The sequence below is a fragment of the Streptomyces sp. NPDC052701 genome (genome assembly GCF_040678355.1).
Taxonomy (GTDB): domain Bacteria; phylum Actinomycetota; class Actinomycetes; order Streptomycetales; family Streptomycetaceae; genus Streptomyces.
On sequence record NZ_JBFATO010000002.1, the window covers coordinates 1 to 54,892 of the forward strand.

Annotated in this window: 58 protein-coding genes and 2 rRNA genes (1 of these 60 cut by a window edge); 32 read left to right on the forward strand and 28 right to left on the reverse strand. The window is 72.1% G+C overall.

Features of this window, described 5'->3' with window-relative positions; all coding sequences use genetic code 11:
* The 3 genes from AB0L29_RS03000 to AB0L29_RS03010 form a co-directional block, all read left to right on the forward strand.
* Positions 1-73, forward strand: a 23S ribosomal RNA gene (locus AB0L29_RS03000); the annotation flags it as partial.
* Positions 74-159: 86 nt separating this feature from the next.
* Positions 160-276: ribosomal RNA gene (rrf, locus tag AB0L29_RS03005) — 5S ribosomal RNA — on the forward strand.
* 101 nt (positions 277-377) lie between these two features.
* Positions 378-920 carry a GNAT family N-acetyltransferase gene (locus AB0L29_RS03010; protein WP_365822706.1) on the forward strand — a complete coding sequence of 181 codons (543 nt, stop codon included), beginning with the start codon at positions 378-380 and terminating at the stop codon, positions 918-920.
* A 6-nt stretch (positions 921-926) separates the two neighbouring features.
* On the opposite strand, the gene AB0L29_RS03015 is transcribed toward AB0L29_RS03010, so the two are convergent.
* The 7 genes from AB0L29_RS03015 to AB0L29_RS03045 form a co-directional block, all read right to left on the reverse strand.
* On the reverse strand, positions 927-2,468 hold the full coding sequence (locus tag AB0L29_RS03015) for a type IV secretory system conjugative DNA transfer family protein (RefSeq protein WP_365822708.1): 1,542 nt from the start codon (positions 2,466-2,468) through the stop codon (positions 927-929).
* Positions 2,469-2,476: 8 nt separating this feature from the next.
* Positions 2,477-3,886, reverse strand: a complete 1,410-nt coding sequence (locus AB0L29_RS03020) for an ATP-binding protein (protein WP_365822710.1) — start codon at positions 3,884-3,886, stop codon at positions 2,477-2,479.
* A 6-nt stretch (positions 3,887-3,892) separates the two neighbouring features.
* Entirely contained in the window at positions 3,893-5,449 is a 1,557-nt protein-coding gene (locus AB0L29_RS03025; protein WP_365822712.1) for an SCO6880 family protein, read from the reverse strand.
* Positions 5,446-6,825, reverse strand: coding sequence for a hypothetical protein (locus AB0L29_RS03030; RefSeq protein WP_365822713.1), 1,380 nt, complete (start codon positions 6,823-6,825; stop codon positions 5,446-5,448). Before AB0L29_RS03030 ends, AB0L29_RS03025 begins: the two co-directional genes overlap by 4 nt.
* Positions 6,815-7,645, reverse strand: coding sequence for a hypothetical protein (locus AB0L29_RS03035; RefSeq protein ID WP_365822715.1), 831 nt, complete (start codon positions 7,643-7,645; stop codon positions 6,815-6,817). The genes AB0L29_RS03030 and AB0L29_RS03035 overlap by 11 nt, the downstream gene beginning before the upstream one ends.
* The gene (locus AB0L29_RS03040) at positions 7,642-7,764 is read right to left on the reverse strand and encodes a hypothetical protein (RefSeq protein WP_365822716.1); all 123 of its coding nucleotides are present in this window, start codon (positions 7,762-7,764) and stop codon (positions 7,642-7,644) included. The genes AB0L29_RS03035 and AB0L29_RS03040 overlap by 4 nt, the downstream gene beginning before the upstream one ends.
* 88 nt (positions 7,765-7,852) lie before the next feature.
* Entirely contained in the window at positions 7,853-8,161 is a 309-nt protein-coding gene (locus AB0L29_RS03045) for a hypothetical protein (RefSeq protein ID WP_003991275.1), read from the reverse strand.
* 527 nt (positions 8,162-8,688) lie between these two features.
* Between AB0L29_RS03045 and AB0L29_RS03050 the strand changes: the two genes are divergently transcribed.
* Positions 8,689-9,633 carry a bifunctional lytic transglycosylase/C40 family peptidase gene (locus AB0L29_RS03050; RefSeq protein WP_365823410.1) on the forward strand — a complete coding sequence of 315 codons (945 nt, stop codon included), beginning with the start codon at positions 8,689-8,691 and terminating at the stop codon, positions 9,631-9,633.
* A gap of 254 nt (positions 9,634-9,887) precedes the next feature.
* Positions 9,888-10,595 carry a phosphatase PAP2 family protein gene (locus AB0L29_RS03055; RefSeq protein ID WP_365822718.1) on the forward strand — a complete coding sequence of 236 codons (708 nt, stop codon included), beginning with the start codon at positions 9,888-9,890 and terminating at the stop codon, positions 10,593-10,595.
* Positions 10,596-10,674: 79 nt separating this feature from the next.
* Here AB0L29_RS03055 and AB0L29_RS03060 read toward each other — a convergent pair whose 3' ends face one another.
* A complete protein-coding gene (locus AB0L29_RS03060) occupies positions 10,675-12,252 on the reverse strand; it encodes an FAD-binding oxidoreductase (protein WP_365822720.1) in 1,578 nt (525 codons plus the stop codon).
* A gap of 383 nt (positions 12,253-12,635) precedes the next feature.
* Here AB0L29_RS03060 and pstS point away from each other — a divergent pair, with 383 nt between their 5' ends.
* From pstS to pstB, 4 genes are all read left to right on the forward strand, one after another.
* Positions 12,636-13,763 carry a phosphate ABC transporter substrate-binding protein PstS gene (gene pstS, locus AB0L29_RS03065; RefSeq protein WP_365822722.1) on the forward strand — a complete coding sequence of 376 codons (1,128 nt, stop codon included), beginning with the start codon at positions 12,636-12,638 and terminating at the stop codon, positions 13,761-13,763.
* A gap of 134 nt (positions 13,764-13,897) precedes the next feature.
* The gene (gene pstC / locus AB0L29_RS03070; RefSeq protein ID WP_365822724.1) at positions 13,898-14,905 is read left to right on the forward strand and encodes a phosphate ABC transporter permease subunit PstC; all 1,008 of its coding nucleotides are present in this window, start codon (positions 13,898-13,900) and stop codon (positions 14,903-14,905) included.
* A complete protein-coding gene (pstA, locus tag AB0L29_RS03075; RefSeq protein ID WP_365822726.1) occupies positions 14,902-15,951 on the forward strand; it encodes a phosphate ABC transporter permease PstA in 1,050 nt (349 codons plus the stop codon). Before pstC ends, pstA begins: the two co-directional genes overlap by 4 nt.
* A 51-nt stretch (positions 15,952-16,002) precedes the next feature.
* On the forward strand, positions 16,003-16,779 hold the full coding sequence (gene pstB, locus AB0L29_RS03080) for a phosphate ABC transporter ATP-binding protein PstB (protein WP_365822728.1): 777 nt from the start codon (positions 16,003-16,005) through the stop codon (positions 16,777-16,779).
* A 149-nt stretch (positions 16,780-16,928) separates the two neighbouring features.
* Here the strand turns inward: pstB and AB0L29_RS03085 are convergent, their stop codons facing one another.
* Both AB0L29_RS03085 and AB0L29_RS03090 read right to left on the reverse strand, forming a co-directional pair.
* Positions 16,929-17,927 carry an inorganic phosphate transporter gene (locus AB0L29_RS03085; RefSeq protein ID WP_365822729.1) on the reverse strand — a complete coding sequence of 333 codons (999 nt, stop codon included), beginning with the start codon at positions 17,925-17,927 and terminating at the stop codon, positions 16,929-16,931.
* A 9-nt stretch (positions 17,928-17,936) separates the two neighbouring features.
* Positions 17,937-18,557 carry a DUF47 family protein gene (locus AB0L29_RS03090; protein ID WP_026252685.1) on the reverse strand — a complete coding sequence of 207 codons (621 nt, stop codon included), beginning with the start codon at positions 18,555-18,557 and terminating at the stop codon, positions 17,937-17,939.
* A gap of 239 nt (positions 18,558-18,796) precedes the next feature.
* On the opposite strand from AB0L29_RS03090, the gene AB0L29_RS03095 reads away from it, so the two are divergent.
* Positions 18,797-19,147 (forward strand): metal-sensitive transcriptional regulator, encoded by a 351-nt coding sequence (locus tag AB0L29_RS03095; protein ID WP_365822731.1) that lies wholly within the window; start codon positions 18,797-18,799, stop codon positions 19,145-19,147.
* A gap of 15 nt (positions 19,148-19,162) precedes the next feature.
* Here AB0L29_RS03095 and AB0L29_RS03100 read toward each other — a convergent pair whose 3' ends face one another.
* Positions 19,163-19,333, reverse strand: coding sequence for a hypothetical protein (locus tag AB0L29_RS03100; protein WP_365822733.1), 171 nt, complete (start codon positions 19,331-19,333; stop codon positions 19,163-19,165).
* Positions 19,334-19,423: 90 nt separating this feature from the next.
* Entirely contained in the window at positions 19,424-20,269 is an 846-nt protein-coding gene (locus AB0L29_RS03105) for a hypothetical protein (RefSeq protein ID WP_365822734.1), read from the reverse strand.
* Between the two features lie 159 nt (positions 20,270-20,428).
* Between AB0L29_RS03105 and AB0L29_RS03110 the strand changes: the two genes are divergently transcribed.
* Complete coding sequence (locus AB0L29_RS03110) at positions 20,429-20,602, forward strand: hypothetical protein (RefSeq protein ID WP_365823451.1); 174 nt, start codon at positions 20,429-20,431, stop codon at positions 20,600-20,602.
* Positions 20,603-20,817: 215 nt separating this feature from the next.
* Here AB0L29_RS03110 and AB0L29_RS03115 read toward each other — a convergent pair whose 3' ends face one another.
* From AB0L29_RS03115 to AB0L29_RS03130, 4 genes are all read right to left on the reverse strand, one after another.
* Positions 20,818-21,240, reverse strand: coding sequence for an NUDIX hydrolase (locus tag AB0L29_RS03115; protein WP_365822736.1), 423 nt, complete (start codon positions 21,238-21,240; stop codon positions 20,818-20,820).
* A 39-nt stretch (positions 21,241-21,279) separates the two neighbouring features.
* A complete protein-coding gene (locus AB0L29_RS03120) occupies positions 21,280-22,425 on the reverse strand; it encodes a CHAD domain-containing protein (protein ID WP_365822738.1) in 1,146 nt (381 codons plus the stop codon).
* Entirely contained in the window at positions 22,406-24,640 is a 2,235-nt protein-coding gene (locus tag AB0L29_RS03125) for an RNA degradosome polyphosphate kinase (RefSeq protein ID WP_365822739.1), read from the reverse strand. The genes AB0L29_RS03120 and AB0L29_RS03125 overlap by 20 nt, the downstream gene beginning before the upstream one ends.
* Before the next feature lie 925 nt (positions 24,641-25,565).
* Positions 25,566-26,867: a hypothetical protein gene (locus tag AB0L29_RS03130; RefSeq protein WP_365822741.1), complete on the reverse strand. Its 1,302-nt coding sequence runs from the start codon at positions 26,865-26,867 to the stop codon at positions 25,566-25,568.
* A gap of 714 nt (positions 26,868-27,581) precedes the next feature.
* On the opposite strand from AB0L29_RS03130, the gene AB0L29_RS03135 reads away from it, so the two are divergent.
* Complete coding sequence (locus AB0L29_RS03135; protein ID WP_365822743.1) at positions 27,582-28,262, forward strand: WYL domain-containing protein; 681 nt, start codon at positions 27,582-27,584, stop codon at positions 28,260-28,262.
* A gap of 231 nt (positions 28,263-28,493) precedes the next feature.
* On the opposite strand, the gene AB0L29_RS03140 is transcribed toward AB0L29_RS03135, so the two are convergent.
* Together AB0L29_RS03140 and mshD are read right to left on the reverse strand one after the other, a co-directional pair.
* Positions 28,494-28,712, reverse strand: coding sequence for a hypothetical protein (locus AB0L29_RS03140; RefSeq protein WP_365822745.1), 219 nt, complete (start codon positions 28,710-28,712; stop codon positions 28,494-28,496).
* A gap of 200 nt (positions 28,713-28,912) precedes the next feature.
* Positions 28,913-29,839 (reverse strand): mycothiol synthase, encoded by a 927-nt coding sequence (gene mshD, locus AB0L29_RS03145; RefSeq protein WP_365822746.1) that lies wholly within the window; start codon positions 29,837-29,839, stop codon positions 28,913-28,915.
* Positions 29,840-30,006: 167 nt separating this feature from the next.
* Between mshD and AB0L29_RS03150 the strand changes: the two genes are divergently transcribed.
* On the forward strand, positions 30,007-31,833 hold the full coding sequence (locus tag AB0L29_RS03150; protein ID WP_365822748.1) for a bifunctional metallophosphatase/5'-nucleotidase: 1,827 nt from the start codon (positions 30,007-30,009) through the stop codon (positions 31,831-31,833).
* Positions 31,834-31,981: 148 nt separating this feature from the next.
* Here the strand turns inward: AB0L29_RS03150 and AB0L29_RS03155 are convergent, their stop codons facing one another.
* The 3 genes from AB0L29_RS03155 to AB0L29_RS03165 all read right to left on the reverse strand — a co-directional run bounded on the left by AB0L29_RS03155 (position 31,982) and on the right by AB0L29_RS03165 (position 33,521).
* Positions 31,982-32,626: a carbonic anhydrase gene (locus tag AB0L29_RS03155; RefSeq protein ID WP_365823412.1), complete on the reverse strand. Its 645-nt coding sequence runs from the start codon at positions 32,624-32,626 to the stop codon at positions 31,982-31,984.
* A 314-nt stretch (positions 32,627-32,940) separates the two neighbouring features.
* Positions 32,941-33,294, reverse strand: coding sequence for a hypothetical protein (locus AB0L29_RS03160; protein WP_365822750.1), 354 nt, complete (start codon positions 33,292-33,294; stop codon positions 32,941-32,943).
* The gene (locus AB0L29_RS03165) at positions 33,291-33,521 is read right to left on the reverse strand and encodes a hypothetical protein (protein WP_365822752.1); all 231 of its coding nucleotides are present in this window, start codon (positions 33,519-33,521) and stop codon (positions 33,291-33,293) included. The genes AB0L29_RS03160 and AB0L29_RS03165 overlap by 4 nt, the downstream gene beginning before the upstream one ends.
* Positions 33,522-33,655: 134 nt before the next feature.
* Between AB0L29_RS03165 and AB0L29_RS03170 the strand changes: the two genes are divergently transcribed.
* Positions 33,656-34,480: a helix-turn-helix transcriptional regulator gene (locus tag AB0L29_RS03170; RefSeq protein WP_365822754.1), complete on the forward strand. Its 825-nt coding sequence runs from the start codon at positions 33,656-33,658 to the stop codon at positions 34,478-34,480.
* The gene (locus AB0L29_RS03175; protein WP_365822756.1) at positions 34,477-34,683 is read left to right on the forward strand and encodes a DUF397 domain-containing protein; all 207 of its coding nucleotides are present in this window, start codon (positions 34,477-34,479) and stop codon (positions 34,681-34,683) included. The genes AB0L29_RS03170 and AB0L29_RS03175 overlap by 4 nt, the downstream gene beginning before the upstream one ends.
* Before the next feature lie 401 nt (positions 34,684-35,084).
* Here AB0L29_RS03175 and AB0L29_RS03180 read toward each other — a convergent pair whose 3' ends face one another.
* The 5 genes from AB0L29_RS03180 to AB0L29_RS03200 form a co-directional block, all read right to left on the reverse strand.
* Positions 35,085-36,545, reverse strand: a complete 1,461-nt coding sequence (locus AB0L29_RS03180) for a HAMP domain-containing sensor histidine kinase (RefSeq protein ID WP_365822757.1) — start codon at positions 36,543-36,545, stop codon at positions 35,085-35,087.
* Complete coding sequence (locus tag AB0L29_RS03185; RefSeq protein ID WP_365822759.1) at positions 36,542-37,279, reverse strand: response regulator transcription factor; 738 nt, start codon at positions 37,277-37,279, stop codon at positions 36,542-36,544. Before AB0L29_RS03185 ends, AB0L29_RS03180 begins: the two co-directional genes overlap by 4 nt.
* A 95-nt stretch (positions 37,280-37,374) precedes the next feature.
* A complete protein-coding gene (locus tag AB0L29_RS03190; RefSeq protein WP_365822761.1) occupies positions 37,375-38,379 on the reverse strand; it encodes a trypsin-like peptidase domain-containing protein in 1,005 nt (334 codons plus the stop codon).
* Between the two features lie 164 nt (positions 38,380-38,543).
* A complete protein-coding gene (locus AB0L29_RS03195; protein ID WP_365822763.1) occupies positions 38,544-39,566 on the reverse strand; it encodes a LacI family DNA-binding transcriptional regulator in 1,023 nt (340 codons plus the stop codon).
* Between the two features lie 70 nt (positions 39,567-39,636).
* Positions 39,637-40,416 carry a response regulator transcription factor gene (locus AB0L29_RS03200; RefSeq protein WP_365822765.1) on the reverse strand — a complete coding sequence of 260 codons (780 nt, stop codon included), beginning with the start codon at positions 40,414-40,416 and terminating at the stop codon, positions 39,637-39,639.
* Between the two features lie 218 nt (positions 40,417-40,634).
* On the opposite strand from AB0L29_RS03200, the gene AB0L29_RS03205 reads away from it, so the two are divergent.
* From AB0L29_RS03205 to AB0L29_RS03245, 9 genes are all read left to right on the forward strand, one after another.
* On the forward strand, positions 40,635-41,570 hold the full coding sequence (locus tag AB0L29_RS03205; RefSeq protein WP_365822767.1) for an alpha/beta fold hydrolase: 936 nt from the start codon (positions 40,635-40,637) through the stop codon (positions 41,568-41,570).
* A gap of 77 nt (positions 41,571-41,647) precedes the next feature.
* Entirely contained in the window at positions 41,648-41,902 is a 255-nt protein-coding gene (locus tag AB0L29_RS03210; RefSeq protein WP_365822769.1) for a MoaD/ThiS family protein, read from the forward strand.
* Positions 41,903-41,905: 3 nt separating this feature from the next.
* Positions 41,906-43,090, forward strand: a complete 1,185-nt coding sequence (locus AB0L29_RS03215; RefSeq protein WP_365822771.1) for a hypothetical protein — start codon at positions 41,906-41,908, stop codon at positions 43,088-43,090.
* Positions 43,091-43,305: 215 nt separating this feature from the next.
* A complete protein-coding gene (locus AB0L29_RS03220) occupies positions 43,306-44,043 on the forward strand; it encodes a DUF2993 domain-containing protein (RefSeq protein ID WP_365822772.1) in 738 nt (245 codons plus the stop codon).
* A 197-nt stretch (positions 44,044-44,240) separates the two neighbouring features.
* Positions 44,241-44,321, forward strand: coding sequence for a putative leader peptide (locus AB0L29_RS03225; RefSeq protein ID WP_350310325.1), 81 nt, complete (start codon positions 44,241-44,243; stop codon positions 44,319-44,321).
* A 137-nt stretch (positions 44,322-44,458) separates the two neighbouring features.
* The gene (locus AB0L29_RS03230; protein ID WP_365822774.1) at positions 44,459-45,304 is read left to right on the forward strand and encodes a sulfurtransferase; all 846 of its coding nucleotides are present in this window, start codon (positions 44,459-44,461) and stop codon (positions 45,302-45,304) included.
* 42 nt (positions 45,305-45,346) lie between these two features.
* Positions 45,347-45,634 carry a DUF1416 domain-containing protein gene (locus AB0L29_RS03235; protein ID WP_187825660.1) on the forward strand — a complete coding sequence of 96 codons (288 nt, stop codon included), beginning with the start codon at positions 45,347-45,349 and terminating at the stop codon, positions 45,632-45,634.
* 94 nt (positions 45,635-45,728) lie between these two features.
* Positions 45,729-45,989 (forward strand): DUF3099 domain-containing protein, encoded by a 261-nt coding sequence (locus AB0L29_RS03240; RefSeq protein ID WP_365822776.1) that lies wholly within the window; start codon positions 45,729-45,731, stop codon positions 45,987-45,989.
* A gap of 80 nt (positions 45,990-46,069) precedes the next feature.
* Positions 46,070-46,450, forward strand: coding sequence for a VOC family protein (locus tag AB0L29_RS03245; protein WP_365822778.1), 381 nt, complete (start codon positions 46,070-46,072; stop codon positions 46,448-46,450).
* Here the strand turns inward: AB0L29_RS03245 and AB0L29_RS03250 are convergent.
* Entirely contained in the window at positions 46,444-46,806 is a 363-nt protein-coding gene (locus AB0L29_RS03250; RefSeq protein ID WP_365822780.1) for a DsrE family protein, read from the reverse strand. The two genes, AB0L29_RS03245 and AB0L29_RS03250, sit on opposite strands and share 7 nt — an antisense overlap.
* A gap of 240 nt (positions 46,807-47,046) precedes the next feature.
* On the opposite strand from AB0L29_RS03250, the gene AB0L29_RS03255 reads away from it, so the two are divergent.
* The 6 genes from AB0L29_RS03255 (at position 47,047) to AB0L29_RS03280 (ending at position 52,664) form a co-directional block, all read left to right on the forward strand.
* A complete protein-coding gene (locus AB0L29_RS03255) occupies positions 47,047-47,622 on the forward strand; it encodes an FABP family protein (protein ID WP_365822782.1) in 576 nt (191 codons plus the stop codon).
* 554 nt (positions 47,623-48,176) lie between these two features.
* Positions 48,177-48,845 (forward strand): hypothetical protein, encoded by a 669-nt coding sequence (locus AB0L29_RS03260; RefSeq protein ID WP_365822784.1) that lies wholly within the window; start codon positions 48,177-48,179, stop codon positions 48,843-48,845.
* Between the two features lie 46 nt (positions 48,846-48,891).
* The gene (locus AB0L29_RS03265) at positions 48,892-50,553 is read left to right on the forward strand and encodes an N-6 DNA methylase (protein ID WP_365822786.1); all 1,662 of its coding nucleotides are present in this window, start codon (positions 48,892-48,894) and stop codon (positions 50,551-50,553) included.
* Entirely contained in the window at positions 50,550-51,206 is a 657-nt protein-coding gene (locus tag AB0L29_RS03270; protein ID WP_365822788.1) for a restriction endonuclease subunit S, read from the forward strand. Before AB0L29_RS03265 ends, AB0L29_RS03270 begins: the two co-directional genes overlap by 4 nt.
* A 29-nt stretch (positions 51,207-51,235) precedes the next feature.
* Positions 51,236-51,688: a transcriptional repressor gene (locus AB0L29_RS03275; RefSeq protein WP_365822790.1), complete on the forward strand. Its 453-nt coding sequence runs from the start codon at positions 51,236-51,238 to the stop codon at positions 51,686-51,688.
* A 10-nt stretch (positions 51,689-51,698) separates the two neighbouring features.
* Positions 51,699-52,664 (forward strand): folate-binding protein, encoded by a 966-nt coding sequence (locus AB0L29_RS03280; RefSeq protein ID WP_365822791.1) that lies wholly within the window; start codon positions 51,699-51,701, stop codon positions 52,662-52,664.
* Between the two features lie 74 nt (positions 52,665-52,738).
* Here the strand turns inward: AB0L29_RS03280 and dtd are convergent, their stop codons facing one another.
* Positions 52,739-53,164 carry a D-aminoacyl-tRNA deacylase gene (gene dtd / locus AB0L29_RS03285; RefSeq protein ID WP_365822793.1) on the reverse strand — a complete coding sequence of 142 codons (426 nt, stop codon included), beginning with the start codon at positions 53,162-53,164 and terminating at the stop codon, positions 52,739-52,741.
* Between the two features lie 180 nt (positions 53,165-53,344).
* On the opposite strand from dtd, the gene AB0L29_RS03290 reads away from it, so the two are divergent.
* Together AB0L29_RS03290 and AB0L29_RS03295 are read left to right on the forward strand one after the other, a co-directional pair.
* Positions 53,345-53,977, forward strand: coding sequence for an aerial mycelium formation protein (locus AB0L29_RS03290; RefSeq protein ID WP_365822795.1), 633 nt, complete (start codon positions 53,345-53,347; stop codon positions 53,975-53,977).
* Between the two features lie 190 nt (positions 53,978-54,167).
* Positions 54,168-54,892: the 5' portion of a GNAT family N-acetyltransferase gene (locus AB0L29_RS03295; protein ID WP_365822797.1), read on the forward strand. The gene runs 532 nt beyond the window's last position; only the first 725 of its 1,257 coding nucleotides appear in the window; the start codon lies at positions 54,168-54,170; its stop codon lies beyond the right edge, outside the window.

Genomic DNA, 54,892 nt, shown 5'->3' on the forward strand with positions numbered 1-54,892 from the left:
GTTGATAGGCCGGATCTGGAAGCACGGCAACGTGTGGAGGTGACCGGTACTAATAGGCCGAGGGCTTGTCCTCAGTTGCTCGCGTCCACTGTGTTGGTTCTGAAACCACGAACGACCCCGCACGCGGTGCGTGCGGTGCGGTTGACAGTTTCACCGTGTTTCGGTGGTCATAGCGTAGGGGAAACGCCCGGTCACATTCCGAACCCGGAAGCTAAGCCTTACAGCGCCGATGGTACTGCAGGGGGGACCCTGTGGGAGAGTAGGACACCGCCGAACAATCATTGGGAAAGGCCCACACCATATGGTGTGGGCCTTTCTGCTTTTGTCGGCGGTATTCGAGGTGAAGGATGCCGTACCCGGGTACTACGGTGGCCCGTATGAGCTACCTGATCCGGTCCGTCCGTGCTGATGAGTGGCCCGCGGTGAAGGAGTTGCGGCTCGCGGCGCTGCGGGACCCGGTGGCGCACCTCGCCTTCCTGGAGACGTACGAGCAGGCCGCGGCCCGGCCGGACTCCTACTGGCGGGAGCGGACGGCACGGGCCGCCGAGGGCGCGGACGGGGCGCAGCAGATCATCGCCGAAGGGCCGGACGGGCGGTGGGTGGCGATGGTGACCGCGCTCGTGGAGGAACCGGGGACGAAGGACTGGGCCGGCTTCCCGGTGGAGCGGAAGCAGGGACACCTGGTCGGGGTGTTCGTGCGGCCCGAGGAGCGGGGGAGCGGGCTGACCGAGGTGCTGTTCGACGCCGCCCTGGAGTGGTGCTGGGGGCAAGGGCTGGAGCGGGTGCGGCTCGTCGTGCACGAGGAGAACGGGCGGGCGCAGCGGTTCTACCGCAGGGTGGGCTTCGTCCCCAGCGGGGTGACCGTGCCGCTGGGGGACTCGGGGGCGCGTGAGCTGGAGTTCGTCCTCGAGCGCGAGTGAGGGCGGTCAGACCGGGAGTTCGGTGTCCGGCCAGCGTGCGCGGCCCTGTTCCCGGGAGCGGAGCAGGGCCAGGGTGGGCAGGCCCCGGTCCGCTCCGGTGGCCAGCAGCTCCGGCAGCTGGGGGAGGGGGGCCACGGCCGCGACGTCGTCCAGGACGAGGGTCAGTGGTGGGTCGAGGCGACCGGAGGATGACCGTTCGGCCATGCGCCGGCCGCGCTCGACCACGCTGGAGACGAGGGCCGTCAGGAAGGGCATCGCGCCCGGATCGGTCCTGGGGTCCTCGATGGATCGGCCCACGACATAAAGCGTGCCCCCCTCGTGGACGAAGGAATCCAAGGCGAGGGCATCACTTCGGTGAGGAGTGCACGCTTCGCGGATGTTGACCGTGAACAGTGCGGACAGGGCACGGGTGGTGAGGTGCTGGGCCATGTCCCGGCGCTCGGGATGGGCGGTGAGGGCCGCCTCGAGCTCGCCCGCGGCGCCGGAGGCGGCTTTCGGGTGGGTGCGCAGAACGCGTACGGCGTCCTGGATCTGGGCGCCCTGGGACCAGCGGTGGACGTGGCGGACGGTGCGGCCGTCGACGGCGGCGGCGTGGAGGTAGCTGCGCAGGAGGGTGGCGGCGGTGTCGCCGACCGCTTGGTCGAGCCGTGACGCCGGGCGGACCGGGGCCAGGAGGGCGGTCGCTCTGGCGGCCGCCGTCTGCCGGTCCTCGCAGCCCGTGGTGGGGGACCAGTGGAGGCGGGACGGGGTGTCGCACAGGTGGGCGGGGTCGTAGAGGAGGGTGGGGCCCAGTTTGGCCCTGCCGTCCTTCGTCTCCTGCCAGAGGGCCGGGTCGGAGGTGACGACGAGGACGGGGCCCTCGGCGTCGCGTACGGCCTGTGCCGCGGCGCTCCGGCGGCTCTCCCGCGGGCCCACGAGGATCTTCTCCTGCCGCGGGCCCGCGAGGAGTTTCTCCCGCTCGCCCGCGCCGTCCCGGCCGAACGGGGAGGCCGGGCTTCCGGCACCGGGCGACGCCGGCTCGGGCACGGGCCGGGGCGGGGCGGAGGGCTGGACCGCCGGCGGTGCGGGCTCCGTCGGCTCCGGGGCCGCGCGGGGCGTCGGCACCTCGTGCTGCTGGACCTGGAACCGGGCCGTGTCCGGCGGGGCCGCCGGTTCGGACTGTGCGGCCCTCTGCGCGCGCCGCAGCCGGCGCCCCGCCCGCCAGCGCGCCACCGTGCCCAGCACGAACACCGCGAGGACGAGCAGCACCATCAGCTGGCCGATGAACAGGCCCCAGAACAGGCCGTATCCGGAGAGCTGCTCCGGCGGGGTGTCCGGCCAGGCGCCCGTCACGTCGTGCGGCCGGCCGACGAGGTGACGCATGGCCAGCGGGGTGCGGGCGAAGGTGACAGCGGCGGGCCAGGAGCCGTGGGCGAACCAGCCGGCCAGGCCCGTCGCCGTCCACACCAGCACGGCCGTGCCGAGGATGAACACGAGTACGCCGACCAGCAGGCCGTCGGGGATGCCGCCCTGGCCGTCCCGGGGTGCGCGGCGGTCGTCCGGTCTCACACGTCCCCCTACGCCACCGTCGACTCGGAGTCGTCCAGGTGCTGCTCCACGAAGGCCGCCGCCCGCTCCTCCGCCTCCCGTTCGGCGGCGCGCAGGGCGTCGTCCTCGAAGTCGCTGGAGGACTCGGTCATCGCGCGGTCGGTGAAGACCAGGGGGCGTTCGGTCTCGGTGACCAGGTGTTTGACGACCTGGACGTTGCCGTTGACGTCCCAGACGGCGATGCCGGGGGTGAGGGTCGGGATGATCTCCACCGCCCAGCGCGGAAGGCCCAGCACGCGGCCGGTGGCCCGGGCCTCGTCCGCCTTCTGGGCGTAGATGGTCCTCGTCGACGCCATCTTCAGGATCGCCGCGGCCTCCTTGGCCGCCGCGCCGTCCACCACGTCCGACAGGTGGTGCACGACCGCGACGAAGGACAGGCCCAGCCGTCGCCCGAACTTCAGCAGCCGCTGGAACAGCTGCGCCACGAACGGGCTGTTGATGATGTGCCAGGCCTCCTCGACCAGGAAGATGCGCTTCTTGCGGTCGGGGCGGATCCAGGTGTGCTCCAGCCACACGCCGACGATCGCCATCAGGATCGGCATGGCGATGGAGTTGCGGTCGATGTGGGACAGGTCGAAGACGATCAGCGGCGCGTCCAGGTCGATGCCGACCGTCGTCGGGCCGTCGAACATGCCGCGCAGGTCGCCGTCGACCAGCCGGTCCAGGACCAGCGCCACGTCCAGGCCCCAGGCCCGTACGTCGTCTATGTCGACGTTCATCGCCTGGGCCGAATCCGGCTCGGGGTGCCTCAGCTGCTCGACGATGTCGGACAGTACGGGCTGGCGGTCGACGACGGTCTGGTTGACGTAGGCGTGCGCGACCTTCAGGGCGAAGCCGGCGCGCTCGTCCAGGCCGTGCCCCAGGGCGACCTCGATGATCGTCCGGAGCAGGGCGAGCTGGCCGGTCGTCGTGATCGCCGGGTCGAGCGGGTTGAGGCGGATGCCGTGGTCCAGGGCGGCCATCGGGTCCAGCCGGATGGGCGTGATCCCCAGTTCCTGCGCGATGAGGTTCCACTCGCCGACCCCGTCCTCGCCCTGCGCGTCCAGGACGACGACCTGGCGGTCCTTGAAGCGGAGCTGGCGCAGGACGTACGTCTTCTCCAGCGCCGACTTGCCGTTGCCGGACTCGCCGAGGACCAGCCAGTGGGGGGCGGGGAGCTGCTGGCCGTACAGCTGGAAGGGGTCGTAGATGTAGCCCTTCCCGGAGTACACCTCGCGGCCGATGATGACGCCGGAGTCGCCGAGGCCGGGCGCGGCGGTCGGCAGGTAGACCGCCTGGGCCTGGCCCGTCGAGGTGCGCACCGGCAGGCGGGTCGTCTCGACCTTCCCGAAGAGGAAGGAGGTGAAGGCGTCGGTGAGGACGGACAGCGGATCCCGCATCGGGTCCTACCTCCGGATGCCGGTGGCGAAGGGGAGTGTGTTGACGAAGGCGCGGTGGTGCTCGCGGTCGCACCACTCCAGCTTCAGGTACGACTTTCCGGCCGACGCCCTGATGGTCCGCTTGTCGCGGGCCAGCGCCTCGGGGGAGCGCGAGGACACGGTGATGTAGCCGACCAGGTTGACCCCGGCCGCGCCGCTGGCGAGGTCCTCGCCGCGCTGGTCGAGGCGGCTGTGGGCGGCCACGTCACGGGGGTCGACGGTGCGGTTCATCTTGGCGGCGCGGGAGGCCTCGGCCGCGTCGTTCGTCTTCTCCGTCAGCATGCGTTCGATGGCCACCTCGGTGGGTTCGAGATCCATCGTCACGGCGACCGTCCGGATGACGTCCGGGGTGTGGACCAGCAGCGGGGCGAGGAAGTTCACGCCGACCGGGGTCATCGGCCACTCCTTGACCCAGGCGGTGGCGTGGCACCAGGGCGCGCGGGTGGACGACTCGCGGGTCTTGGCCTGGAGGTAGGTGGGCTCCGTGGCGTCCAGCTCGGCCGGCCAGGCGTTGCGTTTGGTCATCGCCTGGATGTGGTCGATCGGGTGGTCCGGGTCGTACATGGAGTGGATCAGCGAGGCCAGCCGCCCCTGGCCGAGCGGCTGCCGTACGCGGATGTCGGCCTCCTGGAGCCGGGAGCAGATGTCGGTCAGTTCGCGGGCCATGACGACCGCGAGGCCGGCGTCCCGGTCGACCTTGGCGCCGTGCGCGCGGGCCGCCCGCGCCATGGCGTTGGCCTCGGCGGCCAGCTCGCGCGTGTAGTGCATGCAGGCGACCAGGTACGCGCGGTGCTGCTCGCTGCTGGTGGACACCATCGACAGCAGCTGGTCGTAGGACTGCTGCAGCCAGCCCGGTGACCTGTCGTCCCCGCGCACGGCGACGTCCTTGGCGTGCGCGTCGGGGTCGGCGGGCAGGGTGCGGGCGAGCATCTGGATGCGGGTGACGAAGCCGTCGCCGTTCGCCACGTGCTTGAGCAGTGTGCCGAACCGGTCGACCAGGGCCTCCTGGTCCTCGGAGTCGCGCAGGCCCACGCCGGGGCCCTCGATCTCGATGGCCGCGGTGACGGTCTTGCGGTCGGCGTGCAGCAGGACGGCGATCTCGTCGGGCCCGAAGGGCGCGGACAGCCAGGTGATGCGGCCGATGCCCGGGGGCGGTCCGACCTCGATCTCGCGGCCGTCGAGCCGGGTGCCGGCCTCCATGGCGCCGGAGCGGTAGGCGGCGCCCCGCTTCAGGGTCCGCTTGTAGGTGCGGTTGATCTCGAACCACTTGTAGAACGTGCGGTGCTTGTACGGCACGTACACCGCGGCCAGCGCCAGCATCGGGAAGCCCGTCAGCAGCACGATGCGCAGGGACAGGACGGGGACGAGGAGCCCGCACATCATGCCGAGGAACGCGCCCACGACGATCAGGGCGATCTCGCCGGTCTCGCGGTTGCGGCCGACGATCGCGTTCGGCCGGGCGCGGCCGATCAGATATGTACGGCGGGGCGTGACCGGATGGGACACGTGGGACTCGGTCGTCAACGCCCTTCACCTCCCGTGCGGTTGGTACTGCTGTTGCGGGTGTTGCCGGCGTGCGGGGTGTTCACCGGGCTGCTCGAGCGGGGTGCGGGTGCGGCGGAGGGGACGGATCCGCCGCCGTTCGAGACGCGCGCGCTGTGCGCGGCGACCCCGCCGGAGGCCGGGTTGGACGGACGGGGGGCGGCGGACGGGGTGCCCCCGCCGTGGTGGTCGGCGCGGGAGCTGTGGGTCTTGATGCCCTGGGCGACCAGGGACGCCGGGGAGCTGATGACGGCCGCGGCCTTGCCCTCGGCGCCCTGCATGATGCGGTTGTTGCGGGAGCCGGCGATCTCGTCGCCGAAGCCGGGGACGAAACGGTAGATCATCGCGCTGGCGAAGATGGCGAGCAGGATGATGGCGAGGCCGGAGACGACGGCGGAGAAGGCGTCCGGGCCGTCCTCGGCGGACAGCGCGCCGGCCAGGCCCAGCACGATGACGATGACGGGCTTGACCAGGATGACGGCGATCATGATGCCCGCCCAGCGGCGGACGTGCCCCCACAGGTTCTTGTCGACCAGGCCGGCGTAGACCACGGTGCCGAGCAGGGCGCCGACGTAGAGCAGGGCGGCGCGGATGACGAGCTCCAGCCACAGCACGCCGGCGGCGAGGATGCTGACCAGGGAGACGACGATCAGCATGATCGGGCCGCCGCCGATGTCCTCGCCCTTTTTCAGCGCCTCGGAGAACGTGCCGAAGAAGGCGTCCGTCTGGTCGCCGGTCGCCTTGGCCAGGACCTCCGTGATGCCGTCGGTCGCCGAGACGACCGTGTAGAGGATCAGCGGGGTGAAGGCCGAGGCCAGGACCGTGAGCCAGAGGAACCCGACGGCTTCGGACAGGGCGGTGGCCAGGGGGACCCCGCGCACGGCTCGCTTGGCGACGGCCAGCAGCCACAGCAGGAGCGTGAGGATCGTCGACGCGGCGAAGACGACCGCGTACTGCTGCAGGAACGTGGGGTTGGTGAAGTCGACGTTGGCGGTGTCCTGCACGGCGCCGCTGAGCTTGTCGACGGTCCAGGAGGCGGCGTCGGCACAGCCCTTCGCCAGGGAGGCGAGGGGGTCGAGGGTGGTGGTGGGGTCGTTGAGGGTGGATCCGCGGTCGCCGGAGCCGCCGCCGTTCTCGCCGCGTTCGCAGTATTCCTTGGCGGGGCCGACGATGAGGTCGCATTTGTCGTCCGACGCGGACGGAGACGCGGACGGAGACGGCGACGACGACGGGGAGAGCGAGGGAGACGGCGACGGTGTGGGCGCGGCTGCGGCACGTGTGGCCAGCAGCACGGCCGCGGTCTGTACGGCTGTGACGGCGACGGTGACCTTGAGCACGCGGCGCGGGCTACCGGGCATAGGTGAAGCCTCCGTACTCCTCGACGGCCTTGGCCATCTCGTCGGCGCTGGACGCCTTGTTGTCTCCGGGAACGGGCGCGGGGCCCTCCTTCTGAGCGAAGCTCTCGACCTTCCAGTCGCCGTTCACCCAGCGCAGCTGGAGCGTCATGGTGAACCAGTCGCTGGTGACCGGGTTGGTGGACTTCTCCCCGGCTGTGCCGTACAGCCCTGTGCACCAGACCTCGGCGGTTACAGCGGTGGCCGAGTAACTCGTGAGCTTTGTGCCGATCGGCGCAGTACGGGAGACGTACGTCTGTCCCTCTCTCGCGTCGCCGTTCTCGTCCAGGCCGATGTCGTTCAGGAACTCTTTGGTGTAGGCCCTGTCGAACCGCTCCTCGAGGGAGGCATGCTTGTCCGCCACGAAGATCTGCCGGACGATCTCCGTCCGCCGCGCGGGTTTGAGGATGTCGGCCGAGACCAGCGCCACCGCGTAGTTCGCCGCCGCGCTCTCCGCCCCCTGCCGGTTCTGGGGGAAGCCCGACGGGATGCCGGCCGCGGTGGTCCGGACCGGGCGTTGCCCGGAGGGTGCCGTGGCCGAGGTCTCCGGCTTGTCGGTGGAGTCGGCGCTGGAGGAGGAATCGTCTCCTCCACGGTTCGCGAAGGCGATCGCCGCGATGAGCAGGACCACCACGCCGACCACCGTGACGAGGCTGCGCGACGACGAGCGGCCGCCGCGCCGGGCGCCGCCGTACGGGTCGCCGCCTCCGTCGGGCAGGCGCGTGCGGGTCTGGCCCGTGCCGCCGTAACCGCCGGAGGCCTCGTGCTCGTCTCCGAGACTCATGCCGCGTACGCCCCCTCGACGTCGTGCGGAAACTCCTCGTGTCGGTCGTACACCTCGTACTCCTCGTACGACGGTAGCCGTGCTGGTTCCCGCGCGGGCGCGGTGTGGTGACTCGACATCAGGGAGACGCAACCTCAGCCGGTGGGCACGACGGGCGGGTGGGGTGGAGGGGGAGCCGGGCGTGCCCGGCCGGGGGAAGGGCCCGGCCTACACGGCCATGCCGTACACGATGGTGAAGAGGGTGCCGAGTGAGCCGATGATGAACACACCCGTCAGGCCCGCGATGATGAGGCCCTTGCCCTGCTCGGCGCTGAAGGTGTCGCGCAGCGCGGTCGCGCCGATGCGCTGCTTGGCCGCGCCCCAGATGGCGATGCCGAGGCAGAGCAGGATGGCGACCGCCATGACCACCTCGATCATCACCTTGGCCTCGTTGCCCAGGCTGCCGAAGGGCCCCCAGTCCGGAGCGATCCCGCCGATGATGGTGTTGATGTCTCCCTTGTCGGCCGCAAAGAGCATGTAAGTCACCGCCCCTGTTGGGTAGTTCCGCATCCTCTGCGGTCGTGCAGAGGTCAGGCATCATTCTCGCCGACAATGACGCTGTCGTATGTCGACTTGGCGTCATTGATTGGCGGGTTTCGTACGAATACCTTGCCACCGGTCCGCTCCGTTGCCTAAGGGGACGCGGGCCGGTGTGAGAAGAATCGTATGGTCACTCTGTGTATCACGGCTGGTCACGCCGGGCAATGAAGGGGGAGCGGAACCCGTGATGTGGTTCCGCGGGTGAGCCTTTTTCAGGTTTCGGACTGTTTTCGGCGGTTGGCCGGATGACCGGTCGTCATGATGTTCCCCGGGTGAAGGCCGGCGGGGCGTGGCGCGGGGGTGCCCCGTGAGCGCCGGCGTGCCCCTCCGTGATCGTTCCGTGGCGCGGTGTCGGCCCCTACACTGACGTGGGCGACGGACTCCTGGTCGGTGAGGGGCGGTTGACGGTGCGTAAGGCGTGGATCGTGACGACCGCAGTGACGGGTTCCGCGTTGGCCTTCGTGATGCTGCTCGTCGTCGGTGTCTACGTCGTCGCCGGGAACCTGGTGAACGGCGCGGGCGGTGGCGCCAAGACGCTGGCCAAGGGGGCCGTGCCCGCCGCGTACTCGGACCTCGTGCGCAAGTGGGGCAACCTCTGCCCCGCCATCAACCCGGCGCTGCTGGCCGCCCAGCTCTACCAGGAGAGCGGCTTCAACCCCGGCGCCAGGAGCCCGGCGGCCGCGCAGGGCATAGCGCAGTTCATCCCCGGCACCTGGGCCACGCACGGCATCGACGGGGACGGGGACGGCGACCGGGACGTGTGGGATCCCAAGGACGCGATTCCGTCGGCGGCGTCGTACGACTGCACCCTCGCCTCGTACGTGAAGGACGTACCCGGGGACCTGACCGAAAACATGCTGGCCTCCTACAACGCGGGGGCCTACGCGGTGATCAAGTACCGGGGCGTGCCGCCTTACCGGGAGACCCAGAACTACGTCAAGCGGATCCGGGCCCTGGAGGAGAGCTTCGCCGCGCCCGTCGGCCGCGTCGACCCCTCCCGGCAGGCCGCCGGTGCCATCGCCTACGCGCAGAAGAAGCTCGGCACGCTCTACCTGTGGGGCGGCAACGGCACCCCTGAGCAGGGCGGACGCTTCGACTGCTCGGGCCTGACCAAGGCCGCCTACGAGAGCGTGGGCATCACGCTGCCCCGCGTCGCCAACGACCAGTACAACGCGGGCCCGCACCCGTCGCGGGACGAGCTGCTCCCGGGCGATCTGGTGTTCTTCTCGGACGACCTGACCAATTCGCGTGCCATCCGGCATGTCGGTATTTACGTCGGCGGAGGGTACATGATCGACGCGCCCCGGACGGGTGCCGTCATCCGGTTCGACCCGATCGACACCCCTGATTACTTCGGAGCCACGCGGGTGACCGAAGATGGCGCGAAAGCGCTGCCCACCACCGTGTGAACCGAGTGTGAAACCACCCCCTGAGCTGCGGCGATGGGTCTCTCTTCGATAACGTCTGCGTGATCATTCGGTGGAGGGTGGAACGTATCGACGGGGACCGTGCGTTCCTGTTGGCGTAGCCGAGCAGACGTCAGTCGGCATGTGACACGCGCGTGTGCACGTGTGCGGCGGAAGCGGATCTACACACCACGGGGGTGGGCAGGCAGCGGCGTACACGGGTGCGCCGGGAGAGATGACGAAGGGGCCGCAGCACCATGGCTGGACTCGCCGAATCCGGGTCGAACCCTGACGTCGACCTGCTCTACGACATCAACGGCCTGGCCAAGGACGCGCCGCCGTGGTTCGACCGGATCATGGAGTACGTCGGGGAGTACGGGCTGCTGCTCGCCATGGTGCTGCTCGTGCTGGGGTGCTGGTGGTCCGTGCGGCGGCGCGGCGGCGAGGACGCGGCGTCCTCCGTCGCGGCACTGGTGTGGGCGCCGCTCGCGGCCGGCGTCGCGGTGCTGGTGAACGTGCCGATACGAGGGTTCGTGGAGCGGCCCCGGCCCTTCCTCGACCACCAGGGCCTGGAGGTCCTGGTCTCCGGCAAGACCGACTACTCGTTCGTCAGCGACCACGCGACGATCACCATGGCCATGGGCGTGGCGCTGTTCGTCGCGAACCGGAGGTTCGGGCTCGTCGGCATCGGGCTGGGGCTGCTGGAAGGGTTCTGCCGGGTCTACATGGGCGTGCACTATCCGACGGACGTCGTGGGCGGGTTCGCGCTCGGCACGGCCGTCGCGCTGCTGCTGTCGCCGCCGGCCATGGCGCTGCTGACGCCGGTGACCAAGGCCGTCGAGCGCTCGCCCCGGGCGGGGTGGCTGATCAGGGGGCGGGGACGGGCGTACGCAGGGCAGGACGCGGTGGTTCCGGGTGCGCGGCGTGAGAGCGCGGGGTCCCAGGAGAGGGACCTCGCCGCGTAGGCGGGCGCCCGCCGGGGGCGGGGGTGGCGCGCCCGCGCGCCGCGAGGCGTCCCGCGCTCCTCTTCTCCCCGGGCCGGCCTCACAGCGCCTGCGGGTACGTGAAGAGGCGGTCCGGGTCGTACTGCTTCTTCAGCTTCGCCAGGCGCGTGGCCGCGTCGCCGTAGTACGCCTTGCGCCAGTTCGGCAGGGTCGGGTCCGGGTAGTTCTGGTAGGCCGCGCCCGAGGCGTGCGGGCGCATCGCCCCGTGGGCGGAGGCCAGCCAGGACTGGGCCGTGGTGCCGGTCGTGCCCGCCCGCCAGGAGGCGATGTACTGGGCCAGCACGCGCGAGCGGCGGTGGACGAAGGCCGTGGCCGTCACGGGGACGCGGTTGACGGCTCCGCCGAGCGCGGTCAGGGCGATGTTGCCCGCCCCGCCGCGCATCGAGCGGATCTGGGACAGCAGGGTGCGGATGCCCGCCGGCGGGAGCGGGCGGTCGAAGAAGTCCGAGCGGGCCGCGTACGTCTCGCGGCCCAGCGCGCCCTGCGGGGAGCGGCCCGGGGTCGAGCCGGGCAGGTGGCACTGGGCGTCCGTCGGGAACGAGGAGCAGCCGGCGTACACCTCCATCGACTCCTCGTACGAGCGGCGCTTGAGCGAGACGTGGCGCGCGGGGGCGCCGACGCGGCCGGCGAGGCGGTCGACCGCGTTCTGCAGTTCGCGGTGGGTGCCCAGGGAGAAGGCGGCGACGGAGACGGTCGGGGTGCCGCCGGCGCTCGCCAGGTGCAGGGACGACCAGATCTCGTCGGGCTGCGACGGGCCCCACTCCTGCCAGGCCCCGACCACCGCGGCGGCCGACGACCAGGGCCAGGTCAGGTACGCCGACACGCCCTGGGGCGCGGGGTGGGTCCTGAAGCGCAGCTCGGTGACGACGCCGAAGTTGCCGTTGCCCGCGCCGCGCAGCGCCCAGAACAGGTCCTCGTGTTCGCGGGCGTCGGCGGTGAGCCGCCTGCCGTCCGCCGTGATCAGGGTGGCCCCGGTGAGGCTGTCGCAGGTCAGGCCGTAGGCGCGGGAGACCATGCCGTGGCCGCCGCCGAGGGTGAGGCCGGAGACGCCGACGGTGGGGCAGGAGCCGGCGGGGATCGTGACGCCCTTCGCGGCGAGCGCGCGGTAGACGTCGATCAGTTTGGCGCCGGCGCCGATGACGGCCCGGTCGCCGCTCGCGCGGATCCGGTCGAGCTTCGAGACGTCGATGACCAGCCGGCCGTTGCCGGAGGACCAGCCGGCGTAGGAGTGGCCGCCGTTGCGGATCGCCACGCGCACGTCGTGGGCGCGGGCGTAGGCCAGGGCGGTGCGGATGTCGTCGGGGTGGGCGACGTAGGCGACGGCGGCCGGTACCAGGGTGTCGAAACGGGTGTTGTAGAGCTGCCGGGCCGCCTTCCACCGGGTGTCGCCCGGGCGGATCAGCGGGCCGTCGAGGTCGCGGGCCAGGGCGGCCCAGTTCGCGGCGGCGGTGACGCCGGTGGAGGAGGGGGAGGCGGGGGTGTGGGAGGTGCGGGCGGTGGCTGTGGTCGTGGCGGCGGTGCGCGTGCCGTCCGCCGCCGGGCCCGCCCCGTCGCAGGCGGCCGTCGTCGCCGCCGCGATCGCGGCGGCGCCGCCCTGGATGAACGTCCGCCGGTCCATGTGCGCCTCCCCTGGTGTTCCGTGGAGCCAGACGGCTCCGGCCCCTCGCGGGTTCCACCCAACGGCCCCGGCCCTCGGGTTTCCGTCCGGCCGCCCGGTGCCCGGGTCCCTGCCGTCCCGTGCCGCACCGCCGCCCCACGTGCCCCGCCCCCCGCCCCCCCGTCCGGAATCTCCGCGTGCCCTCCCCGTGAGCGTTCCGTTACCTAACCGCACTGTCCACAGGGGTTCACCCCCCGTTCACTTACGGCCATCGGCGGCTTCACCTGATCTGCCTACTTTCGGCCTTACCTGATGGAGGGCGCGCCTCGCGACCGCGTCCGCATCACCGCAGACTTCGCACGCCGCCGAATTCAGGACGGCGGCTCCTGGAAGGAACTCCCTCAGTGAAGCTTCAGCGCATGAACCGGCGGGCCCTCGCTCTCGGTGCTCTCGCCGTCTCCGGCGCCCTGGCCCTCACGGCGTGCGGCTCGGACGACACCGGCGGCAACGGCAGCGGTGGCGACGCCAGCGCGGCCGCCAACAGCTCGATCAAGTGTGACGACGCCAAGGGTCAGCTCCAGGCTTCCGGCTCCTCCGCGCAGAAGAACGCGATCGACGCCTGGGTCAAGGCGTACACGGCCGCCTGCAAGGACGTCCAGATCAACTACAACCCGACCGGTTCGGGCGCGGGCATCACCGCGTTCCTCCAGGGCCAGACCGCGTTCGCCGGTTCCGACTCGCCGCTGGAGGCCGAGGAGATCGAGGACTCCAAGAAGGTCTGCTCCGGCGGTCAGGGCATCGACCTGCCGATGGTCGTCGGCCCGATCGCCGTCGGCTTCAACGTGCCGGGCGTCGACAGCCTCGCCCTGGACGCGTCCACGCTCGCCAAGATCTTCGACAACAAGATCACCAACTGGAACGACGACGCCATCAAGAAGCTGAACCCCGGCGCGAAGCTTCCCGACCTCAAGATCCAGGCGTTCCACCGCTCCGACGAGTCCGGGACCACGCAGAACTTCACCAAGTACCTGAAGGCCGCCGCCCCGGGCGACTGGAAGTACGAGGCCGAGAAGTCCTGGCAGGCCAAGGGCGGCCAGTCCGCCTCCGGCTCCTCCGGCGTCGCCCAGCAGGTGAAGCAGGTCTCGGGCGCGATCTCGTACTTCGAGCTCTCGTACGCCAAGGAGGGCATCAAGACGGTCGACATCAAGACCAAGGCCGCCGAGCCCGTCAAGGCCACCACCGAGAACGCCACGAAGTCCATCTCCGAGGCCAAGATCACCGGCACCGGCAAGGACCTCGCCCTGGAGCTGAACTACGCGCCGAGCGCCGAGGGCGCCTACCCGATCACGCTCGTCACGTACGAGATCGTCTGCGACAAGGGCAACAAGTCCGACACCCTGCCCGCGGTCAAGTCCTTCCTCGGCTACATCGCCTCCGAGGACGGCCAGGCGCAGCTGACCGAGGCCGGCTACGCCCCGATCCCCGGCGAGATCATCACCAAGGTCCGCGACACCATCCAGGGCCTGGCCTGACATGAGTGTGCGGCCCGGCCCCGCACGGGGGCCGGGCCGCACCGTCCGGTGCACCGCCGCCAGGAGCCTCCCGCCCGCCGGGAGGCTCCGCCCCGAGCCGCCAGCCGCGGCGGCTCCGCAGACCGGAGAAGCCGATGGATGTGACGACACAGAAAAACGACGCGCCCCCCGCCCCCCAGCCGCCTTCCGCCACCGAGCAGAAGCGGGCCGCCCGCGGCGCCACCCGCCCCGGAGACCGGGTCTTCCTCGGGCTCTCCCGCGGTTCCGGCATCTTCCTGCTGGTGATCATGGCCGCCATCGCGGTCTTCCTCAGCTACCGGGCCGCCATCGCCATCAGCAAGGACGAGGGCAACTTCTTCACCACCTTCGAGTGGAACCCGACGGGTGAGCCGCCGGTCTTCGGCATAGCGGTGCTGGTCTTCGGCACCGTCGTCTCGTCGGTCATCGCGATGGTCATCGCGGTCCCGATCGCGGTCGGCATCGCCCTCTTCCTCACGCACTACGCCCCGCGCCGGCTCAGCGGCCCGATCGCCTACGTGATCGACCTGCTCGCCGCCGTGCCCTCCATCGTCTACGGCCTGTGGGGCGCCCTCGTCCTGGTGCCGAACCTGGAGGGGCTCTACGGCTGGCTGGACGATTACCTCGGCTGGACCGGCGTCCTGGAGTGGAACGGCGGCGCCCCCCGCTCGCTGTTCACCGTGGGCATCCTGCTCGCGATCATGATCCTGCCGATCATCACCAACGTGAGCCGCGAGGTCTTCCGCCAGGTCCCGCAGATGCACGAGGAGGCCGCCCTGGCGCTCGGCGCCACCCGCTGGGAGGTCATCCGGATGTCCGTGCTGCCGTTCGGCCGGTCCGGCGTGATCTCCGCCTCCATGCTCGGCCTCGGCCGCGCCCTCGGCGAGACGATGGCCGTGGCCATGGTCCTCTCCCCGAGCTTCGACATCGGCGCCAGCCTGCTCGACCCGGGCGGCGGCACCTTCGCGCAGAACATCGCCAGCAAGTTCAACGAGGCCACCCCGATGGGACGGGACGCGCTCATCGCCTCCGGTCTCGTCCTCTTCGTGATCACCCTGCTGGTCAACGGCGGTGCCCGCATGATCATCAACCGCCGCAAGGAGTACTCGGGGGCCAACGCATGAGCCACACGGTGAACACCCGGCACAGCCTGCGCGGTGCCACGCTGCCCAAGTGGACCCCGTGGGCGGTCGCCGCGGGCTCGATCGCGGCCGGTCTCGGCATCAGCGCCGCGGCCGGGCTGGACAGCAACGTCCAGTGGGGCCTGATCGCCGCGCTCCTCTTCGTCGTCGCCTCGTACGGCATCGCCGTCCGGGTCGAGGGCGTCCGGCAGGCCAAGGACCGGCTGGCGACCAGCCTGGTGTGGGTCTCCTTCATCCTCGCCGTGGTCCCGCTGGCCTCCCTGGTGTGGGAGACCGTCGAGCGCGGTGTGAAGGTCCTCGACGGCTACTTCCTCACCCACTCGATGGGCGTGGTCGCCGACGTCGAGCCCGGCGGCGGCATCTACCACGCCATCCTCGGCACCCTGGAGCAGGTCGGCCTCGCCGCCCTGATCTCCGTCCCGGTCGGTGTGCTGACCGCGATCTACCTGGTCGAGTACGGCCGGGGCAAGCTCGCCAAGGCGGTCACCTTCTTCGTCGACGTCATGACGGGCATCCCGTCGATCGTCGCGGGCCTGTTCATCCTGAGCTGGTGGATCGTGATCCTGGACATGGGCTACTCCGGCTTCGCCGGCTCGATGGCCCTGACCATCCTGATGCTGCCGGTCGTCGTCCGCTCCACCGAGGAGATGCTCAAGCTCGTCCCCAACGAGCTGCGCGAGGCCTCGCTGGCGCTGGGCGTGCCGAAGTGGCGGACCATCCTCAAGGTCGTCCTGCCGACCGCCATCGGCGGTATCACCACGGGCGTGATGCTCGCGATCGCCCGCATCACCGGTGAGACGGCTCCCGTGCTGCTGCTGGTGTGGGTCACCAGCTTCATCAACGCGAACCCGTTCTCCGACCCGCAGGCCTCGCTGCCGGTCTACATCTACCTGCAGTACTCGCAGGGTGCGGACGCGGCGTACGACCGCGCGTGGGCGGCGGCCCTGGTGCTCATCGCCTTCATCATGATCCTCAACCTCGTGGCCCGGGGCATCGCCCGCTGGAAGGCCCCGAAGACCGGTCGCTGACGCGGCCGCCGCAAGCGAACAGTCAGCGACGCGAAAGAAGCAGTGATTCACATGGCCAAGCGCATCGATGTCAGCGGCCTCAACGCCTACTACGGTTCCTTCCTGGCCATCGAGGACATCTCGATGACCGTCGAGCCCCGGTCCGTGACGGCCTTCATCGGTCCGTCGGGCTGCGGCAAGTCCACCTTCCTGCGCACGCTCAACCGGATGCACGAGGTGACGTCGGGCGGCCGCGTCGAGGGCAAGGTCATGCTCGACGACGAGAACCTGTACGGGCCCGGGGTCGACCCGGTGGCCGTGCGGCGTGAGGTCGGCATGGTCTTCCAGCGGCCGAATCCCTTCCCCACGATGTCGGTGTACGACAACGTGGCGGCGGGGCTGCGGCTGAACGGCAAGTACAAGAAGTCCGAGCTGGACGACGTCGTCGAGAAGTCGCTCAGGGGCGCGAACCTCTGGAACGAGGTCAAGGACCGGCTGAACAAGCCGGGCTCGGGGCTGTCGGGCGGTCAGCAGCAGCGGCTGTGCATCGCCCGGGCGATCGCGGTCGAGCCGAACGTGCTGCTGATGGACGAGCCGTGCTCGGCACTGGACCCCATCTCGACGCTGGCGATCGAGGACCTGATCTGCGAGCTGAAGGAGCGGTTCACGATCGTCATCGTGACGCACAACATGCAGCAGGCGGCGCGCGTGTCCGACCGCACGGCGTTCTTCAACCTGGCGGCCGTCGGCCAGCCCGGCAAGCTGATCGAGATCGACGACACGGAGCGGATCTTCTCCAACCCGTCCGTCCAGGCCACGGAGGACTACATCTCCGGCCGCTTCGGCTGAGCCGGCGGTCCGTCCTCGGACCCCTCGCGGTGCTGCATGGCGGTGCCACCGCGGGGACGCAGAAGGGCCCGCCCCCCGGGAGCCGGGGGGCGGGCCCGCTGCCGTGCGGCGCCTTCACGCCCGCCGGTGGCGGGCCGGGGCGGGCGCCCCTACAGGAAGGCCAGGTGCACCAGGCCGAACGCGCACGCGGCCACCGCGGCCGCCGCCGGCATCGTGATGAACCAGCCGAGGATGATGTTCTTGGCCACGCCCCACCGCACCGCGTTCACCCGCTTCGTCGCGCCCACGCCCATGATCGCCGAGGTGATGACGTGGGTCGTGGAGATCGGCGCCTTGAACAGGAACGCCGTGGTGAACATGATCGACGCGCCGGTCGTCTCCGCCGCGAAGCCCTGCGGCGGGTCGAGTTCGATGATCTTGCGGCCGAGGGTGCGCATGATGCGCCAGCCGCCCGCGTACGTGCCCAGCGACAGCATCACCGCGCAGGCGACCTTCACCCAGACCGGGATCGGGTCGCCCTGGTCCTCGACGTCCGCGATGACCAGGGCCATCACCACGATGCCCATGGTCTTCTGGGCGTCCTGCAGGCCGTGGCCGAGGGCCATGCCCGCCGCCGACACCGTCTGCGCGATGCGGAAGCCCCGCTTGGCCTTGTGCGGGTTGGTCCGCCGGAAGAGCCACAGGATGGCCGTCATCACCAGGTAGCCGACCAGCAGGCCCACCACCGGCGAGATGAACATGGGGATGACGATCTTCTCGAACACGCCGTGCCAGTACACCGTCGTGCCGCCGGCCAGGGCCGCGCCCACCATGCCGCCGAACAGCGCGTGCGAGGAGGACGAGGGCAGGCCGAAGTACCAGGTGACGAGGTTCCAGGTGATCGCGCCGACCAGGGCGGCGAAGAGGATGCCCATCCCCTTGGAGCCCTCGGGCGTCTGGATCAGGCCCTCACTGACGGTCTTGGCGACTCCCGAGCCGAGGAACGCGCCGGCCAGGTTCATCACCGCGGCCATCGCCAGGGCGGCCTTCGGGGTCAGGGCGCGGGTCGAGACGGACGTGGCGATGGCGTTCGCCGAGTCGTGGAAGCCGTTCGTGTACGTGAAGAAGAGCGCGACCAGGATGGTCACGACCAGGGCGAAGGTGTCCATGGACGGGCCTCAGGACTCCTTGACGGCGATGGTCTCCACCGTGTTCGCCACGTGCTCGAAGGCGTCCGCCGCCTCTTCCAGCACATCCACGATCTGCTTGAGCTTGAGGACCTCGATGGCGTCGTACTTGCCGTTGAAGAGGTGGGCGAGCAGCTTGCGGTGGATCTGGTCGGCCTGGTTCTCCAGGCGGTTGACCTCGATCCAGTACTCGGTCAGGTTGTCCATGGTGCGCAGGTGCGGCATGGCTTCGGCGGTCAGCTCGGCCGCGCGGGCCAGGACCTCGATCTGCTGCTCGACGCCCTTGGGCAGTTCCTCGACGTTGTAGAGGACGACCAGGTCGACGGCCTCCTCCATGAAGTCCATGATGTCGTCGAGGGACGAGGCCAGGGAGTAGATGTCCTCGCGGTCGAACGGCGTGATGAACGAGGAGTTCAACTGGTGGAAGATCGCGTGCGTGGCGTCGTCACCTGCGTGTTCCGCTGCCCGCATACGCTCTGCGATCTCGGCTCGGGCGGAAGCGTCCGCCCCGAGCAGTTCCATCAGGAGTTTCGAGCCCGTGACGATGTTGTCCGCGGACGCGGCGAACATGTCGTAGAAGCTCGTCTCCCTGGGGGTCAGACGAAAGCGCACGTGGGGTCCTCAAAATGCATCGGTTTCGGTCAGGCTGATGCTAGGCGCATCATCCGGCCACGGCTATCGGGCCGCCCACCAGTGTCGCCCATCGGACAGTGTGATGAGCACGGGGGCGGTTCATGGATCGGATCCGGCCTCCGCACACCGCATCGGCCAAGGGCCCTATACCCAGCGAAGTTGGGTACCATATACCCACCAGGGGTATATGTCGGCTGTCTGTGCAACAGGAGGACGCGATGACGACCACCGAGGCCGGCGCGGGAGCGCCCTCCTCCCCCGACACGGTCACCGATCATGACCGGGGAGTGCACGGGTATCACCATCAGAAGGACGAACACCTCAAACGGCTGCGCCGCATCGAGGGCCAGATCCGCGGCCTGCAGCGGCTGGTCGACGAGGACGTCTACTGCATCGACATACTCACCCAGGTCTCCGCCTCCACCAAGGCCCTGCAGTCCTTCGCCCTGCAACTGCTGGAGGAGCACCTGCGCCACTGCGTCGCCGACGCGGCCGTCAAGGGTGGGGACGAGATCGACGCGAAGGTGCAGGAGGCGACCCGGGCGATCGCCCGGATGCTGCGGACGTGACCGCCTCCCGGCCGCTCAGCCCCCGCCGGCCTGCGCCCGCGCCTCCGCGACGCGCAGCACCTCGTCGATGCTCTCCAGACTGAGCCGGTCCTCGGCGGCCGAGGCCGCGATGATCAGCTCTCCGCACAGCTCGATCTCGGCGAGGGCCACATGGTCCTGAACCGCCGTACCGCCGACCGGAGCCACGCCGTCACCTCGTCTCTGCCGTCACCTGCTTCCTAGAGTAAGGAGCGGCGCACGCGCCGCGCATGGCACGGACGGGCTAGTTCACGCCGGTCACTCCTCGGCGATCCGGCCCGCGTAGATGTCGTCGCCGTCCGGCAGCCGCACCTCGACGGGGGCCCCGAAGTCGTACAGCAGGGTCGTCGAGGCGACGGCGAGGGGGCTGCGTCCCCGGCCGTTGACGAAGCTGAACCGGTGCCGGACCTTGCGGACGCGGCCCTGGTCGTCGAGGTAGGCGTCGAAGGGCACCTCGGCCGTGGCGAACCCTTTCGCCGCCGCCGCCAGGGAGGCCCTGTTGCCGGCCGAGGCGCGCTGCGCGGCGACCGCCAGGTCCGCCGTGCCCCGGTAGTGCCGTACCGCGGTGCCGGCCACCTCGGTGCGTCCCACGTAGGTCGCCGTCCGTGTCCCGCGCAGCACCTCGGCGGCCGCGAGGGGGTCGGTGGCGCCGCCGGTCACGAGATTGCCGTCGGACAGCGTCCGCGTCTCCACCCGCACCCACTTGTCGGCGGGCACGCCGGCTCCCCGGTTCTTCATGAACAGGGCGCCGGGGGCGAGGAGTTCGGTGATGGTCCGGCGCGTGGCGGAACCCGCCGGGTCCTGCGGCAGCAGCACCTCCAGCCGGCCGAGCCGCTGCCGGTAGTCGTAGACGCCCTCGCCCCTGATGGTCACCCGGGTCCCGCCGGTGGCCATCTGCACCGAGGTACGGGCCTTGGAACTCCCGGCGGCCACCAGCCGGCCGGCGGCGCGGTGGAGCGCCTCGACGGAGTCGCCGGCGCGGACGTCCTCGGCGGCGGCGTCACCGCCGGAGCACCCGCCCGCGCCGAGGCACGCGCAGAGCACGGCCCCGGCCGCGGCGGCCGCCCGCCCCGTACGCCTCCGCTGTCGTTGCCGCCTGGTCATCGCCTGCCTACCCCCAGCCGCTGCGTCCGTCCCGGGCCCGCTGTCGTTCCGGTTAACGACGGGTAGCTAGCGCCGTCACGCGCGCACGGGGGCGCGGTGGGACGGGAGAGGGGGACGCCCGGCACGGGCCGTTCACCTGGCGTGGGTACGGTGACCGGCGTGACTGAGCAGGAGCGGTCGGCGCTTTCCCCCGAGGGGCCGGAGCACCGCACGACCATGGTGGAGCGGGGGCCCTTCTGCCTGGCCCGCTGCACCTGCGGCTGGAGCGGGCCGGCCCGCCGCGCCCGCAGCCTGGCCCGGACGGACGCGGCGCGGCACACCGCCGACGGCTGACCCGGCCGTCGGCGACAGGGCCTGGGGCCTGTCGTCGAACTCCCGTCGTCCGCCCGGAGGGTGGGCCCCGCGGCGTCGGGTGCGTGCTCTCGGCGTGCCGGGCGTCGGCCCTCGTACTGGATGTACTCGGGTCTGCGCCCGGTGCGGCGAGAGTGCGTGCAGGGCGTCGCGGGGCAGGCGGGAGTTTGACGACAGACCCTGGGGCAGGCGCAGGGTCAGGGCAGGCGCAGGGCTTCGAGGAGGGCGTCGACCAGGTCGCGGTCCTGCGGCCGGGTGAGGCGGCGGCGGGCCGCGCCGGGCGTGAGCCACAGCACGCGGTCCACCTCGTCGGTGGCGACGAAGGCGCCGCCGGTGGCCTCGGCCGCCCAGTAGCGGACCTGCTTGGGGCGGCCGCCGGCCGTGTAGCGCAGGGTGGGCAGCTCGGCGCCGGGCGCGGCGGTGCAGCCGGTCTCCTCCGCCACCTCGCGCAGGGCGCCCGCCAGCGGGTCCTCGCCGGGCTTCAGCTTGCCCTTCGGCCAGGACCAGTCGTCGTACTTGGGCCGGTGGACGAGGCAGACCTCCAGCGCGCCGTCCTCGGGGGAGCGGCGCCACAGGACGCAGCCGGCCGCCTGGACGGTGGTGTCGTCGGGGGAGTTCACGGGGTGCTCACCGCCTCCTTCGCCTTCCTCGGGCCCTCGTCACGACGCGCCGACGACGTCCTTCTCCCAGCAGCGCTGGAACGCGTACCGCGCCGCCTCCACCTCGTGCCGCTGGTCGGCGTGGAGCACGCCGAGGGCGTACGCGGTGGCCGGGGTGATGCGGGGCGTGCGGGCGGCCTGGGCCGCCGCGGCCGCCGCCTCCGAGGCGTCGCGGTGCCGGTCCAGGGCCTGGCCGGCGGCCAGCAGCCGTACGTCGGCGGGCGCGTTCTCGCCCCGGACGACCTCGCGGGCGTAGCGGTGCAGGCGCAGCAGCAGGCGGACCTGGTGCCAGGGCGCGTCCTGCGGGTGCGGGGCCGGGTCCGGGGACAGGCCGTGGGCCAGCGCCTCCGCGTTGTACGGGCTGCCCGCGGTGAGGAGGGGGAGCGCGGCGACGGCGTCGGCGAGACGCTCCTGCGCGGCGGCGGCCAGGGGACGCAGGTCGGCTGTGGCCGCGGGGCGGTTCAGGGGGACCTCGCTGGCCAGTAAAGCGACCTTGTCCGCGACCGCGTGGAAGCGGCTGCTGCCCAGGGCCTGCAGGGCCGTGGAGTGGGCCCGGGTGCGGGCCAGGGTCAGCTGGCGTTCGAGCAGGGCGCCCGCCTTCGCCGCCCCGACCGTGAGCTTGCCGCGTTCCGAGGAGGCGGCCGGGTGGTGGGGCGGGGGACCGGCGTGGCCGGACGCCTCCCCCGTGCCCGGCCGGGCCCGCGCGGGGGAGCCCCCGGGGTCCGTCCGCGCCGTCCCCCCGGAGCGCCCGGCCACGGCGGCGGCCGGGTGGGCGGGGAGGGCCGCCGAGCCCGACAGGCGGTGCAGCGCGGCCAGCAGCCGCTCCAGACGCGAGGTGTACGCGTGCTCCATCGCCAGCGTGCCGGACACCCAGGCCAGTTCGGGGCGCATGCCCTCGGACCAGTCGGTGTCGAGGAGGGGCTGGAAGGTGTGCAGGCTGCCGCTGATGCGGCGGGCCGAGCGGCGCAGCGCGCGGGCCGCCTCGACGGACTCCTGCGAGCCGCCCGTGCCCGCGCCGGTCTCCCGGTGCAGGCGCAGGGCGCGGAGGAACTCGGTGGCCTGGGCCCGCAGATAGCCCGCGAGGGCGTCCGCGGTCACCGCCCCGGCCCCGAGGTCCGTCGTCGGATCATGGTGTCGCGTTGCCACGCCGGCGCCTCCGGGCGTCTATGAGCATCTCCTGGATGTTGCGCAGGGGCCCGCCGTCCCCGTCGGTGGCGTGCCGGGTCCACTCGCCGTCCGGGCCGAGGTGCCAGGAGGCGGTGGTGTCGGACATGCCGGTCTCCAGCAGCCGGATGAGCGCCGCCCGGTGGGCCGGGTCCACGACCCGGACCAGGGCCTCGATGCGGCGGTCGAGGTTGCGGTGCATCATGTCGGCGCTGCCGATCCACACCTCGGGCTCGCCGCCGTTGCAGAAGGCGAAGACCCGGGAGTGCTCCAGGAAGCGGCCCAGGACGGACCGGACCCGGATGTTCTCCGACAGGCCCGTCACGCCCGGCCGGATCGCGCAGATGCCGCGCACCCACACGTCCACCGGGACGCCCGCCTGGGAGGCGCGGTACAGGGCGTCGATGAGGGCCTCGTCGACGATCGAGTTGGCCTTGATGCGGATGTAGGCGGGGCGTCCGGCGCGGTGGTGCTGGGCCTCCTTGTCGATCCGCGAGATCAGGCCGTCGCGCAGGGACTTGGGGGCGACCAGCAGGCGCCGGTAGGTCTCGCGGCGCGAGTAGCCGGAGAGGCGGTTGAAGAGGTCCGAGAGGTCGGCGCCGACCTGCGGGTCGGCCGTCAGCAGGCCGAGGTCCTCGTAGAGGCGGGCCGTCTTCGGGTGGTAGTTTCCGGTGCCGACGTGGCTGTAGCGGCGCAGGGTGTCGCCCTCCTGGCGGACCACCAGCGACAGCTTGCAGTGCGTCTTCAGGCCGACCAGGCCGTAGACGACGTGGCAGCCGGCCTCCTCCAGTTTGCGCGCCCACTTGATGTTGGCGTGCTCGTCGAAGCGGGCCTTGATCTCGACCAGGACGAGGACCTGCTTGCCGGACTCGGCGGCGTCGATGAGCGCGTCCACTATCGGGGAGTCGCCGGAGGTCCGGTACAGGGTCTGCTTGATGGCGAGGACGTCCGGGTCGGCGGCGGCCTGCTCCAGGAAGGCCTGCACCGACGTGGAGAACGAGTCGTACGGGTGGTGCAGCAGCACGTCCCGGCTGCGCAGGGCCGCGAAGATGTCCGGCGGCGAGGCCGACTCGACCTCGGCGAGGTCGCGGTGGGTGCCGGCGATGAACTTGCGGTACTTCAGCTCGGGCCGGTCCAGGCCGTGGATGCGGAAGAGGCCGGTGAGGTCCAGGGGGCCGGGGAGCGGGTAGACCTCGGCCTCGGTGATCTTCAGCTCGCGCACCAGCAGGTCGAGCACCTCGCGGTCGATGGACTCCTCGACCTCCAGGCGCACCGGCGGCCCGAAGCGGCGCCGCATGAGCTCCTTCTCCAGGGCCTGGAGCAGGTTCTCGGCGTCGTCCTCCTCGACCTCCAGGTCCTCGTTGCGGGTGACCCGGAAGGTGTGGTGCTCCAGGACCTCCATGCCCGGGAACAGCATCTCCAGGTGGGCGGCGATGACGTCCTCCAGGGGGACGTACCGGCCCGGGGAGCACTCCAGGAAGCGGGACAGCAGCGGGGGCACCTTCACGCGCGCGAAGTGGCGGTGGCCGGTGACCGGGTTGCGCACGATGACGGCCAGGTTCAGGGACAGGCCGGAGATGTACGGGAAGGGGTGCGCCGGGTCGACCGCGAGCGGTGTGAGGACGGGGAAGATCTGGTTGCGGAACAGCGTGAACAGACGGCTCTGCTCCTTGTCCGTCAGCTCGTTCCAGCGGACCAGGTGGATGCCCTCCTCGGCGAGGGCGGGGGCGACGTCCTCGTGGAAGCACGCGGCGTGCCGGGCCATCAGCTCGCGCGAGCGGGCCCAGATCATCTCCAGGACCTCGCGCGGCTGCAGCCCGGAGGCGGAGCGGGTGGCGACGCCGGTGGCGATGCGGCGCTTCAGGCCGGCCACCCGGACCATGAAGAACTCGTCCAGGTTGCTGGCGAAGATCGCCAGGAAGTTGGCGCGCTCCAGCAGGGGCGTGGCCGGGTCCTCGGCGAGTTCCAGGACGCGCTCGTTGAACGCCAGCCAGCTGCGTTCCCGGTCGAGGAAGCGCCCCTGCGGCAGCGGCCGGGCCCCGTCCGCCGGCGACTCCTCGTACCCGTCGAGGTCGGCGTCGAGGTCGGGTTCCAGATCGGAGACGGTCGCCGCCACGGTGTGCGGGCGGTGGGCGGCTATGGAGCCCACGGAGGGCTGCGGGTGCTGGACCGGGGCCTGAGGATTCGGCTGGCTCATGAATACATTCTTCCGCGTCGCCAGCATCACAGGCGCGTCGGAAAGCGCGGGTGGTGGCGGGGGCGCGGCCGGTGCGCCCCCGTCGCCCCCGGGACCCTCTCGGGGCGGCGAAGGCTCTGGCACGGCGGGAGTCATTGGCCGAGCGTCGCAAGGCCGTCTGAATCAGCGGTTACGGAGACATGACGTGCGGGATAGCGGGAGGCGGCCCGGGGGCGTCCCGGCCGGTCCGTGCCCCCGGCTCCGGAGCCGGGCGCCGCACGTGCCTCCCCCGGTGGCGGGACGCGCGGGACGGGGTCCGGGCCGTGCGGCGGCGCACCGGCGCGAAGGCGGTGGCGGTGACGGGCGCGGTGACGGGCGCGGTGACGGGCGCGGTGACGGCCGGAAAGCCGCGGCGGACCGGCCGGGGGACGGGACCGACGCGCTCGCCGTACGCCCGGCCGGCCAGGGGAGCGGGGCACCGTCCGGTACGGCGGTCACGCGGCGGCCCTCGGGATCTGCTGCGGTGTCCGGGCGAGGGCGAGGGCGAGGGCCACGCGGGCTCGCTGGCCGCCGGACAGCGGGAGGGCCTTCGCCGGGGGCCGAGGCTGCCGCCGACCATGATCCGCCCGGTCACGATCAGCCTGGCCACGATTCGCCCGGCTGCGGACGCGCCCCGGCGGCCGGGGCCGGGGGCGGCGCCCGGGTGTGGCGTCCCGGCGACGGTGAGCTGCGGGTACGGCGGCTCGTCCTGGCCGGCGCAGCCCACCCGTGCCCGTGCCTGCGCCGGAGCCCCGCCGGGCACGGTGGCCGTGTCCCGGTGGGGGCCGGCAGCCCGGCGGCGAGGGCGGGCCGGGCGGACTCGCCCGCGCCGCCGTGGCCGGCCCCGGCGCGGACGCGGCCGGCCCATGAGGCCGTGGCACGGGGCCCGGACCCGGCCGTCGGCGGGTCAGGAGCGCGCGCGGACCGCCGGATCGTTCAGACACAGCGCGATGTTGCGGACCGCGGTGGTGAGTTCCTCGATCACCCGGGCCGCCTGCTCCGCGTTGTGGAAGGCCGGGTGCCCGGTCAGTGACAGCCCCAGCTCCTCCGCCGCTTTGACGGCCAGCCCGGTGCTCACGGCGGAGGGGGAGAGGTGGGGGGAGGACGGCGGCTCGGTCCCGGGAGGCGGTTCCGGTGAGGCGGGCCGGACCGGCACGGCCTGGTCCGCCTCGGGCGCGTCGGAGGCGGCGAGGGCCGGCTCGGAGACGGCCAGGGCCGGTGATCCGGCCGACGCGGCGCCGGTCTGCGCGCCTTCCCAGTACGTCTCGAACGAGGCGTGGGAGGTGTGGAAGGCGTCGGAGTCACCGGTCATGGAGGCGTACTCCTCCTCCGGCCGCGACGGCGCGGCCGGCGAGGACTGCGAGAGATGGGTGGGATGGGCGGGGTGGGCGGGATGCGCGGGATGCGGGCCCTGGGAGATCTGCTGGGCGTGCGGGGCCGGAGCCGGCGTGTTGCGCGCCCGCGGCAGCACGAAGTGCTCGAAACCGGGGAACTCCGGGGTGGCGGGGGGCAGGGAGGGGCGCGGGTTGTACTCGGTCTGCCACTGCATGCGGTAGCAGTCGACCTGGTCGGCGCAGGCGGCGCGGGCGTGGAAGACCGCGGTGTCCTCCCCCAGGTCCGGGTACCAGAGGTTCGGGCCCGGGAAGCGCACGGTCCGCATCCGCGGCTTGATCGGCTCGGCGCATCCCATGCAGCAGCCCTCGGGCACCATGAGGGGGATGCCGCCGTTCTGCTCCGGCCACCGAGGGCCGCCCTCCCAGCGGTACTCCCCGTGCTGGCAGGGCGGCAGCTCGCCGCAGGCGCGGCAGACCGCGTAGTGCTCCGGCAGGACCTGCCAGTCGTGGCTGGCGGGGGCGCACCAGTGCTTCGGCGTGGACCGGGGAAGGTTCTCGTTGCGCAGCACCAGGATCACCGGACGCTTGTAGAACTCGGCCCGCTCGGGAGCCGGTTTGGCCACCTGGTTGTTGGCCCGCCGCAGTTCGTTGGCGTGCCACCACAGCTCCACGTGGTCGCGCCAGGCCTTCTCGTAGGAGTCCGGCCACCGGTCGCCCGTGTAGCCGTTGATCTCCAGGATCCGCCATGCCTGCCGGTCGAGCACCACGATGGAGCCGGCCCGCAGCCGCATGTGTGTTCCGTTGTCACCTTCGTCCGGCCAGTCGTGCCGGCCGATACGAGTGGGCTGGTCTGGGAGCCACCTGCGAACCTGCATGTCATGCTCCTCGGCAACGAAACTTTATGGCCACAAAAGGTGCAGTCGGGAGTATTTTTAACAATCAGGACGCTTAGTTCGGCGCAGACACGCGCACGTTACTGATCAAAGACGATCGCGAGTGTTTCCGTGCCACTGCTTTTGCGAAGTCCCCCGGCTGTAAAAGGACTTCGCTTCCCGGGCCGTCGCGAGCCCGGTTCTTCGCGCACTCCGGCACCGGCTTCGTACCCTACCTTCTGTTGACGATACTCACCCGCACGTGTGGTTGCGCTTCAGCCACCCTTCCTCTTTACGGGTGCATTAAAATAGGACCGTCTTTTTGTCTCGCCGGACGGAATCGCCTTTTTGTGGCGACGGCTCGTGGGCGAGGCCGCGCCGGCCGGACGGCGTCGCCCGAGTCGCGCGGCGCGGGGCCGCGGCCGTGGGCGGCCCGCCGCAGCGGCCCGGCCCGGAGCCGTTCCTCTCCCGGTTCTCCCGGTTCTCCCGGCCGCGACCGGGTGCCGGCCGGTTCGTGCCCGGAGCGACGCCCCGGCCGCCACGGCGCCCTGGTCCCCCTCGCTCGCGGCCGCGTCCGCCGAGGACGGCCCGGAAAAATCCGCGCGTGACCGTGTCACGGGTTCCGGGCGACGGATTATCGCCCGCCCGCCGTACCGCTGCTTCTCGTGGCCGTCTTCCGGTGAGCGGCTTCGGCGGGGTGCGTGTTACTTTCGGTGGATGGACCGGACGGATCGGTTGTATTCACTGGTCGCCGAGTTGAGAAACGCAGCTCCGCAGCCCAGGACCGCCCGGCAGCTCGCCGAACGTTTCGGGGTCGGATTGCAGACCGTGAAGCGCGATGTCAAAGACCTGCAGCAGGCGGGATTTCCCATCGGCGGCCGGCCGGGCGGGGGCTACGTACTGGACAAGTCGACGACCTTGGCGCCGTTGAGTCTTGATTCCCGGGAAATGCTCGCACTCGCGGTCGCGCTCAGCCACGCGGACGAAACGCCTTTCGCGCGGGACGCCCGGAGCGCGCTGCGCAAGATCCTGGCCGTCATGCCGGACGACGCCGCCGAGCAGGCCGGCGGACTCGCCGTCACCTCGCCTTTGACGCGGACCGCCGCCGACCCCGCTTTTCCGACCGTCGCGGAAGTGGTGCGGCAGGCCGTGCAGGAGCGTCGCGTTCTGCGGATCGCGTACGAGAAGGGCCGTGGGGAACGGACGGTCCGGGAAGTGGAGCCGCACCTTCTGGTGGCCGGGTCCCGCGGCTGGTTCCTGGTCGGCCGGTGCCGGATGCGCAAGGACATCCGGTCCTTCCGGATCGATCGGATACGTTCCGCGACCCTGAGGGAGGAAAGGTTCCCCAAGCCGCCTGCCCTGCCGGATCCGTCGGCTGCGATCGCTGAGGGCGGTTGAGCGGAGGGGTGCGCAGGCGGGCTGCGGCCGGGGCGTGCCCGGACCGCGCGGGGGAGGCGGGGGGAGGGGGAGCGGGGCCTGTCCGGCCGGTGGTGTGCGGCCGGAGACCGCCGCGGCGCCGGTCGTCACGCGGAACAGCGAAGGGCCGGACCGGAAATCGGCCGGAAATCGGACGGAAAGCGGTCGAAAAGGTGCCGGAAGGCTGCCGGACGGTGTGCAGCCTTCCTTCCTCTAACCCGGACAATCGGCGGAGAATTGTTCCTCTGCGATGTTTTCCCGCGCTTTCTTTTCCCTGTCCGTCGTTCCGAACACGGCGTTCAGAACGGCTTCGATGTCGGCGGCCGGATTCCTGGTGCTCGTGTTCCCGGTGCGCGTGCTGCTGTGCGACGCCTGACCGGAAGTCCCGGTTTCTTCCACGTCGTACATCTCGGTGTTCTCCGTGCCGTACATGTGCTCTCCCGGCGGCGAGCGGTCGTTATGGGGTCATGATGACGTGGCCCACGACCGGGTCGCTGTTTCTCCGGGCGGGTTGTCACCCGGACGGAGCGGGATCCGCCCTGTGCCGTCCCGTGGCCGCGCCGGTCACGGGCGGGGCGGTCCCGCCGCGCCCCGGGTGAGCACGGCGTCGCAGCCCCGTCGGACGGCCTGCCTCACGTCTCCGTCCGGTACATCAGGTCCGTCTCGTACGTCGTGAAGCCCAGCCGCTCGTACACCGACACGGCCGCCTCGTTGTCGGCGTCGACGTACAGCATCGCCGTGGGCAGCCCCCGCTCCTTCAGATGCCGCAGGCCGATCGTGGTGAGGGCCTTGCCCAGGCCGGTGCCCTGGGCCTCGGGGCTGACACCGAGGACGTACACCTCGCCGAGACGCTCGGCCGCGTGGACCTTCGTCCAGTGGAAGCCGACCAGCTCCCCGCCCCGGAAGGCCAGGAAGAAGCCCGCCGGGTCGAACCACGGCTCGGCCTTGCGGTCGTCCAGGTCGCGCTGGGTGAGGGAACCCTGCTCGGGATGGTGGGCGAAGGCGGCGGCGTTGACGGCGAGCCAGGCCGCGTCGTCCTGCCCGGGCACGAAGGCGCGGACGGTCACGCCGTCCGGCAGCACCGGCTCCGGAGCGTCGAAGTCGGTCAACGGGCGCTGCATCTGGCGCAGTTCGCGGAACAGGGTGAGTCCGAGGACCTGGGCCAGGTGCCGGGCGGCGGAGTGCCCGCCGTGCGCCCAGACCCGCAGCCGCTTGCCGGAGTCGGCCAGCAGCGCCGCGCCGAGCGCCCGCCCGTGCCCCCGCCCCCGGTGCGCGGGGTGGACGACCAGCTCGGCGGCCGGCGGCTCCACCGGATCGGTGTCCTCCAGCTGGGCGTAGCCGACGAGTTCGCCCTCGACGCTCAGCAGGTAGTGGGAGACGCCCGCGCGCTCGCCGCCGCGCAGCTGCAGCCGGCCCTGCTCGGACACCGCCTGCCGGCCGTCGGTGCGGGCGGCTTCGGCGAGGAGCCCGAGAACGGCCTCGACCTGCTGCGGCGAGGGTGCGGAACGGGTCTCGATCGAACGGGTGCGGCCGGGCCGTGCGATGTCGTCGCTGGTCATGCGTACGAGGGTACGGGCAGACACCGGCGTGGTGGCGGCAAGGGAACGGGGGAAGAAGCAACCAGGATGTAACCGGGAACCCTCTGTCGCGCTACGCGCGTTGACTCTAGGCTGCGCCCCGGACCGGACCACCTTCCCGGCCTTCCGAAAGACTCACAGGGGGGCGTATGCCAGCCACTTCTCCGGCTTCCCCGGCGCAGCACCCGCGCCGCAGACGCCGTACGACCCGTCTTGTCGCTCTCGCGGCCGGTGCCGCCACCGTCGGCGCACTGGCCGCGGCGGCGCTGCCGGGGTCGGCGAGCGCGGGCGAGAGCCGCCACCCGGGCGGTCACTTCCCGGGCCGCTACCAGGACGTGCAGCTGCTGTCCTTCAACGATCTGCACGGCAACCTGGAGCCGCCGGCCGGTTCCTCCGGCCGGGTCACGCACCTGGACGAGGACGGCACCACCAGGACCGTCGACGCGGGCGGCGTCGAGTACCTCGCGACCCACCTGCGCAAGGCGCGCGAGGGCCGGAAGTACTCCGTCACCGCGGCCGGCGGCGACATGGTCGGCGCCTCCCCGCTGGTGTCCGGCCTGTTCCACGACGAGCCGACCATCGAGGCGCTGAACAAGCTCGACCTGGACGTCACCTCCGTCGGCAACCACGAGTTCGACGAGGGCGCCGGGGAACTGGCCCGTCTGCAGAAGGGCGGCTGCCACCCGACGGACGGCTGCTACACGGACGAGGGGTTCGAGGGCGCCGACTTCCCCTACCTGGCCGCCAACGTCCTCGACGAGAAGACGGGCAAGCCCCTCCTCAAGCCGTACTGGGTGTGGAAGAAGAAGGACGTCAAGATCGGCTTCATCGGCGTGACCCTGGAGGCCACCCCGGACATCGTCTCCGCCGAGGGCGTCAAGGGCCTGGTCTTCAAGGACGAGGTCGAGACGATCGACAAGTACGCCAAGGAACTCCAGAAGCAGGGCGTGAAGTCCATCGTCGCCCTCGTGCACGAGGGCGGCTTCCCGGCCTCCACGGCGTACAACTACGACTGCGACGCGCCGGGCGCGGGCGACGGCGTCTCCGGCCCGATCGTCGACATCGCCAGGAACGTCACGCCGCAGGTCGACGCGCTGGTCACCGGCCACACCCACAGCGCGTACGTGTGCACGATCCCCGACCCGGCGGGCAAGCCGCGCATGGTCACCTCGGCCGCGTCCTTCGGCCGCCTCTACACGGACACCACGCTGACCTACGACCGGTGGACCGGCGACATCGCCCGTACGGCGGTCACCTCGGCGAACCACGTGGTCACCCGGGACGTCCCCAAGGCGCCCGACATGACCGAGCTGATCGACAGGTGGAACACCCTCGCCGCGCCCATCGGCAACCGCGCGATCGGCCACATCTCCGCCGACATCGGCAACACCGGTACCGAGACCCCGCTCGGCGACCTGATCGCGGACGCCCAGCTCGCGCACGGCAAGGAGCTCGACCCGGAGACCGACCTGGCGCTGATGAACCCCGGCGGTATCCGGGCCCCGCTGACCTACGCGGCCAAGGCCGGTGAGGGCGACGGCGTGGTGACGTACGCCGAGGGCTTCACCGTGCAGCCGTTCGCCAACACCGTGAACCTGCAGGACTTCACGGGCGCCCAGCTGATCCAGGTGCTCAAGGAGCAGGTGAGCGGCGCGAACACGGCGGCGCCGAAGATCCTGCAGGTCTCGTCGGGTCTGACGTACACGCTGGATCTGACGAAGACCGGCGCGGACCGCGTGGTCACCGGCTCCATCAGGCTGAACGGTGCCCCGATCGACCCGGCGGCCACCTACCGCGTCGCGGCCAACAGCTTCCTCGCGGGCGGCGGCGACGGCTTCACGACGCTGGGCCAGGGCACGAACGACCTGGTCGGCGCCGACGACCTGACGGCTCTGGAGAAGTACCTGACGGCCAACTCCTCGCCCACGGACCCGATCGCCCCGCCGAAGGCGGACCGGATCACGATCGTGCGGTAGGCGCACGGCAGGCGCGCGGCGGGAACGCCGTGAACGGAAAGGCGGTGGGGAGCCCGGCGGCCCGCACCGCCTTTCTTCTGTGCCCGTGGGGTGCCCGTGGGGGCCCCGCGGGGGCCCGTGCGGTGCCCCACGGGCCGTGCCGCGGCCGTCAGGACACGTGGTGGACGCGCTGGCTGGTCAGTTCGTAGCGGGCGCCGACGACGGCCAGCCGGCCGGTGGCCACCCGCGCCGCGAGGTCGGGCTCCGCCGCCAGCCGGGAGCGGACGGCGCGCACGTTCGCGTCGACGGTCGCGTCGACGCGGGCGTCGCCCTCCTGGGTGCGGTCGATGTGCGGGGCTATCTGGTCGGCTATGTACTGGATGTGGGCCGGCAGGCGCCCGCCGGTCCCATCCGCCTGGACCGCGGCCTTCACCGCCCCGCACGACTGGTGCCCGAGCACCAGCACCAAGGGGATGTCCAGTTCGAGCACGCCGTAGGCGACGCTGCCGAGAACGGCCTCGTCGAGGACCTCCCCGGCGGAGCGCACGGTCATCAGGTCACCGAGACCCTGGTCGAAGACCAGCTCCGGAGGCACGCGGGAGTCGATGCAGCCGAGGACGAGGGCGAAGGGGTGCTGGCCGGTCGTCAGGCTCCGCCGTACGGCGGGGGTTTCGTCCGGGTGCCGTTCCCGGTAGGTGCGCCAGCGCAGATTGCCCGCCGCCAGCTCCCGCAGGGCCTCTTCGGGGGTGCCGGGCCGGGGGCGCGTAGCGGCGGCGGAGGCGGGGGCCGCGCCGAGGGCGACGCCGGTGCCCAGGGCGGCTGCTCCGGTGAGCCCGGCCCGCAGGAGCGCGCGGCGGGCGAGGGAGGCGACGGAGAGGCGCGGGTGGGCGGAGGCGGCCGGCTCGTGGCCGGCGGATCTGTCGGAATTCACACGGTGGAACGTACGGTCGAACGACCGGCCACGTGTTCACGTTGCGGAATCATGGCCGGGCGAGGGTGTTCCGTGATCGGCGCTTGGGATGCCGTTGGCACGGCCCGGGGCCCGCCTTGACCTTCGCCGGCGCGGACCCCGGGGGGCCGACCGCCAGGGCGGTCCTGCTTCTGCGGTGCCGGGGCTTGCTGCGCAGCTCACTCATGCGGCGAATCCGCTGCGTGCGGGGGGAATCGGTCCTGTTCGGTGGACCAGTCGCCGCCCCGCGCGGAAAGGTTGCCGCCGCTGCCGGGGATCCGTTCGCCCCGGCTCACCGCGACACGGAGCACGTCCTGCAGGGACTCGACGGCCCGGACCAGCGCGAACCGCACGGCCCGCTCACCGGCCCCGGCGTCACCGAGGACGGCCCTGGCGCCTGCCAGTACCTGTCCGGCGGAGCGGAGTTGGGCGGCCTCGACCTCGTCGGCGAGCCGGGAGAGCATGCTGTGCGGGTTGTCGGTGCTCAGGTAGCAGGGCTTGCCGTCGGCGCCCGTCCAGGGCAGCAGCCTCATGCGGACACCTCCGGCGCGTGCTCGCCGAGGGCGAGCAGGTACGGGCGTACGAGCGGGGTGTCGAACCAGACGGGCTCGACGGCCGGGGGCGGGGAGTGCGTGGAGAGCGACGGCGGCCGGGGCGCCGTGGCCCGGTGGCGCCCCCCGGCGGGCAGCAGGAGCCGTACGAGGGCGAGCAGGGCTGTCTCGCAGAGTCCGGCGAGACGCAGGCGCAGGCGCAGGGGCATGGCGGTGCCTTTTCAAGGAGGGGTGGGGTCTGACGAGCGGTGATCACCGTTCGTGCCTCGATGGTCACTGATCGCGCGTACGCTGCGGAAGAGGTTCGGTGTTGTCCAGCGCCCAGGCAACGGGGAGGGGTGACGTGGGCGAGAAGGTTGACGCTCAGCCGGTTTCCGGGCGGGCGATGCTCGGGCAGACGCTCAGGGTCCTGCGGGAGAAGGCCGGGAAGTCACTGGGGCAGCTGGCCGACGAGACCGGCTACGAGAAGAGCTACCTGAGCCGCCTGGAGTCGGGTGAGCGGCTGTCCAAGGTGACGGTCATGGAGGACCTGGACGGGTATTACGGCACGGGTGACCTGCTGTTGAGCCACTGGAAGGCGGCCCGGCTGGACGCGTTCAAGGACCAGTACAAGGAGTACATGGCGCTGGAGGCGACAGCGCGGATCATGTGGGTGTTCTCGCCGGGAGTTCCAGGACTCCTCCAGACCGAGGACTTCGCCCGGGAGGTGTTGTCTGGAGCCCAGACAACGGCGGACGGTGACGAGGCCGTCGAGGAGCAGGTGGCGGCGCGGCTCGGGCGCCAGTACCTGCTGTGTCAGAAACCGGAACCCGAAGTGCGGATCATCGTGGACGAGTTCGCGCTCCGGCGCCCCGCTGCCCGGGGCAAGACCTGGCACGATCAGCTACTGCACCTCGAGACCGCCGCACTGTGGCCCAACGTGGCGCTCCAGGTACTGCCGTTCTCGGCAGGAGCGCACCACCATATGAACGGGTCCTTGACGCTGCTCTGGCAGAGCGACGGAAGCGCTGTCTCCTACAAGGAAGGCAACGGGTGCAGCCGGTTGATCGAGGATCCGCACGAGGTTCTTCGACAGCGATTGTCCTACGATCGGCTCCGCGACCTGGCGCTGTCCCCGTCGGACTCGCTCGCGTTCATCAGGGACGTACGGGAGGAGCACAGATCATGACGGGTACCCCCGACCTCAGTACCGCCGTGTGGCGCAAGTCGAGCTACAGCGAAGGGGGAGCTAACGACTGCGTCGAGGTCGCCGGCAACTGCCCCGGCATGGTCCCGGTCCGTGACAGCAAGCAGGCGGACGGCCCGGTGCTCGTGTTCGGGGCCGGCTCGTGGACGTCGTTCCTGGCGGGCGTCAAGGGTGCGGAGGTGTGACCACCGTCGAGTGAGGCGGGTCGGGGACCAGGACGGAAGAGCGGCCGTTCGGACACCGTGACGTCATGGCAGAGAACATGATCACCTACTTCTCGGTGGACGCATCCCGTGGCCCGCTGTCCTGGCCGGAGCCGCCCTGTGGACCATCCGCGGGGGGACGGTGAACGGGGCTGTGGTCGTGAACAGGATGCGTCGAAGAAGGACATCGATCATGGCTGCCCACGCTGCGGAACCCGATGCCGTCGTGATCCGGAGCTGGACGCCCACGTGACCGAGCTGCAGCACCGCGCGGCGGAGGCGACCGACATCGCCGAGGTCAAGGCTCTGGTCGACGAGGTGGCAAGGATCCGCTACGGCACGCGGAAGCCGCAGCCCGGCGAGTGACCCCCGTTCCCGGGTGATCACGGCACCTCCGGCGGCGGGGTGGGCGCCCCGGGAAGCCGTATCGTCGCCGCCGTGCCGCCGCCCTCCGCCGGGCCCAGGGACACCGTGCCGCCCGCCTGCTGGACCGTGCGGGCCACGATCGACAGTCCCAGGCCCGAGCCCGGCAGCGCCCGTGCGCTCGGGGAGCGCCAGAAGCGGTCGAAGACGTGGGGGAGTTCGTCGGCGGGGATGCCGGGGCCGTGGTCGCGGACCGTGAGAGCGCCGTCGGCCAGGCGCACCTCGACCGTGCCGCCCTCCGGGCTGAACTTCACCGCGTTGTCCAGGACGTTGACCACCGCCCGCTCCAGCGCGGACGGCTCCGCCCGTACGTACCACGGCTGGACGTCCGCCGTGATCGTCAGCTCCGGGCCGCGCAGCCGGGCGCGGCGCAGGGCCGACTCGACGATGTCCTGCCACGCGACGATCTGCGTCCTGCCCGCGTGCTGCCCCTGCTCCGGGCGGGAGAGTTCCTGGAGGTCGCCGATCAGGGCGGCCAGTTCCGTCATCTGTGCCTTGACCGAGGCCAGCAGCTCCTTGCGGTCCGCCGCCGGGATCGGTCGGCCGGTCTCCTCGCTGCGGGTGAGGAGCTCGATGTTGGTGCGCAGGGAGGTCAGCGGGGTGCGCAGTTCGTGGCCGGCGTCCGCGATGAGCTGCTGCTGCAGGTCGCGGGAGCCGGCCAGGGCGGAGGTCATGGAGTTGAAGGAGCGGGAGAGGCGGGCGATCTCGTCCTCGCTGTCGTCCTCGACCGGGATGCGGATGCCCAGGTCCTCGGTGCGGGCCACGTGCTCGACGGCCTCGGTGAGCTTGTCCACCGGGCGCAGGCCCGCGCGGGCGACCGCGAGCCCGGCAGCACCGGCACCGAGGACGCCCACGCCGGAGACCAGCAGGAGGATGAGGGCGAGGTCGTTGAGGGTGGCCTGGGTGCCCTTGAGGGGGACGGCGATGACGAGGGCGTAGTCGGTGGCGACGCCCTGCGGCACGGGCCCGTCCTTGATGACGACCGCCGTGGTCAGGACGCGTACCGCGTTGCCGTCGCTGTCGGTGCCGTTGCGCAGCCTGGGCGGTTCGGCGGGGTCGGGGTCCTTCGCCACGGCCCTGTCGCCGCCGGTGACCTTCACCTGGGCCGCGGAGCTGTCGAAGAGGCAGACCCTGCCGTCGACCCGGACCACCTGCACGTAGGTCTTGGGCCGCGGCCCCATGCCGAGGGAGTCCGAAGGCGTCTGGGGGCAGGTCCTGGTGAGGGCCTGGAACTGGTCCGGCCGCAGGGTGCCGACCGACGACTCCAGGCCGTTGTCGAGCTCGTCGTACAGCTTCCCCTGCACGATGAACCAGCACGTCACCGAGACCGCCGCCACCGCGAACGCCACCGCCGCCGCCACCAGCAGCGCCAGGCGCGAGCGGATCGGCAGCGACCGGAAGCGGCGCAGCGCCCTGGTCACTCGGCGCCGCCCTGCCGCAGCACGTACCCCACACCGCGCACCGTGTGCACCAGGCGCGGCTCGCCGCCCGCCTCGGTCTTGCGGCGCAGGTACATCACGTACACGTCCAGGGAGTTGGAGGACGGCTCGAAGTCGAAGCCCCACACCGCCTTCAGGATCTGCTCACGGGTGAGGACCTGGCGCGGGTGCGCCATGAACATCTCCAGCAGCGTGAACTCCGTACGGGTCAGCCCCACCGGCCGCCCGCCCCGCGTGACCTCGCGGGTCGCCAGGTCCATGCGCAGGTCGGCGAAGGCGAGGACGTCGTTGTCCTCGGCCGAGCCCGCGCCCACGGCCGCCGCGTACGAGCTGCGGCGCAGCAGGGCCCGGATGCGGGCGAACAGTTCGTCCAGTTCGAACGGCTTGACCAGGTAGTCGTCCGCGCCCGCGTCCAGGCCGGTCACCCGGTCGCCGACCGTGTCACGGGCCGTCAGCATCAGGATGGGGGTGGTGTCGCCCGCGCCCCGGATCCGGCGGGCGGCGGTCAGGCCGTCCATGCGGGGCATCTGGATGTCGAGGACGACCAGGTCGGGCCGGTAGGCCGCCGCCTTCTGCAGGGCGTCCGCGCCGTCGACGGCGACCTCGGTGTCGTACCCCTCGAAGGCGAGACTGCGCCGGAGTGCTTCGCGCACCGCCGGCTCGTCGTCAACGATCAGGATGCGCTGGGGGTCGCGGTCGCCTTCTGCGGGGCTCATGGGCGTGGATTCCTCGTGTGCGGTGGTGAGCGGGGGGCGTGGGCCGGGCTTCCAGGCTCTCAGCCTCGCACGTCTCCCGGTGGGTCCGGGGGCGGTCAGCCGGTGGCACCGGCCCGCAGCCCGGCGAGGTCGGCCTTGACGGTGTCGATCGGGATGGCGAAGCCGAGGCCGACGCTGCCTGCGTCGGAGGAGGAGGCGCCGGCGGGGGAGTACATCGCGGAGTTGATGCCGATGACGGCGCCGTTCATGTCGATCAGGGCGCCGCCGGAGTTGCCGGGGTTGAGGGAGGCGTCCGTCTGGATCGCCTGGTACGTCGTGGTGTCCGACCCGGTGTCGCCGTTGAACTGCTGCCCGCCGAACTCGAACGGCCAGCCGCCGTCCGGCTGCTGCCGCTGCTGTCCCCCGCCCGTCGAGACGGTCACGTCCCGGTCGAGCGCGGAGACGATGCCGCTGGTGACCGTGCCGGTCAGGCCCTCGGGGGAGCCGATGGCCACGACCTGGTCGCCGACCCGCACGCCGTCGGAGTCGCCGAGGGCGGCCGCCTTCAGACCGGAGGCGCCCTCCAGCTTGATCAGCGCGAGGTCCTTCCCGCTGTCGGTGCCGACGGTCTCGGCGGTGTAGGACCTGCCGTCGCTCGTCGTCACCTTGATCCGCGAGGCGCCGGAGACGACGTGGTTGTTGGTGATGATCTCGCCGTCGCCGGTGATGACCACGCCGGAGCCGGTGGAGGACCCGGCGTTCGAGGTGGCGTTGATCTCGACGATGCTCGGGCCGACCGTCTCGGCGACCCCGGCGATCGTGCCCTTCTGGCCGGCGGGCACCACGTTGGTGCCGGTGGAGCCGGCGGTGGCGACGGTGCCGTCGCCGGTCAGCTCCTGGATGCCGTACGCGGTGCCGCCGCCGACGGCCGCGGCGACGATCGCCACGGCGGCGAGCAGGGCGACGGGCCCGCGGTTGCGCTTCTTGGCGACCTGCGCCGGGGACTGCGCCGGGGCGTGCGCCGGCGGGGGCGGCCACTCGGGGTTCACCGGGGCCTGCTGCCGGCCCTCGTGGGGGTTCTCGTACTCGCCGCTGCGGTGGAAGCTCTCGGTCATGCCCATGAGCCTGTCGCCCGGCCATGAGAGCTCCCTGAGCGCTCCCTGAGAAGCCCGACAGAACCTCGTATGCCCGATATAAAGAGGTCTCCGGACAAAGAGGTCTCCGGACAAAGAGGTCTCCGGATGAAAAGGCCTCCGGAAAGAGCCGCCGACCCGGCCGCCGCAGGCTACGCGCAGCCGCAGGACCGCCGTACCACCAGCCGCGACGGGAACACCTTCAGCCGCTCCCGGCGGGCCCCGGCCACCCGCAGTCCGTCGTCGAGGACGAGGTCCACGGCCGCGCGGGCCATCGCCGAACGGTCGGAGGCGACCGTCGTCAGGGGCGGGTCGGCGAGCGCCGCCTCCTTGATGTCGTCGAAGCCGGCGACCCCGAGCTCGCCGGGCACGTCGATGCGCAGTTCGCGCGCCGCGCGCAGCAGGCCGATCGCCTGGTCGTCGGTGGAGCAGAAGATCGCGGGCGGGCGGTCGGGCCCGGAGAGCACGTCCAGCCCCACCCGGTAGGCGTCGTAGCGGTTGTACGGGGCCTCGAAGAGGCGGCCCTCGGTGGGGAGCCCGGCCTCCTGCATCGCGCGCCGCCAGCCCTCGACGTGGTCGGAGACCGGGTCGCCGACGGCCGGGGTCTCGGCCGTGCCGCCCATGCAGGCGACGTACGGGTAGCCGTGCTCCAGCAGGTGGCGGACGGCGAGCTGGGCGCCGCCCAGGTCGTCGGTGACGACGGCGACGTCGTCGATGGCCTCGGGCCGCTCGTGGAGGAGGACGATCCGGGCGTCCCAGGCGTCGATCTCGGCGGCGGCGAGGTCGTTGAGCGCGTGGCTGACGAGGATGAGCCCCGAGACGCGCATGCCGAGGAAGGCCCGCAGGTAGTGGACCTCGCGCTCGCCGATGTAGTCGGTGTTGCCGACCAGGACCATCTTCCCGCGCTCGGAGGCGGCCTGCTCGACCGCGTGCGCCATCTCCCCGAAGAAGGGCTGGCGCGCGTCCGGGATGATCAGGCCTATGAGGTCCGTGCGTCGCGAGGCCATCGCCTGGGCGACCCGGTCCGGCCGGTAGCCGAGCTCCTTGATCGCGGCGAGGACACGCTCGCGCGTGGCCGGGGCGACCGGCCGGGGTCCGTTGTTGATGACATAGCTGACGACGGCGGTGGAAGTCCCCGCCAGCCGCGCCACGTCATCCCGAGTCACCTTGGCCACGCGCGGAGTCTACGCGGATATACCCGCTCTGGGCAGGGCTTACGGGAGCTTCCCTGCCCGCGGGCACGGGTCATGCCCGGGCGCGCGCCTCGGCGGCGGCCGGCACGGCCGTGCCGGCCCCGTCACCCGCTTTCGCCGGGGCTGCCTTGGCCTTGGTCTCCTCCGCGGCGCGGTCGGCCTTCTCCGGCGTCACGAAGCGGTAGCCGACGTTGCGGACGGTGCCGATCAGCGACTCGTGCTCGGGGCCGAGCTTGGCGCGCAGCCGCCGTACGTGGACGTCGACCGTGCGGGTGCCGCCGAAGTAGTCGTAGCCCCAGACCTCCTGCAGCAGCTGGGCGCGCGTGAAGACGCGGCCCGGGTGCTGTGCGAGGTACTTCAGGAGCTCGAACTCCTTGAAGGTGAGGTCCAGCACGCGTCCCTTGAGCTTGGCGCTGTAGGTCGCCTCGTCCACCGACAGGTCGCCGTTGCGGATCTCCATCGGGGAGTCGTCGCCGACGATCTGCTGGCGGCCCATGGCCAGGCGCAGGCGCGCCTCCACCTCGGCCGGGCCGGCGGTGTCCAGGAGGACGTCGTCGATGCCCCAGTCCGCGGTGACGGCGGCGAGGCCGCCCTCCGTCACGACGAGGATCAGGGGGCAGCCGGGGCCGGTGGAGCGCAGCAGCTGGCACAGGCTGCGCACCTGCGGCAGGTCGCGGCGCCCGTCGACGAGGATGACGTCGGCGCCCGGCGTGTCCACCAGGGCCGGTCCCTCCGCCGGTGCCACCCGCACGTTGTGCAGCAGCAGGCCGAGGGCGGGGAGCACCTCCGTCGACGGCTGGAGGGCGTTGGTCAGGAGCAGCAGAGAACTCATCGCGCCCCCTCTGCCCGGGGCGTCGTCACTTCGTGCACGGTTCGCTCGCCCATAACGTCTGGTTCCTCCTCGGTCCCTGCGAGACGTTCACGGCACTGCCGCGTGCCGTCGACACCCCGTACACCTGCGGTTTCCCGCGCCGTATACAACGCTTCCGAAAGCACAAAAGGACCCGGGGGCTACGCTGCCCGAGTCCTCTGCCCAGCACAATAGCCGACATGAGCGCGGGTTCGGCAGGTGATGGGGCACGATCCACCGTTCGTCCGAATCGCGAGACGAACGGGGGCGCACCCTTGCGGACGTTCCTGCGCACGGCCGACGGCGTGCGGATCGACTCCGTGTACGACCCGCCCGCGGCCGTGCGCGACGGCCCCCGGCCGCCCTCCCGCGACCTGGTGTTCGTGGTCGCGCACGGCTTCACGGGCGACGCGCACCGGCCGCACGTGCGGCGGGTGGTGCGGGCGCTCGCGCGGTACGGGGCGGTCGTGACGTTCTCCTTCCGGGGCCACGGGATGTCCGGCGGCCGGTCCACCGTCGGCGACCGCGAGGTCCTCGACCTGGCGGCGGCGGTGGCCTGGGCACGCCGGCTCGGGCACGCGCGGGTGGCCACGGTCGGCTTCTCCATGGGTGGATCGGTGGTGCTGCGGCACGCGGCGCTGTACCGGCAGCCCGGGTGGTCCGGGCAGTCCGGGTGGTCCGGGCGGCCCGGCGGAGGGCGCACGGACGCGCACACCGACGCGCCCACGGACGCGCCCACGGACGCGCACACGGACGCGGTGGTGTCGGTCAGCGCGCCGGCGCGCTGGTACTACCGGGGCACGGCCCCCATGCGCCGGCTGCACTGGCTGGTCACGCGCCCCGAGGGCCGCGTGGTGGGCCGCTACGGCTTCCGCACGCGCATCCACCACCGCACGTGGGACCCGGTCCCGCTGTCCCCGGTCGAGGCGGTTCCGCGCATCGCGCCGACCCCGCTGCTCATCGTGCACGGCGACCGGGACGGCTACTTCCCCGTCGACCACCCCCGGACGCTGGCCGCGGCCGCCGGCGACCACGGCGAGCTCTGGCTGGAGCCCGGCATGGGCCACGCCGAGCACGCGGCGGCCGGGGAGCTGCTGCGCCGGATCGGGGACTGGGCGGTGGCCCGGGCGGGCTAGCCTGACGGTGTTCACCGTCGCGCCCACCGTCGGGGTGGGCGCCATGTGATTCATGTGATCTGTAATCGAGGAACCAGATGCCAAAGGTCACGGTGCGCTACTGGGCCGCCGCCAAGGCCGCGGCCGGGGCGGCCGAGGAGCCGTACGAGGCGGCCACGCTCGCCGAGGCGCTCGACGCGGTGCGCGAGCGCCACCCCGGCGAACTCGTGCGCGTCCTGCGGCGGTGCTCGTTCCTGGTCGACGGTGATCCCGTGGGCACCCGCGCGCATGAGACGGTACGACTGGCCGACGGCGGCACGGTCGAGGTGCTCCCGCCGTTCGCAGGAGGATGAGCGATGACCGACCGGTCGTATGGGAACGGCGGTTCGTACGAGGGGTACGAGCCGTACGGCGGACACCAGCCGCAGGCCTGGCAGGGGCCGGAGCAGCCACAGGCCCACGGACACCCGCAGGCCCACGGGCACCCGCAGCAGCAGGCGGCGTGGCCCGGGCAACAGCAGGGCTACGACGATCCGCACGCCGCGCAGCAGTACACGCAGCAGTGGCAGGGGCAGACCTGGGAGACGCAGACCCAGCCGCCGCTGCCCGCGCCGGGAGCCGCGGCCGAGACCGCGTACCTGCCGCCGGTGGAGTACCGGCAGACGGCGTACCGGCACCCCGCCCCGGCGACCCCGGCGACCCCGGCGGCCCCGGCGCCGGCCGGGACCCCCGCTCCCGCGGCCGCCGGCGCGCCCGCCTACGGGCCCGCCACCCTCGCCGGCAACACGCGGATCACCGATGCCCAGCGGGCCCGGGCGGAGGGACGGTCGCCGATCATCGACCCCGGGGGGCAGCCGGCCGCGCTGACGGCGCTGCTGGGGCTGCTGCTCGCGGGCGCGGCGCAGCTGGGCACGTACGCCCTCCTCGTGCCGCTGGTGGTGCTCCAGGCGGTGACCGCCGCCGGCTGGTTCCGGCTGAACGGGATGTGGCCGGCGCGCCAGGGCATCGCGCTGGGGTTCGCGGGGGCGCTGGCCGCGGACGTGGCGCTGCTGGTGTCCGGACGGGCGCCGGCGGCGATCCTGGGCACGCTCGGAGTGTGGGTGCTGCTGGCGCTGGTCCTGCAGCTCCGCTCGCACGCGGACCCCGACGAGCGGATGTACGGCCTGATGGCGACCGTGGTCGCGGCGGCGCTGGCGATCGTCGCGGGCGGGTACCTGGTGGCCGCGGCCGACGCGGTGACGGTCGGCGCGGTCGCGGTGGCGGCGGCGGCCCTGGCACGCGCGCTGCCGCTGCCGACGCCGGTGTCGGTGGTCGTCGCGCTGCTCGCCGCGGCGGGGGCGGGGGCGGCGGCCGGCGGGATGACGGGAACCGGCACGCCGGGCGCGCTGCTCGGCGCGGGCGCGGCGGTCTGCGCGCTGATCGGCCACCGGGTGGCCGCCTACGACTACCCCTCACGCTTCGTCCATTTCACGGCCGGGGTGGCGTTGCCGCTGGCGGCGGCCGCGCCCGCCGTCTACGTGCTGGGGCGCGTGATCGCCTGACACCGCGGGGGCGCCCGCGCCGGCCCCGGCCGGCCGGCGCCCCCGCGCCCGGCGCCGCGGGCGGACGCCCCGCCTCCGGTCACCGCCCCCGGACCTCCTGTCACAGCTGATCGACAATCCCGCGGTCCGCGCCCCCGGCGGGGTTACCCTCGCGCTGTGGACGGCCCTTCGGTCGTCGGGACCGTCGTCGACCGCCCAGGTGGGGGAAAACCGCAATGCGCGCACTGCGAATACTGCTGATCGTCGTCGTGGTCCTCGGCGGCCTCTTCGTGATCGCCGACCGCCTCGCGGTCAACTTCGCCGAGAACGAGGCCGCGGACCGGCTGAAGGCCAACGAGAACCTCTCCGTCACCCCCGACGTGTCCATCAAGGGCTTCCCCTTCCTCACCCAGGTGGCCTCCGGCGCGCTCGACGACGTCGAGGTCGGCATCGAGGAGTACGAGGCCACCACCGGCGGCGGCGAGGGGAGGATCCGTATCGACGACCTGCGTGCCGACATGAAGGGCGTCGAGTTCTCCGGCGACTACAGCTCCGCCGTCGCCGCCAGCGCCACCGGCACCGCGACCGTCTCCTACGAGGAGCTGCTCAGGGCCGCCGAGTCCGAGCCCACCCAGGTCGCCCCCGGTGTGACCGCCCACGTGGTCGGCCTGTCCGACGGCGGCAACGGCAAGATCCGGGTGGCCGTCGAGGCGACGGTGCTCGGCAGGAAGCTGCCCGAGCCGGTCCAGGTGCTCAGCTCGGTCGCGGTGCAGGACGGCACCGTCCGCGTGGACGCCGACTCCCTGCCCAGCTTCGCCGGCGTCGACCTCGCCGAGGGGCGGGTCCGGGCGATCACCGACTTCGAGCAGAGGATCGACGGGCTGCCCGGCGGCATCGAGCTCGACAGGGTCGTGCCCGCCGAGGACGGCGTCGAGATCACGGTGAAGGGTTCCGACGTCCGGCTGGCCGGGTAGGGGAGGGGCGGCCGACCGGGGATGTCCGGAGGGTGAGACGGCGCTGTCCGTAGCGTAGATATGCGGGGGAAAGCGGCCCTCCCCAAGGCCTGCGGGCACCTGCTCGCAAGGATGTTCGTCCCGCATCGCGGACGGTCCCGTCTCAATATGCGACACGCCGGTGACACGCCCGCCCGACCGTCCCTACGATCGACGGCATGAAGCGACAGGCGGATCTCACGAAGCGGCGGGCAGTGGACCTGTGCCGCGTTGCCGCCATGCTCTGTCGCACCTTCTGAGCGGACGGCACCGGCCCGCGCGCCGGCGTCCGCGTCCACCGCAGCCCTGTCCCAGGGCACCCGTGCGCCGCCCCGCCGCGAGCGCGCACGCCTCTCACTCGCACGCCCCGCCGCAACTGCCCCGGAGGAGAAAGAGCATGAGCCGCAGCGACGTCCTGGTCGATGCCGACTGGCTGCAGGACCACCTGGACGACCCGTCCATCGCGATCGTCGAGGTCGACGAGGACACGTCGGCGTACGACAAGAACCACATCAGGAACGCCATCCGGATCGACTGGACCAAGGACCTGCAGGACCCGGTCCGCCGTGACTTCGTCGACCAGGAGGGCTTCGAGAAGCTCCTGTCGGAGAAGGGCATCTCCAACGACCACACCGTGGTCCTCTACGGCGGCAACAACAACTGGTTCGCCGCGTACGCCTACTGGTACTTCAAGCTCTACGGCCACGAGAACGTCAAGCTCCTCGACGGCGGCCGCAAGAAGTGGGAGCTCGACGCCCGCGAGCTGGTTCCCGGCGACGAGGTGCCCGAGCGCCCGAGGACCGAGTACCGGGCCAAGCCGCAGGACACCTCCATCCGCGCCTTCCGCGACGACGTCGTGGCCGCGATCGGCTCGCAGAACCTGGTCGACGTGCGCTCGCCCGACGAGTTCTCCGGCAAGCTGCTGGCCCCGGCCCACCTGCCGCAGGAGCAGTCGCAGCGTCCGGGCCACGTCCCGAGCGCCCGGAACATCCCGTGGTCGAAGAACGCCAACGACGACGGCACGTTCAAGTCCGAGGACGAGCTGAAGAAGCTCTACGAGGAGGAGAACGTCGACCTGTCCAAGGACACCATCGCCTACTGCCGCATCGGCGAGCGCTCCGCGCTGACCTGGTTCGTGCTGCACGAGCTGCTCGGCGTGGAGAACGTCAAGAACTACGACGGCTCCTGGACCGAGTACGGCTCCCTCGTCGGCGTGCCGATCGAGCTCGGCGCAGCCAAGTAGTCCCACCCGACCGACCTTTCCAGACCTCTTCAGGAGTACGACATGTGTGGTGCGAAGGCCGGCGGCCCCGACGCCTCGACGATCAAGCCCGGTGAGACCACCATCCAGGGCCAGGTGACCCGCGACGGTGAGCCGGTGCAGGGCTACGTCCGCCTGCTCGACTCGACCGGCGAGTTCACCGCCGAGGTGCCGACCTCGGCGACCGGACAGTTCCGCTTCTACGCGGCCGAGGGCACCTGGACCGTCCGCGCCCTCGTGCCCGGCGCCACCGCCGACCGCACGGTCGTCGCCCAGCAGGGCGGCCTGGCGGAGGTCGCGATCGCCGTCTGACGGCACGCAACGGCAGAAGGGCCGCACCCCTCGGGTTGGACGCCTGGGGTGCGGCCCTCCTGCGTGCCCGGGGGCACGGATCTACGCTGGAGGCATGTACGCACGGCGGCGTCGCACGTACTTCGCGATGATGGGCGGCTGCATCGTGCTGTTCGTGCTGGCCTGGGGCGTCGTGCGGCTGTGGTCGGTGCCGGTGGCCGTGGGCATGTGCGTGGTGGCCATGGTCCTCCCGCCGCTCGCGGCCGTGGTCGCCAACCGGCGCGGGCCGGAGGACCGGTGGTGGGACGACCCCTCGGGCGATCCCCGGTCCGACGAGTGGTGGGACGAGCTGGACGGCAGGAAGCGCCCGAGGTGAGGGGTGTCGGTCCGGGCGCCGGGGGTACCTGCAGACCGACGAGACCGTCGACGAGGGGGGACCGGGTGAGACTGGCGGCGGTGACCCTGGACGCACCGGACGCGCGCGAACTGGCGGAGTTCTACCTGCGGCTGCTGCCCGGCTGGCGCGTCCGGCGCGGTGAGGAGGAGCCCGACTGGGTGCACATCCGGCCGCCGGACGGCCCCACCGGGCTGGCCTTCCAGAGCGAGCCCGCCTACGTCCCGCCCGTCTGGCCGGGCGAGCCCGGCCGGCAGCAGATGATGATCCACCTGGACATCGAGGTCGACGACGCCGAGGACCTGGAGCGCGAGACCGCGCGGGCCGTCGCCGCGGGCGCCCGGCTCGCCGCGTACCAGCCGCAGCGGGACGTACGGGTGCTGCTGGACCCGGCGGGGCACCCCTTCTGCCTGTACTTCGAGACGCGGCCCGCGGATCAGTAGACGAGCGCCTGCGCGCCGTCCGCCAGGGCCTCCTGAACGAAGACCTGCGCCCCGGCGATCCGCACGCCCTCCAGGACGTCCTTCTCCGTGATCTCGCGGCGCGCCGCGCACTGGGTGCACAGCGTGACGCGGCCGCCCGCCAGGACCGACTCGATCAGGTCGGGCAGCGGGGCGGCGTGCGGCAGCTCGAACTCGGCGGCACGGCCGGGCAGCGCGAACCAGGAGGACTCGCCGGTCAGCCACAGCGAGACCTCCACACCGCTGGCCACGGCCACCGCCGCCACCGTGAACGCCTGCGAGCAGCGTTCGGGAGCGTCGGCCCCCGCCGTCACCTTGATCACGAGCTTCTTCACCATGCCGGAATCGTACGGCCCGGGGCAGGGCGCACCTCACGGGGAACGCCGGGCCCCGGCCGCGTAAGCTGGGGCCCGGCCCCGTGCACCGCACCACCCTCCGCCCACCGAGGAGCACCCCGTGGAACTCTTCTTCGAAATCCTGCTGGTCCTGGTCTGCGTCGGCGTGCTCGCCTTCGCCGGGCTGACCGTGAAGAAGCTGTACCAGGGCCAGCGCTGACCCACCCCTAGGAACTTCTGCTGATGATCGAGATCCCGTCCGACCTCCACAAGGACCTCGTCCCCCTCGCCTTCCTGCTCGGCAACTGGGCGGGCGCGGGCGTGCACGACTTCCCCGGCGCCGAGAAGTGCAACTTCGGTCAGGAGGTCACCTTCACGCACGACGGCCGGGACTTCCTGGAGTACCACTCGCACACCTGGGTCCTCGACAAGGACGGCAACAAGGTCAGGCCGCTGGAGTCCGAGCACGGCTTCTGGCGCGTCGACGCCGACCGCAAGGTCGAGGTGACGATGACCCGCGACGACGGCGTCGTCGAGATCTGGTACGGCGAGCTGGCCGACAAGAAGCCGCAGATCGACCTGGTGACCGACGCGGTGGCGCGCACGGCCGCCTCCCGCCCCTACAGCGGTGGCAAGCGGCTGTACGGCTACGTCAAGAGCGACCTGATGTGGGTCGGCGAGAAGCAGACCCCCGAGGTCGAGCTGCGCCCCTACATGTCGGCGCACCTGAAGAAGGTCGTCACCCCCGAGGAGGTCGAGCGCTGGGCCAAGGCCCTCCCGGACGACCTGCCCGACGACGGGATCGCCTTCTTCAAGTAGGACTCGCCCCTCTCCTCGCTCCACGGGCCGCAGGACTTCCCTGCGGCCCGTGGTGTTGCCGCCGTCGCTTCGCCGGGCAGCAGCGGAGCGGGTGTCGCAGCCCGGACCGACCCCCTCCGGGCAGGCATGACGTGCGGGCCGCCCCGGACGGCCCGGCCGCCGGTCGTGACGACATGCCGCCAGCCGAGCTGACGTTCGAGCGAATGTGTCCCCCTGTGCGTGAGCAGCGATGCCACCCGTATCTGTGAACCCTCCCAGTGGGTTAACAGAATTCATTGCAAGGCAATGCGCTTGATCGTGGCGGGCTGTCCCGCTACGGTGGTGCGTGTCTTCGGGGAGCGGTGCCGAGGCCGCGTGGAGCTGTCCCACCGGCCTGCCCGCATGCACGAAGCCCCGGTCGCAACATCCCTGCGACCGGGGCTTCGAAGGCCGTGCTCTGGGCGGCTTGCTCAGCAGAGGCGGACCCAGGGCGTACGCACCGAATGTAACACGGCACATCCAGGAACGCGGTAGCACGCTGATAAGGCGTGCCTTTCGAGCGCAGGGGGACACCAGTGGGGAACGAACTGCCGGCGTGGTTGCTGAAGGCCTTCTCCAGGCCGCGCATGGCCGTCTACCTGGCGGCGGCGCACGGCGACGCCGCGGTGGCGACGCGCCTGTACTGGTGGAACGTGGCGGTGTCGTCGGCGCTCTACGGCCCCCTGCACTGCCTCGAAGTCACGCTGCGCAACGCCCTGCACGACGAGCTGACGCGATGCCACGGCAGACCGGACTGGTGGGAGAGCGCGCCGCTGAACCGCAACGGCCTCCGGCACATCGCCGAGGCACGCGGGAAGTGCGAGCGGACCGGGACGGTCCCGGCCCCCGTGGACGGCATCGTCGCCGAGCTGACGTTCGGGTTCTGGATCTCCCTGGTGAGCGGTGCGCGGGGGTACGACCGCGGCTTCTGGGTGCCCGCCACGCACAAGGCGTTCCCGTACTACTCCGGGCGGCGCGCCGACCTGCACGACGGCCTGCTGTCACTGGTCCGGCTCCGGAACCGGATCATGCACCACGAGCCGGTCTTCCACCGGCACCTGGCCGCCGACCATGCCAAGATCTACCGCGTCCTTGGCTACCTCAACCCCGACATGGCCAAGGAAGTGCAGGCCATGGACAGGTTCCCGGACGTACTCGCGGGCCGGGCGCACGCCCTGGGCGGTACCCGGCCGCCGCAGTTCTGACGTTCGTTCCGGACCGGGGGACCGAAGAGACATCTCAGGAGACGCTGTGACCGGCTTCGACAGGCGATCTGGTGACGCCGGCGGTGAGGACTTCGCCGACGTGCTGGTCTCCCGGCCCGACATCGCGCGGCTCGCCGGGGTGAAGCGCCCCGCCGTCACCAACTGGGAGCGGCGGCACGCGGACTTCCCCTCGCCCGCGGCCCGGGACGGCGAGCCCGGGGACGCGCCGGGCGCCGGGCTCGAGAAGTTCCGCGCCGGCGAGGTGCTGGCCTGGCTGTCCGGGCGAGCCGTCCCCGCGAACGCCCTGCACCCCGGCGAACCGGCCGGAACGACCTACGGCGACCGGTTCCGGGCGGGACTGACCGGGGGAGCGGCCGGGGGGCTGCTCAGGACGGTGAAGCGGCTCGCGGGGCCGGAGGCGGACCGGTTGCGGGGGCCGATGCCGCTGGACCGCTATCTCGAATGGCTGCTGTTCTTCGTCGTCATCCGGATCCTGGAGCCCGGCGACCTGCCCGGGACCGTGGACAGCCTCACCCGGATGGTGCGCGACTACGACCCGCCGGAGAAGGCGTTCCCCCGCGGCCTGCTGGGCGAGCTGCCCCGCATGCTCGACCGCGTGCCGCCCGGTTCGCCGGAAGAGGCCCGGGAGGCCTTCGACCACGTGCTGGTGCTGTGGCGTGCCGCCTACGCACGCGAGGGCGGCCAGTTCCTCACCCCGCCCTCGGTCACCCGTGTCATGGCCGGAGCCCTCGCCGCGGTCCGGCCCGGCGCGGTGAACGTGCACGATCCGTACGGCCGTACCGGCGAACTCCTCGTCGCCTACCTGGACGCGGTTGCCGAACGGGGCGGCACGCCGCCGCCCCGCCTGAGCGGCAGGGCGCCCGCGGCACGCGAGCGACAGGTGGCGGGGATGAGCCTGCGGGTGCACCACGGGTGCGAGGTGCGCCTGGGAGAGGGGCCCGTCACCCCGGCCCTCGGCCCCGCCGACCCACCCGCCGCCTTCGACCTCGTCCTCACCAATCCGCCCTTCGGCCGCCTCCCCGACGACGTGGCACCGCCCGCCCACTGGACCTACGGGCCGGTCCGTCGAACCGAGTTCGACTGGCTGCAGTACGTCGTCTCGCGACTCGCGCCCGGAGGCCGGGCCGCGGTGCTGATGCCCGCCGGGGCGGCCTTCAACGAAGGCGCCGCCGGGGTGGTCCGGGCCGGGCTGGTCGACGCCGGGGCCGTGGAATGCGTGGTGGCGCTGCCCGCCGGGCTCTTCACGCTCACCGCGGTCAAGACGCACATCTGGTTCCTGCGCGCCCCCGGCGCCCCGGCCCCGCCGGACGACGAGGTGCTGTTCGTGGACGGCGAGGGCCTCGGCCACCGGGTGTCCCGGACCCGGTCGGTCCTGGCGGACGACGACATCGCACGCCTGGTCGGGGAATACGTGTCCTGGCGGGCGGCGAGGACGGACGGAAGGGCCTTCGCCGGGACACCCGGTCTGGGCCGGTCCGTGCCGCTCGGGGACATCGCCGCGCAAGGTCATCGTCTGGACCCCGCACTCCACGTGCGGGCGCCCGCCAGGACGTCGGCCTCCGCCGGCGACCGCGATGAGGTACGGAACCGGCTGGCCGGTCTGGCCGGTGAGATCGAGGCCCTGCACCTGCGGGCCGAGGCGGTGGACGCCGAGGCGGCCCGGCTGCTCAGGAGGTACGGACTGTGACGACGACCGAGGACCCGGTACCGCCGGACGGCTGGCTGCGCCGCCCCCTGGGGGAGTTGTGCGCCTCGATCCAGGCGGGCCCGGGAGGCGGACGCCACGAGGACAGGGGCCGCTCCCTGGCCGACGGCGGGGTACCGGTCGTCCTGCCGCGCGACCTGCACGGCCGGCGGATCGTCCCGGGCGGGGCCGCGGAGGTGCCCGCCGTCTCGTGGGACCGGGCCCGGACCCTGGTGAAGTACGAGCTGGCCGAGGACGACATCCTCCTCACCCGCACGGGCACGGTGGGCCGGTGCGCCCTGGTGACCGAGGACCACGCGGGCTGGCTGTTCCACCCCAACCTGGTCAGGCTCCGCCTCCCGAGGACGGGGCCGGTCCGGCCGGCGTACCTCGCCGCCTACCTGAGCGCGGCGAGCGCCCAGGACTGGATCAGGACGCGGGCGGCCGGGGCGGTCGTCCCGTCCGTGAGCATCCGGACCCTGGGCGAGCTGCCGGTGCTCCTGCCGCCGGACGCCGAGCAGGAGGCGATCGGGGCCGTACTCGCCGCGCTCGACGACAAGATCCGCACCCACACCGAGATCGTCCGGGCGACCCGCGAGTACCGCAGCACGCTCGCCGACGCCCTGACGAGCGGCGTGCTGGCGGCCGGGGCGTGAGGCGGGGCCCTGGCCCTAGACTTGGCAGGGTGGTGAGCACCGACTGGAAGAGCGATCTGCGGCAGCGCGGCTACCGGCTGACCCCGCAGCGGCAACTCGTGCTCGAAGCCGTGGACACCCTTGAGCACGCGACCCCCGACGACATCCTCGGCGAGGTGAGGAAGACGGCGTCGGGGGTCAACATTTCCACCGTCTACCGGACGCTGGAGCTCCTGGAGGAACTCGGGCTGGTCAGCCACGCCCACCTCGGGCACGGTGCCCCCACCTACCACCTCGCCGACCGGCACCACCACATCCACCTGGTGTGCCGGGACTGCACCTCGGTGATCGAGGCCGACCTGTCGGTGGCCGCCGAGTTCACGGCCAAGCTGCGCGAGCAGTTCGGCTTCGACACCGACATGAAGCACTTCGCGATCTTCGGCCGGTGCCGGGACTGTTCGAGCGGGAACTCGAACGGCAAGACTTCAACTACCGAGTCGTAGGCTTGGGGACATGAAGAGCCCTCTGCTGTCCCTGCCCGGCGCCGTGCCCGGCGAAGGCGTGGACGAAGGCGTCGCCGCCCACTACGGCGACCTGTTCCGCGAGCAGCGCGCCCTCGCCGACGGCACCGGTTTCGTCGACCTCTCCCACCGGGGTGTGGTCACCGTCTCCGGCGAGGACCGGCTGGGCTGGCTGCACCTGCTGCTCACCCAGCACGTCAGCGAGCTCCCGGCCGGACAGGCCACCGAGGCGCTGATCCTGTCCGCGCACGGCCACATCGAGCACGCCCTGTACCTGGTGGACGACGGCGGGACGGTCTGGGCGCACGTGGAGCCCGGCACCCAGGAGGCGCTGATCGCGTACCTGGAGTCGATGAAGTTCTTCTACCGGGTCGAGGTCGCCGACCGCACGGCCGACGTCGCCGTCGTGCACCTGCCGGCCGGCTCGATCGCCGAGGTGCCCGAGGACGCCGTCGTCCGCGAGACGCCGTACGGCCGCGACCTGTTCCTGCCGCGCGCCGAGCTGGCGGCGTACGCCGAGAAGGCCGGGCCGCCGGCCGGGCTCCTCGCCCACGAGGCGCTGCGCGTCGAGCGGTGCCGGCCGCGCCTGGGCTTCGAGACCGACCACCGCACCATCCCGCACGAGCTGGGCTGGATCGGCAGCGCGGTGCACCTGCAGAAGGGCTGCTACCGCGGCCAGGAGACCGTCGCCCGCGTCCAGAACCTGGGCAAGCCGCCGCGCCGGCTGGTCTTCCTGCACCTGGACGGCAGCGAGGTCCACCTGCCCCCGCACGGCACGGAGATCCGCCTCGCCGAGGACGGGCCCGACGGCCGCAAGGTCGGGTTCGTCACGACGTCCGTACGCCACCACGAGCTCGGGCCGGTCGCCCTCGCCCTGGTCAAGCGGAACGTGCCGGTGGACGCCCCGCTGCTGGCGGGGGACACCGCGGCGGCCCAGGAAGTCGTCGTCGAGCCCTGAGGTCCCTCGTCCGGATCGGGCCGGACCCCGCGAGCCCGGGCCCGATCCGGACGAGAGAGCCTGGGTGCGCCGTGCTAGACCTCGACGAGCACGGTGAACGGGCCGTCGTTCGTCAGGGACACCCGCATCTGCGCGCCGAAGCGGCCCGTGGCCACCGTCGCGCCCAGGGAGCGCAGCTGCGCGACCACCTCGTCGACGAGCGGCTCGGCCACGTCGCCGGGCGCCGCCGCGTTCCAGGTGGGGCGGCGCCCCTTGCGGGCGTCGCCGTAGAGGGTGAACTGGCTGACGACGAGCAGCGGCGCGTCGACGTCGCTGCACGACCTCTCGTCGCGCAGCACGCGGATCGACCAGAGCTTGCGGGCCAGCTGGGCCGCCTTCTCCTTGGTGTCCTCGTGGGTGACGCCGACGAGGACGCACAGCCCCTCGCCCTCGATCGCCCCCACCGTCTCGCCGTCCACGACGACGCTCGCGCCGTCCACCCTCTGCACCACTGCACGCATACGCCCATCATGCCGAAACGCGCAACAGGGCCCGCAGGATGGTTCGAAAGGGTCCCCGATCGGCCGATTATTGCTCCTTAACCCCCCATCTGGGGTTGATCGTGGGCACTCGCTCCCATAGCACCCACGTGGGGTGGCACGATGCTTCCCACACGCCGGTCGAGGGGACGGTAGGGACACATGAGCACACCGAGTACCGGGCAGCCGCCTGGGGCTGTCTCGTCGGCCCACGCGCGGGCCGGGGACCTGGAGTACCACAGGCCGCCCACCCAGCGCACGGACAGTCCGCCGCTGCCCGAGGAGCGGTCCGGGCACCACCTGGTCGCGCTGAGCCTGACCGAGCTGCGCGCCCTGCGCCGGGAGGCCCAGCGCGACGAGGCCGACCTCAGCTACGTACGGCGGCTGCTGCAGGGGCGCATCGACATCCTGCGCGCGGAGCTGGCGCGGCGCGCGCCGGTCGGCGCGGCCTCCGTGGCCGCACCGGCGGAGGCGTCCGTGGTCGAGCGCCTGCCGGAGATCCTGCGCGACCCCCCCGCCCGGCAGCGCTCCTCGGCCCGCCACGTGACCCTCGGCACCCCGCACGGCGAGGAGTACCGGCGGCTGGCCGCCGAGATGCTCTCCGAGGTGGAGCTGTCCGACCTGGACGCCCGCACGGACCCGGAGCTGAACGCCGCGATGGGGCGGCTGGTGCGCTACGAGCAGCAGGTGTCCCGGCGGCGGCAGCGGCTGCAGCGCACCGCCGACGACTGCAGCGCTGAGATCGCCCGCCGGTACCGGGACGGGGAGGCGCAGGTCGACGACCTGCTCGTGTGACGCCACGGCCCGGCGGGCCCGGGCCGTGTGCCGCGGCGGGCCGCTCGGTGCGAAGGCCCGCGCCCCGCCCGCCCCCGCCCAGCCCCCTCCTCCGCCCCGCCGCCGGCGCGGGCAAAGGGGGCCCGGGCGCCGTCGTGGGGCGGGGTGAAAATCATGCGACACCTGTCCGCCCGGCCCCTAGCGTGACCCCATGACCTCCCCCGCCGACCGCATCGACGTGCACGCCGTCACCGAAGCCGAGTACGCCGACTGGAACCGCGCCCTGAACACCGGCTTCCTGCGCGAGCCCACCGTCACCGAGGACGTCCTCGACGCCCGCCGCAACCAGTTCGTGCCCGGCCGTCTGCTCGGCGCCTTCGACGACGGCCGCTGCGTCGCGACGTTCCGCTCCTTCACGCAGGAGGTGACCGCGGTCGGCGGCGCCTTCGTGCCCGCCGACGCCATCTCCAACGTCACCGTCTCCCCGACCCACCGCCGCCGCGGCCTGCTCACCCGCATGATGGCCCGGGACCTGGCGGCGGCGAAGGAGCGCGGGGACGTCGTGGCGACGCTGATCGCCGCCGAGTACCCGATCTACGGCCGGTACGGCTTCGGCCCCGCCACCTGGACGTCCGAGTGGACGATCGACGTGCCGCGCACCGGTCTCGACCCCCGCTGGGCGGGCCCGGAGGACGGCGGCCGCATCGACCTGGTGGACGGCGAGGACGTCCGCAAGCTCGGCCCCGAGCTGCACGAGCGGCTGCGCCGTGTCCAGCCGGGCGCGGTCAGCCGCAGCGAGCTGTGGTGGAGGATCAACACCGGTGCCGTGCGGTTCGGCCCGGCGTGGACCGAGCCGTTCTACGCCGTGTACCGCTCGGCGGCCGGCGAGGTCGAGGGGCTGGTGTCGTACCAGGCGGACGACAAGTGGGGCGACGC

Coding starts and splice junctions, on each gene's coding strand:
- AB0L29_RS03010 (WP_365822706.1), top strand. CDS start 378: ATGAGCTACCTGATCCGGTCCGTCCGTGCTGATGAGTGGCCCGCGGTG.
- AB0L29_RS03020 (WP_365822710.1), bottom strand. CDS start 3,886: ATGCGGGATCCGCTGTCCGTCCTCACCGACGCCTTCACCTCCTTCCTC.
- AB0L29_RS03030 (WP_365822713.1), bottom strand. CDS start 6,825: ATGCCCGGTAGCCCGCGCCGCGTGCTCAAGGTCACCGTCGCCGTCACA.
- AB0L29_RS03035 (WP_365822715.1), bottom strand. CDS start 7,645: ATGAGTCTCGGAGACGAGCACGAGGCCTCCGGCGGTTACGGCGGCACG.
- AB0L29_RS03040 (WP_365822716.1), bottom strand. CDS start 7,764: ATGTCGAGTCACCACACCGCGCCCGCGCGGGAACCAGCACGGCTACCG.
- AB0L29_RS03045 (WP_003991275.1), bottom strand. CDS start 8,161: ATGCTCTTTGCGGCCGACAAGGGAGACATCAACACCATCATCGGCGGG.
- AB0L29_RS03050 (WP_365823410.1), top strand. CDS start 8,689: ATGCTGCTCGTCGTCGGTGTCTACGTCGTCGCCGGGAACCTGGTGAAC.
- AB0L29_RS03055 (WP_365822718.1), top strand. CDS start 9,888: ATGGCTGGACTCGCCGAATCCGGGTCGAACCCTGACGTCGACCTGCTC.
- AB0L29_RS03060 (WP_365822720.1), bottom strand. CDS start 12,252: ATGGACCGGCGGACGTTCATCCAGGGCGGCGCCGCCGCGATCGCGGCG.
- pstC (WP_365822724.1), top strand. CDS start 13,898: ATGGATGTGACGACACAGAAAAACGACGCGCCCCCCGCCCCCCAGCCG.
- pstA (WP_365822726.1), top strand. CDS start 14,902: ATGAGCCACACGGTGAACACCCGGCACAGCCTGCGCGGTGCCACGCTG.
- pstB (WP_365822728.1), top strand. CDS start 16,003: ATGGCCAAGCGCATCGATGTCAGCGGCCTCAACGCCTACTACGGTTCC.
- AB0L29_RS03085 (WP_365822729.1), bottom strand. CDS start 17,927: ATGGACACCTTCGCCCTGGTCGTGACCATCCTGGTCGCGCTCTTCTTC.
- AB0L29_RS03095 (WP_365822731.1), top strand. CDS start 18,797: ATGACGACCACCGAGGCCGGCGCGGGAGCGCCCTCCTCCCCCGACACG.
- AB0L29_RS03105 (WP_365822734.1), bottom strand. CDS start 20,269: ATGACCAGGCGGCAACGACAGCGGAGGCGTACGGGGCGGGCGGCCGCC.
- AB0L29_RS03125 (WP_365822739.1), bottom strand. CDS start 24,640: ATGAGCCAGCCGAATCCTCAGGCCCCGGTCCAGCACCCGCAGCCCTCC.
- AB0L29_RS03130 (WP_365822741.1), bottom strand. CDS start 26,867: ATGCAGGTTCGCAGGTGGCTCCCAGACCAGCCCACTCGTATCGGCCGG.
- AB0L29_RS03135 (WP_365822743.1), top strand. CDS start 27,582: ATGGACCGGACGGATCGGTTGTATTCACTGGTCGCCGAGTTGAGAAAC.
- AB0L29_RS03140 (WP_365822745.1), bottom strand. CDS start 28,712: ATGTACGGCACGGAGAACACCGAGATGTACGACGTGGAAGAAACCGGG.
- mshD (WP_365822746.1), bottom strand. CDS start 29,839: ATGACCAGCGACGACATCGCACGGCCCGGCCGCACCCGTTCGATCGAG.
- AB0L29_RS03150 (WP_365822748.1), top strand. CDS start 30,007: ATGCCAGCCACTTCTCCGGCTTCCCCGGCGCAGCACCCGCGCCGCAGA.
- AB0L29_RS03160 (WP_365822750.1), bottom strand. CDS start 33,294: ATGAGGCTGCTGCCCTGGACGGGCGCCGACGGCAAGCCCTGCTACCTG.
- AB0L29_RS03165 (WP_365822752.1), bottom strand. CDS start 33,521: ATGCCCCTGCGCCTGCGCCTGCGTCTCGCCGGACTCTGCGAGACAGCC.
- AB0L29_RS03175 (WP_365822756.1), top strand. CDS start 34,477: ATGACGGGTACCCCCGACCTCAGTACCGCCGTGTGGCGCAAGTCGAGC.
- AB0L29_RS03185 (WP_365822759.1), bottom strand. CDS start 37,279: ATGAGCCCCGCAGAAGGCGACCGCGACCCCCAGCGCATCCTGATCGTT.
- AB0L29_RS03190 (WP_365822761.1), bottom strand. CDS start 38,379: ATGGGCATGACCGAGAGCTTCCACCGCAGCGGCGAGTACGAGAACCCC.
- AB0L29_RS03200 (WP_365822765.1), bottom strand. CDS start 40,416: ATGAGTTCTCTGCTGCTCCTGACCAACGCCCTCCAGCCGTCGACGGAG.
- AB0L29_RS03205 (WP_365822767.1), top strand. CDS start 40,635: ATGAGCGCGGGTTCGGCAGGTGATGGGGCACGATCCACCGTTCGTCCG.
- AB0L29_RS03210 (WP_365822769.1), top strand. CDS start 41,648: ATGCCAAAGGTCACGGTGCGCTACTGGGCCGCCGCCAAGGCCGCGGCC.
- AB0L29_RS03215 (WP_365822771.1), top strand. CDS start 41,906: ATGACCGACCGGTCGTATGGGAACGGCGGTTCGTACGAGGGGTACGAG.
- AB0L29_RS03220 (WP_365822772.1), top strand. CDS start 43,306: ATGCGCGCACTGCGAATACTGCTGATCGTCGTCGTGGTCCTCGGCGGC.
- AB0L29_RS03225 (WP_350310325.1), top strand. CDS start 44,241: ATGAAGCGACAGGCGGATCTCACGAAGCGGCGGGCAGTGGACCTGTGC.
- AB0L29_RS03230 (WP_365822774.1), top strand. CDS start 44,459: ATGAGCCGCAGCGACGTCCTGGTCGATGCCGACTGGCTGCAGGACCAC.
- AB0L29_RS03235 (WP_187825660.1), top strand. CDS start 45,347: ATGTGTGGTGCGAAGGCCGGCGGCCCCGACGCCTCGACGATCAAGCCC.
- AB0L29_RS03240 (WP_365822776.1), top strand. CDS start 45,729: ATGTACGCACGGCGGCGTCGCACGTACTTCGCGATGATGGGCGGCTGC.
- AB0L29_RS03250 (WP_365822780.1), bottom strand. CDS start 46,806: ATGGTGAAGAAGCTCGTGATCAAGGTGACGGCGGGGGCCGACGCTCCC.
- AB0L29_RS03255 (WP_365822782.1), top strand. CDS start 47,047: ATGATCGAGATCCCGTCCGACCTCCACAAGGACCTCGTCCCCCTCGCC.
- AB0L29_RS03280 (WP_365822791.1), top strand. CDS start 51,699: ATGAAGAGCCCTCTGCTGTCCCTGCCCGGCGCCGTGCCCGGCGAAGGC.
- dtd (WP_365822793.1), bottom strand. CDS start 53,164: ATGCGTGCAGTGGTGCAGAGGGTGGACGGCGCGAGCGTCGTCGTGGAC.
- AB0L29_RS03290 (WP_365822795.1), top strand. CDS start 53,345: ATGAGCACACCGAGTACCGGGCAGCCGCCTGGGGCTGTCTCGTCGGCC.